46 protein-coding genes and 1 pseudogene (2 of these 47 only partly in view) are annotated in these 57,671 nt (G+C 44.0%); 21 read left to right on the plus strand and 26 right to left on the minus strand.

The features are described from left to right. The 6 genes from L1D15_RS04795 to L1D15_RS04820 form a co-directional block, all read right to left on the minus strand. A protein-coding gene (locus L1D15_RS04795; protein ID WP_239874840.1) for a glycoside hydrolase family 3 C-terminal domain-containing protein crosses the window boundary here: on the minus strand, positions 1-201 show its beginning. It extends 2,115 nt beyond the left edge of the window; the window shows 201 of its 2,316 coding nt (coding positions 1-201); the start codon lies at positions 199-201; its stop codon lies beyond the left edge, outside the window. 14 nt (positions 202-215) lie between these two features. After that, entirely contained in the window at positions 216-1,340 is a 1,125-nt protein-coding gene (ugpC, locus tag L1D15_RS04800; RefSeq protein ID WP_239874841.1) for a sn-glycerol-3-phosphate ABC transporter ATP-binding protein UgpC, read from the minus strand. A 79-nt stretch (positions 1,341-1,419) separates the two neighbouring features. Continuing rightward, on the minus strand, positions 1,420-2,232 hold the full coding sequence (locus L1D15_RS04805) for a carbohydrate ABC transporter permease (RefSeq protein ID WP_239874842.1): 813 nt from the start codon (positions 2,230-2,232) through the stop codon (positions 1,420-1,422). Positions 2,233-2,236: 4 nt separating this feature from the next. Next, positions 2,237-3,112: a sugar ABC transporter permease gene (locus L1D15_RS04810; protein ID WP_239864444.1), complete on the minus strand. Its 876-nt coding sequence runs from the start codon at positions 3,110-3,112 to the stop codon at positions 2,237-2,239. Positions 3,113-3,187: 75 nt separating this feature from the next. After that, positions 3,188-4,462: an extracellular solute-binding protein gene (locus tag L1D15_RS04815; protein WP_239874843.1), complete on the minus strand. Its 1,275-nt coding sequence runs from the start codon at positions 4,460-4,462 to the stop codon at positions 3,188-3,190. Positions 4,463-5,066: 604 nt separating this feature from the next. Then, positions 5,067-5,912, minus strand: coding sequence for a hypothetical protein (locus L1D15_RS04820; protein WP_239864447.1), 846 nt, complete (start codon positions 5,910-5,912; stop codon positions 5,067-5,069). A gap of 448 nt (positions 5,913-6,360) precedes the next feature. On the opposite strand from L1D15_RS04820, the gene L1D15_RS04825 reads away from it, so the two are divergent. Further along, positions 6,361-7,326 (plus strand): LacI family DNA-binding transcriptional regulator, encoded by a 966-nt coding sequence (locus L1D15_RS04825; RefSeq protein ID WP_239864448.1) that lies wholly within the window; start codon positions 6,361-6,363, stop codon positions 7,324-7,326. A 206-nt stretch (positions 7,327-7,532) separates the two neighbouring features. On the opposite strand, the gene L1D15_RS04830 is transcribed toward L1D15_RS04825, so the two are convergent. From L1D15_RS04830 to L1D15_RS04880, 11 genes and pseudogenes are all read right to left on the minus strand, one after another. After that, positions 7,533-9,056 (minus strand): alpha-amylase family glycosyl hydrolase, encoded by a 1,524-nt coding sequence (locus tag L1D15_RS04830; RefSeq protein WP_239875117.1) that lies wholly within the window; start codon positions 9,054-9,056, stop codon positions 7,533-7,535. A 26-nt stretch (positions 9,057-9,082) separates the two neighbouring features. Further along, positions 9,083-9,724: pseudogene (locus L1D15_RS22095) on the minus strand (alpha-amylase family glycosyl hydrolase); the annotation flags it as partial. After that, a complete protein-coding gene (locus tag L1D15_RS04840; RefSeq protein WP_239874844.1) occupies positions 9,718-11,286 on the minus strand; it encodes a glycoside hydrolase family 32 protein in 1,569 nt (522 codons plus the stop codon). The gene L1D15_RS04840 and the pseudogene L1D15_RS22095, both read right to left, overlap by 7 nt. Positions 11,287-11,357: 71 nt before the next feature. Further along, positions 11,358-12,368: an OmpG porin family protein gene (locus L1D15_RS04845; protein WP_198562020.1), complete on the minus strand. Its 1,011-nt coding sequence runs from the start codon at positions 12,366-12,368 to the stop codon at positions 11,358-11,360. A gap of 182 nt (positions 12,369-12,550) precedes the next feature. Next, a complete protein-coding gene (ugpC, locus tag L1D15_RS04850) occupies positions 12,551-13,684 on the minus strand; it encodes a sn-glycerol-3-phosphate ABC transporter ATP-binding protein UgpC (RefSeq protein WP_006961323.1) in 1,134 nt (377 codons plus the stop codon). Positions 13,685-13,738: 54 nt separating this feature from the next. Next, entirely contained in the window at positions 13,739-14,371 is a 633-nt protein-coding gene (gene pgmB / locus L1D15_RS04855; RefSeq protein ID WP_006961324.1) for a beta-phosphoglucomutase, read from the minus strand. After that, positions 14,364-16,706, minus strand: a complete 2,343-nt coding sequence (locus L1D15_RS04860) for a glycosyl hydrolase family 65 protein (RefSeq protein WP_239864452.1) — start codon at positions 16,704-16,706, stop codon at positions 14,364-14,366. Before L1D15_RS04860 ends, pgmB begins: the two co-directional genes overlap by 8 nt. A gap of 18 nt (positions 16,707-16,724) precedes the next feature. Then, positions 16,725-18,143 carry a carbohydrate ABC transporter permease gene (locus L1D15_RS04865; RefSeq protein ID WP_043010050.1) on the minus strand — a complete coding sequence of 473 codons (1,419 nt, stop codon included), beginning with the start codon at positions 18,141-18,143 and terminating at the stop codon, positions 16,725-16,727. Then, on the minus strand, positions 18,136-19,230 hold the full coding sequence (locus L1D15_RS04870; RefSeq protein ID WP_006961327.1) for a sugar ABC transporter permease: 1,095 nt from the start codon (positions 19,228-19,230) through the stop codon (positions 18,136-18,138). The genes L1D15_RS04865 and L1D15_RS04870 overlap by 8 nt, the downstream gene beginning before the upstream one ends. A gap of 11 nt (positions 19,231-19,241) precedes the next feature. Further along, the gene (locus L1D15_RS04875) at positions 19,242-20,480 is read right to left on the minus strand and encodes an extracellular solute-binding protein (RefSeq protein WP_006961328.1); all 1,239 of its coding nucleotides are present in this window, start codon (positions 20,478-20,480) and stop codon (positions 19,242-19,244) included. A gap of 163 nt (positions 20,481-20,643) precedes the next feature. Then, positions 20,644-21,621 carry a LacI family DNA-binding transcriptional regulator gene (locus tag L1D15_RS04880; RefSeq protein WP_239874845.1) on the minus strand — a complete coding sequence of 326 codons (978 nt, stop codon included), beginning with the start codon at positions 21,619-21,621 and terminating at the stop codon, positions 20,644-20,646. A 394-nt stretch (positions 21,622-22,015) separates the two neighbouring features. On the opposite strand from L1D15_RS04880, the gene L1D15_RS04885 reads away from it, so the two are divergent. Beyond that, positions 22,016-23,953: an endonuclease/exonuclease/phosphatase family protein gene (locus tag L1D15_RS04885; protein WP_239874846.1), complete on the plus strand. Its 1,938-nt coding sequence runs from the start codon at positions 22,016-22,018 to the stop codon at positions 23,951-23,953. Positions 23,954-24,035: 82 nt separating this feature from the next. On the opposite strand, the gene L1D15_RS04890 is transcribed toward L1D15_RS04885, so the two are convergent. Both L1D15_RS04890 and L1D15_RS04895 read right to left on the minus strand, forming a co-directional pair. Next, positions 24,036-24,440: a hypothetical protein gene (locus tag L1D15_RS04890; protein ID WP_239836065.1), complete on the minus strand. Its 405-nt coding sequence runs from the start codon at positions 24,438-24,440 to the stop codon at positions 24,036-24,038. 53 nt (positions 24,441-24,493) lie between these two features. Then, positions 24,494-26,167: an amidohydrolase gene (locus L1D15_RS04895; protein ID WP_239874847.1), complete on the minus strand. Its 1,674-nt coding sequence runs from the start codon at positions 26,165-26,167 to the stop codon at positions 24,494-24,496. Positions 26,168-26,439: 272 nt separating this feature from the next. Between L1D15_RS04895 and L1D15_RS04900 the strand changes: the two genes are divergently transcribed. The 3 genes from L1D15_RS04900 to yqfB all read left to right on the plus strand — a co-directional run bounded on the left by L1D15_RS04900 (position 26,440) and on the right by yqfB (position 28,548). Further along, positions 26,440-26,910 carry an OsmC family protein gene (locus tag L1D15_RS04900; protein ID WP_239874848.1) on the plus strand — a complete coding sequence of 157 codons (471 nt, stop codon included), beginning with the start codon at positions 26,440-26,442 and terminating at the stop codon, positions 26,908-26,910. A gap of 121 nt (positions 26,911-27,031) precedes the next feature. Then, a complete protein-coding gene (locus L1D15_RS04905; protein ID WP_239874849.1) occupies positions 27,032-28,231 on the plus strand; it encodes a DEAD/DEAH box helicase in 1,200 nt (399 codons plus the stop codon). Next, positions 28,228-28,548: a N(4)-acetylcytidine aminohydrolase gene (gene yqfB, locus L1D15_RS04910; protein ID WP_239864462.1), complete on the plus strand. Its 321-nt coding sequence runs from the start codon at positions 28,228-28,230 to the stop codon at positions 28,546-28,548. The genes L1D15_RS04905 and yqfB overlap by 4 nt, the downstream gene beginning before the upstream one ends. A gap of 67 nt (positions 28,549-28,615) precedes the next feature. Here yqfB and L1D15_RS04915 read toward each other — a convergent pair whose 3' ends face one another. Beyond that, on the minus strand, positions 28,616-29,380 hold the full coding sequence (locus tag L1D15_RS04915) for a transporter substrate-binding domain-containing protein (protein WP_239874850.1): 765 nt from the start codon (positions 29,378-29,380) through the stop codon (positions 28,616-28,618). A gap of 185 nt (positions 29,381-29,565) precedes the next feature. On the opposite strand from L1D15_RS04915, the gene L1D15_RS04920 reads away from it, so the two are divergent. The 5 genes from L1D15_RS04920 (at position 29,566) to katG (ending at position 36,239) form a co-directional block, all read left to right on the plus strand. Further along, complete coding sequence (locus L1D15_RS04920; protein ID WP_239874851.1) at positions 29,566-31,284, plus strand: diguanylate cyclase; 1,719 nt, start codon at positions 29,566-29,568, stop codon at positions 31,282-31,284. 133 nt (positions 31,285-31,417) lie between these two features. After that, on the plus strand, positions 31,418-32,002 hold the full coding sequence (locus tag L1D15_RS04925) for a TetR/AcrR family transcriptional regulator (RefSeq protein ID WP_239874852.1): 585 nt from the start codon (positions 31,418-31,420) through the stop codon (positions 32,000-32,002). A gap of 81 nt (positions 32,003-32,083) precedes the next feature. Beyond that, positions 32,084-33,115, plus strand: coding sequence for an NADP-dependent oxidoreductase (locus L1D15_RS04930; RefSeq protein WP_239874853.1), 1,032 nt, complete (start codon positions 32,084-32,086; stop codon positions 33,113-33,115). A 12-nt stretch (positions 33,116-33,127) separates the two neighbouring features. After that, positions 33,128-33,745, plus strand: a complete 618-nt coding sequence (locus L1D15_RS04935; RefSeq protein ID WP_239874854.1) for a glutathione S-transferase — start codon at positions 33,128-33,130, stop codon at positions 33,743-33,745. Positions 33,746-34,061: 316 nt separating this feature from the next. After that, on the plus strand, positions 34,062-36,239 hold the full coding sequence (katG, locus tag L1D15_RS04940) for a catalase/peroxidase HPI (protein ID WP_239874855.1): 2,178 nt from the start codon (positions 34,062-34,064) through the stop codon (positions 36,237-36,239). A gap of 342 nt (positions 36,240-36,581) precedes the next feature. Here katG and L1D15_RS04945 read toward each other — a convergent pair whose 3' ends face one another. From L1D15_RS04945 to L1D15_RS04960, 4 genes are all read right to left on the minus strand, one after another. After that, positions 36,582-37,460: an NAD(P)-dependent oxidoreductase gene (locus L1D15_RS04945; protein ID WP_239874856.1), complete on the minus strand. Its 879-nt coding sequence runs from the start codon at positions 37,458-37,460 to the stop codon at positions 36,582-36,584. Positions 37,461-37,595: 135 nt separating this feature from the next. Continuing rightward, a complete protein-coding gene (locus L1D15_RS04950) occupies positions 37,596-39,056 on the minus strand; it encodes a hypothetical protein (protein ID WP_239874857.1) in 1,461 nt (486 codons plus the stop codon). 202 nt (positions 39,057-39,258) lie between these two features. After that, positions 39,259-40,842: a hypothetical protein gene (locus L1D15_RS04955; RefSeq protein WP_239874858.1), complete on the minus strand. Its 1,584-nt coding sequence runs from the start codon at positions 40,840-40,842 to the stop codon at positions 39,259-39,261. Between the two features lie 184 nt (positions 40,843-41,026). After that, a complete protein-coding gene (locus L1D15_RS04960) occupies positions 41,027-42,685 on the minus strand; it encodes an ABC transporter substrate-binding protein (RefSeq protein WP_239874859.1) in 1,659 nt (552 codons plus the stop codon). Positions 42,686-42,943: 258 nt separating this feature from the next. Between L1D15_RS04960 and L1D15_RS04965 the strand changes: the two genes are divergently transcribed. The 3 genes from L1D15_RS04965 to yghU all read left to right on the plus strand — a co-directional run bounded on the left by L1D15_RS04965 (position 42,944) and on the right by yghU (position 46,228). Continuing rightward, positions 42,944-44,341 (plus strand): alpha-amylase family protein, encoded by a 1,398-nt coding sequence (locus tag L1D15_RS04965; protein ID WP_239874860.1) that lies wholly within the window; start codon positions 42,944-42,946, stop codon positions 44,339-44,341. A 188-nt stretch (positions 44,342-44,529) separates the two neighbouring features. Continuing rightward, on the plus strand, positions 44,530-45,177 hold the full coding sequence (locus tag L1D15_RS04970) for an HAD family phosphatase (RefSeq protein ID WP_239836049.1): 648 nt from the start codon (positions 44,530-44,532) through the stop codon (positions 45,175-45,177). A gap of 193 nt (positions 45,178-45,370) precedes the next feature. Continuing rightward, positions 45,371-46,228 carry a glutathione-dependent disulfide-bond oxidoreductase gene (gene yghU, locus L1D15_RS04975; RefSeq protein WP_239864474.1) on the plus strand — a complete coding sequence of 286 codons (858 nt, stop codon included), beginning with the start codon at positions 45,371-45,373 and terminating at the stop codon, positions 46,226-46,228. A 67-nt stretch (positions 46,229-46,295) separates the two neighbouring features. On the opposite strand, the gene L1D15_RS04980 is transcribed toward yghU, so the two are convergent. Both L1D15_RS04980 and L1D15_RS04985 read right to left on the minus strand, forming a co-directional pair. Next, complete coding sequence (locus tag L1D15_RS04980) at positions 46,296-47,528, minus strand: DUF6596 domain-containing protein (protein WP_239874861.1); 1,233 nt, start codon at positions 47,526-47,528, stop codon at positions 46,296-46,298. A 3-nt stretch (positions 47,529-47,531) separates the two neighbouring features. Continuing rightward, positions 47,532-47,891 (minus strand): YciI family protein, encoded by a 360-nt coding sequence (locus tag L1D15_RS04985; RefSeq protein WP_239874862.1) that lies wholly within the window; start codon positions 47,889-47,891, stop codon positions 47,532-47,534. 233 nt (positions 47,892-48,124) lie between these two features. On the opposite strand from L1D15_RS04985, the gene L1D15_RS04990 reads away from it, so the two are divergent. The 8 genes from L1D15_RS04990 to L1D15_RS05025 all read left to right on the plus strand — a co-directional run. Then, positions 48,125-48,883 carry an isocitrate lyase/phosphoenolpyruvate mutase family protein gene (locus L1D15_RS04990; protein WP_239874863.1) on the plus strand — a complete coding sequence of 253 codons (759 nt, stop codon included), beginning with the start codon at positions 48,125-48,127 and terminating at the stop codon, positions 48,881-48,883. A 513-nt stretch (positions 48,884-49,396) separates the two neighbouring features. Further along, positions 49,397-51,046, plus strand: a complete 1,650-nt coding sequence (locus L1D15_RS04995) for a VPA1262 family N-terminal domain-containing protein (RefSeq protein ID WP_239874864.1) — start codon at positions 49,397-49,399, stop codon at positions 51,044-51,046. Further along, positions 51,043-52,419, plus strand: a complete 1,377-nt coding sequence (locus L1D15_RS05000; RefSeq protein WP_239874865.1) for a hypothetical protein — start codon at positions 51,043-51,045, stop codon at positions 52,417-52,419. The genes L1D15_RS04995 and L1D15_RS05000 overlap by 4 nt, the downstream gene beginning before the upstream one ends. 906 nt (positions 52,420-53,325) lie before the next feature. Next, positions 53,326-54,936: a hypothetical protein gene (locus L1D15_RS05005; protein ID WP_239874866.1), complete on the plus strand. Its 1,611-nt coding sequence runs from the start codon at positions 53,326-53,328 to the stop codon at positions 54,934-54,936. A 211-nt stretch (positions 54,937-55,147) separates the two neighbouring features. After that, positions 55,148-55,324, plus strand: a complete 177-nt coding sequence (locus tag L1D15_RS05010; protein ID WP_239875118.1) for a hypothetical protein — start codon at positions 55,148-55,150, stop codon at positions 55,322-55,324. 331 nt (positions 55,325-55,655) lie between these two features. Next, positions 55,656-56,636 carry a rhodanese-related sulfurtransferase gene (locus L1D15_RS05015; RefSeq protein ID WP_239874867.1) on the plus strand — a complete coding sequence of 327 codons (981 nt, stop codon included), beginning with the start codon at positions 55,656-55,658 and terminating at the stop codon, positions 56,634-56,636. A gap of 101 nt (positions 56,637-56,737) precedes the next feature. Then, positions 56,738-57,328: a Crp/Fnr family transcriptional regulator gene (locus L1D15_RS05020; protein WP_239874868.1), complete on the plus strand. Its 591-nt coding sequence runs from the start codon at positions 56,738-56,740 to the stop codon at positions 57,326-57,328. Positions 57,329-57,436: 108 nt separating this feature from the next. After that, on the plus strand, positions 57,437-57,671 hold the 5' portion of the coding sequence (locus L1D15_RS05025) for an isoprenylcysteine carboxylmethyltransferase family protein (RefSeq protein WP_275658321.1). Its footprint extends 164 nt past the window's final position; only the first 235 of its 399 coding nucleotides appear in the window; the start codon lies at positions 57,437-57,439; the stop codon falls past the right edge of the window.

Here is a 57,671-nt window from a genome sequence, read left to right on the forward strand (position 1 = left end):
GTGATCTTCTTTTTCACCTTGTTTACGTAAACCATGTGGGCCATCCGTTAGCATTAACTTAGGAATATTTAGTCGATCAACGTTTTGCGAATGCCAAAAGCCCGAGCCTGAAAGCAGCGAACATTTCTCACTGACCGTAAGTTCTTGCATCCATAATTCAACTTGCTGTTGTATGTCGATTTCTCGTGGCGTAATACTCATGCTACTTCTCGCCCTTACAGTGAAATATTTTGTTCAGTTTCCATATCGAAGATATGGCATTTATTCATGTCGATGCAGAATGTGTATTGATTACCCACATCACTTTCCCCTGCTTTTTCATGTGGGATCCGTGCACTACACGGCTGTCCATCAACTTCGAAGTAAATATTTTCTTCAAAGCCCATTCTCTCAAGGGTTAGGATCTCTTCTGTAAAACTGTTTTCTACACATTCAGGGTGCGTTTCCGCATTACCTATGTATTCAGGGCGAGAGCCAAACCATATCTCTTTTCCTACGTGAGTTTGTACTTTCGTAGCTTTTTCGGCTGGCAGGGTGAAACGATGTTTACCAAGTTCAACTGCGATCTCACCTCCCTCTTGGACCAGTTTGGCTTTCATTAGATTCATCGCAGGGGAGCCAATGAAACCCGCTACAAACTTGTTGGCTGGGTAGTTATATAAATTCATTGGAGTATCCACCTGCATGATGCGCCCTTGGTTAAGCACACAGATACGGTCACCCATCGTCATCGATTCTACCTGATCATGAGTCACGTATATCATGGTAGCTGGCTGACCTGATTTCTTTAACTCTCTATGTAAACTGGTAATACGTACACGCATCGAGACACGTAGCTTAGCGTCTAAATTTGATAATGGTTCATCGAATAAAAACACATCGGGCTTACGCACAATGGCTCGTCCGACCGCAACACGCTGACGTTGCCCTCCCGACATTTCTGAAGGTTTGCGATCAAGGAGGTCTGTGATTTGAAGTTTTTCTGCCGCTTCGCGCACCCGTTGATCGATCTCGTTTTTAGGTAACTTCGCCACTTTAAGACCAAATGACATGTTGTCATACACTGTCATATGTGGATACAGAGCGTAATCTTGGAACACCATAGCAATACCACGGTCTTTCGATGGCACATCATTCATGCACCGACCACCAATGTGTAGCTCACCTCCCGAAATACTCTCCAACCCAGCGATCATGCGAAGTGTAGTGGATTTTGCACAGCCTGATGGGCCGACAAAGACCATGAACTCACCTTCTTTGATATCGAGATCAATGCCATGCACGGCCTTAAAACCGTTGTCATACTGTTTTTCAATGCCCTTAAGGGTTACTGCTGCCATAGTTTTACCTATCAATTTTTCTAAGCGTGCCGCCAACTCGCCTCACGCATCAATTTGTATAAAAAGTAGTTAGTACTGGTTACTTCACAGCACCATCGGTAATGCCGCTAACAATCTGACGTTGCATGATCAAATAGAAAATGATGATCGGCACGATAGAAAGCACAAGACCAGCCATCGCTAAACCATAGTTACTGGTGTACTTACCAAAGAAGCTATAAGTCATCAGGGGCAACGTACGATCATCTTGGTGTAGCGTTAATGAAGGCAATAGGTAATCATTCCATAACCACAGCGCATTCAGCACTAACATAGTGGCCGTAATTGGCTTGAGCTGCGGGAAGATAATTTTCCAAAAAACCGTAAACTTACTGGCTCCTTCAATCGCACCTGATTCGTCAAGAGACTTAGGGATCTTCGCGATGAAACTGCGATACATGAAAGTAGACAGTGCGACGCCGAAACCGAGATAGAAGTAAACCAATGGTACCTTTCCGTTCAAAAAGCCTATCTTTCCAAATAAACTAACAAACGGGATCATGACCGCCTGAAAAGGAATGATCATAGAACCTACTAACACGTAGAAAATGATGTTCTTAAATTTGCTTGGCTCACGTTCTAGATAATACGCCAGCATCGCAGGGAAAACAGTTAACACCACTAAGCCCAGTAGCGTAATATAGAGCGAGTTACTAACGGCACTCAGAAAGTCCATACGGACAAAGGCTTCAACAAAGTTATCGAAATTAAACTCTGTCGGTAGTGCGAGTGGATTATTTAAGATTTCGAACTTGGTTTTTAATGAGTTAATAATAAGGATGGCAAAAGGAAAAACATATATTAATGCCAAAACTAACGTGACAACAAACACGCCTCGAGATTTGCTTTTCATCACTTTAAACCTCTTTCTTCTTGGTGAAGTAGACTTGTGCCAACGCCACAATCACGACCACAACAAATAGCAAGATCGCTTTTGCCTGTGCTGTTCCGTAGTTTTGGTATAGAAATGCTTCGTTGTAGATATTTAATGTCAGTAATTCTGTAGAGCGATATGGTCCACCATTGGTCAGAGCCAAGTTGACATCAAACATCATAAATGCGTTCTTAAGGGTTAAAAACAGACAGATAGTGAACGACTGCATCATCATTGGGATCTTGATAGCACGAAGGATTTGACCTTTACTTGCTCCATCAATGCTGGCCGCTTCAAGCAAAGACTTTTGAACACCCATAATGCCAGCAATGTAGATCAACATCATATAACCTGACTGCTGCCATACACTGACAATCACTAATGCCCAGAATGCTTTATCTGGCTCAGATAACCATGGTTCTAGCAACAGCTCAAAGCCTGTAATATCACCCACCGTGACAAAAATTCGATTAAAGATAAACTGCCAGATAAAGCCCAGCAAAATACCGCCAATCAAGTTTGGCATAAAGAATACTGAACGCAGTCCATTTTGGCCTTTGATTCCTGATGTAATCAGTAATGCTAAGCCAAAACCAATAATGTTAGTAAACACCAAGCAGTAGAGAACATATTTAAGTGTTGTGGTAAAGATCTTGAGAAAGTTTTCATCACTAAATGCATCCACGTAATTTTGTAGGCCAACAAACTCACCAAAACTAAAGCCATTCCAGTTGGTAAAAGTCAGCACAATACCCATGATAAACGGGATAAACAGCACTGTAGTGAAAGCAAATAAAGGGATAAATGCGAAGGTAAAGAAGTCCTTCACACCATCTTTGCGTATGGTGCTAAACAGCATAATAAATGTCCTAAATAAAGCGTAGAAACCGCTTGACGGTAATGACAGGCAGAAGCCCTGCCTGTTTTAACAAGATTATTTAGAAGTCCAGTACTTCTCTAATTCTCCAGCAAGCGCGGGCCGGTCAATCACGTCTCCTAAATATTTCTGCATAGATGCCCCCATAGACGGGAAAGCATCACCTGGATAATACATGTTAATCCAGTTAAGCGTTTCGCCCGCTTGCATTTTAGCTAATATTGTCCGTGACAACTCATCAGCAGGCTCGATTGTGATATTTTCATATACAGGAATGAAATTCATCTTGTTCACATAAGCGTCAATTCCCGCTTCTGATGTAAACAACCAATTCAAAAAATCTTGTGCTCCCTCACGCTCTGCTTCTGTTGATTGAGCAGCATCAATCGTGAAATACATAGGAACACCAACAGAAAGGGCGTTGTTACCTTTGAAGTCTTCGTCATTGTTAACTGGAACAGGTAAAATGCCAAACTCTCCATCGGCATTTAATTCATTCAAAATTGCGTAAGCCCAATTGCCTTGGAACCACATACCAACTTGGCCTTGTGCCAAAGCCATGGCACTCTCATCATAGGTTGGTGCTAATGGCGAACGCTTCGAACGGTTGTATTCTTTCATCAGGTCAAAAGTGTCCACCCAACCGTTGTAGACATCATTTTTTTGCAGAGAGATTTCACCAGCTTTAATGGCTTCAAGTGCTTCAAGATTAGCAGCAAGCCCATTGCCTTGGTTAGCAAACAGTACATTGGAGAAATGCGCCCCAAGCGACCAATCCATAGGTGAAACACTCACGGCATCAACATTATCTAAAGCCGAGATTTGTTCAAAAAGTTTAGCTAGCTTCTCCTGAGTATTAATGGTTGAAGGGTTAAACTCTCCTCCAACCGCTTGGTCCAGAACCGCTTTGTTATATAAAAAACCAAACGACTCAACAGTGATTGGCACCCCCAATACACGCTCACCATCTTTTACTACATCATAGGTGCCTGGATACGCATTTTTAATCAGTTCTGATTGGCTAAAATCCATAAGCCTATCTTTCAACTCTTGGGCTTCTTGCCCCATTACCATAATAGTTGGTGCATTATTTGATGCGTACAAAGCCGTCATTTTTTCATAAGTATTACCATCAATCGGTAGAGAAACAATCTCATACTCACTTTGCGAGGCATTATAAGTCTCCAATGCCTGTTCGAAATGAGGGCCAATCTCAGCTTTAATAGTGCCCAAGATGGTCACTTGTGTTCTATCCGATGACGAAGAGGTATTTTCTCCCCCACATCCGGCCAGTAAAAGAGTAGGAACGAGTAGGACAAGTGCCTGTTTCATAGTTTTGCTCCGTTAGTCTCGATTTTTATCGTTTTAATCTTTCTTCACACTGACGAGTATAACCATATTCCGATGCCATTCTGTGATCTCCAACAAATTACGTAACCGGTTACGTAAAAACAAATCATGTACGTGACAATGATCACACACTCAAATAAGCACCCAGCTTACAACCACTGCGAACGCCTAGTTCAAAGCGTGCTATAACTAGAGCTACCACCAAACGACAACCCATACTTAATATAATTAAATCAATAGGATAAATAATATTTCAATTGATTTAATGTCACTGTATATTTGACTTAAAAGAGACAGGCTTCTAGCCTTAGGATAGAAAATAGAACGGAGTAATAAAATGAAAGCACTCACAGTGGCGATACTTTTCACCATTTATGCGGGCAGTAGCATAGCCACGGAGATCAAGGATATAAAAAATGCTCAACTCCCTCAATTCGCTTACTGCCAAAAACTTGTTCAACATAAACACTACTGGTGCTTTGCCAATAAAGGCATAGTTATAAAAAACAATCCTACCCTAGGTAATAAGTGATTATATTCCTTCCGTTGTATATATCACAACGGAAGGATTAATAGGGTTCGGATATTAGTAAGCTAACCCAAATTTTGCAAAGTAGTTGTTTCCACTAGTATTATTATATGACTTATCCCAGTTATATACTGAAAACTCTGATATTAGTGCAAAAGTATCATTAAGCTTCATATTATATCCAATAATATATTTCATATAATCGCCATCGACATTGCTATCTTCGTGGTCCCCTTGCTGACCAATTTCGACTTTAGCCCAAAGCATTTTTTCACCATCAAAGGTATAAGCAATATTGGGTCTAACGGCAAACTCTGTATAAGTTGCTTCTTGTAATCCATGTGCATAAAATAGCTCAGCACCTATAGTAACATTCTCGCTTATTTCATACATTGGATGAACAAGATTTTCATTTACTCCTTCTTTACCTCCATCCCAATGCTTTAAGAGCACTTCACTATAAACACTTACATCATTATCAAACTTCTTAAATAAGAATGGCTTAAACCAATATGAGCTACCATCCTCTCCGACTGAGCCATAAGCAAACTCGCTACCAATATTCAATGAGTCACTTATCGAAATCTCATAGGTGGGTTTTATTTCCAATTCCGTCGCGTGAGTGGTTTCTGAATCAGAAGGATTATTTTGAAAAGTTGCTGCCAGTATACCCATTCTCCAGTTTGTATTTGGAATGGTGACAGCACCATCAATAAATACTTGCTTACTGAATAACTCTGTAGTTCCGTCATCATTGTCGAAGTACTCGAATTCCAGACCGGAAAAGTTATATATGGTTGCAGCTTCTGTTACTCCATCAAAGTTCAAGGTTGCAGAAAAGGTCGAAGAAGAAGTAAGTAATGCTCCCACTGAAAATAATTTTGCTAGAGTTTTTTTATTCACATTATTCATAGTTAATTTATGAGCCTATAAATATAAGTTTAATTTGTTAATATTTAAATATCACGAGTTACAATTTAGGAATTAAGTAATATATGATTTTAATATTACCTTTAAGACAATATAAACCTTCAGGGAGTGTATAAATCCACCGAACTATGTTTGCATTAGAGCGTCCTAATCAATCCAGTTTGCATTTTTAAGTTATCAGAACCACTAAAGTCTGATCTGTGATGATGAACACACAACGTAACCGGTTACTTACAAATAAGTAAATAATGTGACAAAAGTTCAAATTTTAGGCGAAGATTTGATATCAACACAGGAAAAAGACAATAAATACGCTCATTTAAATTTATTGTGCTCAAAATCAAGTAATCGGTTTCTCATGATTGTGAAACCGATTACTCATGTTATAGTGACCACAAATTCAGAGCCTTAAAAAGCGGTTATGACTCAAGAACCCAAACTCAACATAAAAAAAGTGGCCGAAATTGCCGGCGTGTCCGTCGCATCTGTTAGTCGATCACTCAATGGCAAAGGTGGTATCAGTGAGTCCACACGACAGAAAGTGCTGGATACCTGTAAAGCTCTTAATTACAACCCAAGTCTAACTGCTCGTAAGTTGTCGAGCGGAAAAGATATCAGTATCGCCATCCTTCTAAGTCGTAACGACACACAACTTTCTCCATACATGACATTGATGTATAGCAATCTACTGGATGAATTAAACAAACGAGGTTTAGCTCCAGAAATCGTCTATCACGAAGAAGTCGATACCATTAAACAGCGTGCTTGTGGGTGTATTGTCATTGATGCGACGGAAGGAGATGAGCGCCTTGCTTCATTAAAACAACAACAAGTGCCTTATGTTAACGTCGGCAAAAAAGTCGATGGTTGGTGGGTCGCGCCAGATGAATACATGGGGATCAGACAAATCACCCTTAACTTGGTAAATAAAGGTAAAAAACGCATTGCCTTTGTTATTGCAAGAGATAATAACCCTGTAGAAGAAAGCTTGCGTTTTCAAGGATATAAGAGTGCTTTGGATAGTGTTGGTCTACCGAGCAAAGCGATTATATTTGAAGGTAGGCATTTCCAAGGAATGCATGCTTGCTCCTATTTTTTCCGCAATCCTGAGTTATTGGATCAATTTGATGCGTTTGTTTGTCATTCTGATGAAATTGCTCTTGGTGTCGCAGAATCAATAAGTACTCAGAATCGAGCTATCCCAGATGACATCGCCATTACAGGTTTTGACGATCTACCAGTGGTATCAACCGATCTGACAACCGTTCGTCAAGATTTGGCTCATATTGCCAGCAAAGCCGTTGAATGCCTCGACTTAGCAAAAACCGGACAAGAACCTTTTGGAGTGATCAGCCCAGTCGAAGTGATTTCCCGCCTAACGGGTTAATGATTAATATTGCTCACTCTAGACTGACTGGAAAGGGCATATACAAACTAAAACGCGATACCAATCGGTATCGCGTTTTTTGTTTTTAGAACTTAGTGTTTAGGCCAGCTTTCTCTGGAGCGAATGTAACGTTGGCAAAGCCGTCATGGCCCCTTTCTGCGGCGTCACCAGTCACTCAAACTCGGTTTGAAGTCACCTCTTTCATACTATTTGCTACCTTCACATAGCTCTAACCAAAGCACATCGTAAGCCGCTAGCTCTAACAGGTCGCCAGTCATACGATTACCTGTCAGCTTATCGACAACTTGTGCTTGTTTGCAGCCTTGGTTCTTATCAGCATGTAAGATGTCGCAAATCGAAACAGGCAAAGTTTGCGTATGCTCGCTGAAATTACAAATTGCCAGAAGCTTACTGCCATTTTCATGTTCGCGGCAGTAAGCAAACAGATGCGGGCGATAGGTGTCCAAAATTTGCGTTTTCGCTAAACCAAACACTTCGTTGGTTTTGCGTAGTTTGATCATATAGTTAAGATCAGAATAAACACGATTTTGATAAGTGCCAAGAGTATTAGCCAACTCGATCGAATCTGGCGTTATTTCTGGACGATTAACCCAACGTGCATCNATCAACGGAATACCACCGATGCTAAGGTTGATGCTGTTAAGCAAGCGGATACGCTTCAAAGCATGTTCAATCGCTTGTGCATCATCTGTGTCTATCGCTTTTTCTAAACCCGCTAGAGATGCTAATGAGCCACACACGCGGCAATCACCCGTCGTCGGGTTTTCTTGGAATGGCACACCTTGTGAGAATGAGCCTTCAAACTTGCCGGTATAGAACTGATTCAAAAAGCGGCGGTGATCATAGCCGTTAATGCCTTGCTGCTCAGCTACAGCATCATCAAATGTCCAGCCAATATCATCGTGACAACGAATGTAGTTGACCCATGAACATTGGTCTGARATCTCGAAGCTTTTCTTTAGAGATGCTGTCAGYAGCTTGGTTTCACGTGTTGCCAAGCTCTCCCACATCAATGCCATCATCAGTGGGTTGTAGGATAACTGACACTCTTGCTTGTCGATGTACTGTGCCACTTCGTCAGGGTGAACAATCGCTTCTGATTTGAACAACACAGCAGGCGCTGCNAGCTTGGTTTCACGTGTTGCCAAGCTCTCCCACATCAATGCCATCATCAGTGGGTTGTAGGATAACTGACACTCTTGCTTGTCGATGTACTGTGCCACTTCGTCAGGGTGAACAATCGCTTCTGATTTGAACAACACAGCAGGCGCTGCGATCTGTAAACAGGTGTTGAAACACTGAATCAGCGTGTGTGCTTTCGGCAAGCTTTCRCATTGGGTCCATTTCTCTTTCCAAATGAAYGCGAGCGCATCAAGACGTARCCCTTCACAGCCAATATTGCCGAGGAACAACATTTCATCGGTAATGGCGTTAAACACCGCTGGATTTGAGTAGTTGAGATCCCATTGGAAGTTGTTGAATGTGGTCCAAACGTACTTCTCTACATCCTCTAAGAATGTAAAGCTGCCACGGCGAACGGTTGGGAAGATCTCTCGGCAGGTTTGGTTGTACTCATCCACTTCCTTTTTATCGGTGAAGAAGTAATAAAAATCTTCAAACTCGGGGTTACCTCTGCGTGCCTCAACCGCCCATTTGTGCTCATCAGAGGTATGATTGAATACNGAACGGTTGGGAAGATCTCTCGGCAGGTTTGGTTGTACTCATCCACTTCCTTTTTATCGGTGAAGAAGTAATAAAAATCTTCAAACTCGGGGTTACCTCTGCGTGCCTCAACCGCCCATTTGTGCTCATCAGAGGTATGATTGAATACAAAATCCAGCACCAAACTGATGCCTTCATCACTCAACGCCTCAGCGAGCTGCGCCAGATCTTTCTCCGTACCCAGTTTGGGATCTACCTTGCGGTAGTCCGATACTGCATATCCACCATCGCTGTCGCCTTCGGGCGCTTTGTAAAGCGGCATGAGGTGAAGGTAGTTGATGCCTAGTGATTTGAGATACGGGATCTTCATTTGCAGATTTTTCAAATCACCAGCAAACAGATCCACATACACGGCCATGCCGAGCATCTTTTCACTACGATACCAAGCTGGATCTTTAAGTCGCTTCTCATCCAGGTTTTTCCACTTACGCTTACGACTAGAAAAGGCCTTAGCAAGCACCACCACCAGATTTTGTAGGTGCAAGAAAAAATCATAACGTTCGCCGTAAAGCGTGTGTAGTTGCCCAACCAAAGATGGGAAATGCTGTGCTAGGCGTTCAAGAAACACCTTTTCGTCTTTTTTGGTGAGTTTAGGTAGCTCTACTGAATCAAGCACTTGTTGGAGTGCTTGCTTAGTTTGTAATTCGTTTAACATGTTTTCTCTCCTGCCAAGCTAGATACTTGAACGTTGCGAAGTGCTAGCGAGCCGCTATCCACGCTTAGGGCGACACTTGCTTGCGTCTCTTTGGCATAAACAAGGTTGGTAAAGCTGAATTGACCAGCGTTGATCAGTAGCTCGACCGAGCCTTTGTCGATCAACACTTCGACTTGGAATTCGTTATCAATCGGTAGGGTCACCCGATAGTCATGTGGGAAGTGTTTATCAATCCGTTCAGTGCCAAACTGACCGCGGCGCACTGAGCGCACCTCAACCCCTTGTTCTACGAGAACAAACTCAAAGTAAGCCGGATTATCTTGGTAAACATTCAAGTGCAGCGTTTGTGTATCTTGTAGAGCCACATCTGCACGGAACTTCATGACTTCTTGTTGGCTATAAAGGCTAATCGCTTGTTCATCACTTGGCTCTGGCGTTTGTACGTCAAGGTTTAACGCCTGATTAAGCTCTTTGACAAAGCGTTGTCCTACGCGTAGCCCTGCTTTACCGCCAAACAGGAAGAGCTCACGAGGCATGGCCATCGAACTGCGGAATTGTTGTGTTGGCAGTTCAAGAGAGTACTGATGGTTGCTCATCCATGTGCTGACAATTCGGCGACCGTCTGCTTCGGGGATATCAGAAAATGACTGAGTCGCGTAGTAATCACGACCGAAATCGAGCCACAATACACTCTCTGGATGGTTGTGATTGACGAAGATTTCGCCATCAAAGTCGCCGATAAAATACTGCGTACCAGCACCGCCACAGTGCGCACCCTCACCAATGCCAACCACCAACACCCAACGTGTTTCTTGTGAGCCTTCGATAGGCAGTTCAAACAAGTCTGGGCATTCCCACGGGCCTTTACTGTGGGCACCATGGCGGTAACCAAACTCACTCACTAAACGCCAATCCAATAGGTTGGTAGAACGGTAGAACTCGATATGTTGCCCGCAAGACACCACCATCACCCACGCTTGGCTTTGCTCATGCCAAATCACCTTAGGATCACGGAAATCCGGATTACCACGTGCCGTGATGATCGGTGCTCCATCAGCATATTTTTTCCACGTTAACCCATCCTGGCTATAAGCAAGTGACTGCTGCTGAATTGGGTCTTCTACTTCAGTGCCATCAGCCAATCTCACTTTGGGTTGAATGAACGAAGTATAGAACGCCAATAAGCCTGGTTTGCCTGTCTCGAATAAACCCGAGGTGTTATGCCAATCAACAATTGCACTTCCCGAGAAACACATGCCAGATTCATCGGGATAAAGTGCGGGCTCAAGCTCTTGCCAATCAATCAGGTTGGTACTGATTTTGTGCCCCCAGTGCATTGGCCCCCAAACGGTGTCGCTTGGGTAATACTGGTAGAACTGGTGATAATGACCATTGAAGAACACTAATCCGTTTGGATCATTCATCCAACCCGAATCCGGTGTCATGTGAAGGTATGGGCGGTATTTTTCTGTCATTTTCCAACCTGTAAAGTCGTTGAATACGTCTGGGTTTGGTTCAAAAAAAGGAGCCGGACAGGCTCCAAACGGACTCAAAGCTGCCAATGTCAGTCCAAAACCAGAAATATTAAATGCAGTGGAAACTCTCCTCCTGAGTATCAGGAGGAGAGGTCATTTTAGAAGCTGTAGTTCACGCCAATCAGACCAAATGGCAGGGTGTTTTCGCCGTCTTGACCATCGCCGAACACCACATCAACTGTTTTGTAGCTGAACTCGCCAAATACGCTCCAGTTTTTCGAAATAGGATAGTTAGCCGAAGCACCTAGCTTGACGTAATCCTCAGAGTGTAAGCTTGCACCAGTACGGTCATTTTCTTTGTCGAACTTGCCGATTTCAGCGAAGAGAGCCGCGCTCCAGTGACCGAAGCTGTACCACATCCCCGGTTTAATGATGGTTTCCGTTTCAACTTCTTTATCGGCGTCACCTTTAGCATCCCAAACACCTTGCTGGTAGCGGAAGTTAATCCACGCTCCCATGTTTTCTGCGATCTTGAAGCCAAAGCCAGGTTCTAGCTCGTAGTAGTCAAAGTTTCCGAGGTTTTGCTTAATCTCGACGTGATACATAGCGTAGCCGTGAAAATCTAGCCAATCGTTAATCTGGTATGAGCCAAATACTTTACCTTCAGGCGTGCTTCGCTTATCCGCGCTTTCCTGAGCGTATTTCACACCCCAACCGATGCTGCCATTATCAATGGCGTAAGATTTATTCAGGTATATCTCTGTAATGTCATTCACTCCGTCATGATCGGCACTAAACAGCTCTCCTGAGTAGTTAAACTCTCGAGCCATGTAGAAGCCAAAATCCACACCCGCCCAGTCTTCGTGGCGGAAATTGCCATTCGCTAGTGAGTATTTGACTTTACCGCCATTGTTCAGCACTTCGCCGTTTTTGACTTCTTTCCACTGCTCGATTTCAACGTTGGTACCAATCGTACCGTGCAGTTTGCTGTCTTCACGAGGCTCAGCATTCAATGCTGTTAACAACTCAGCTTTCGAATACTCGTTTTCTAGCGCGCTCAGCTTGGCTTTCAGCTCAGCTTCTTCAGGGTTAATTTTTTCGTTGGCGATTGCCACGCCGGAAATTGTGAGTGCAAGAAGTACAGAGGATGCCACTACTGTCTTTTTCATGAGGTATACCTTATTATCTCAGTGTTACTGTCTGTCCCGCGCCAACGGGATAGTTTTTTTGATGCCTGCGCCAACAGGCATTAAGTGCACATTCAAATCAGTCGAAAGCTGAATTTTGAATGCAGTAATCCAGAGCCCGCCGCCAAGCGGGCTTTTTTATTGTTGTTATGATTTAGGGGTAACTAGCTGGCTTGCTGAATTTGCGGTGGAAGCGTTATCAGGTCATCAATGGTTTTACCGCGCTTAAACGCAAGGCCTTTGCTATCGAAAAGATGACACTTCTCAGCAGGAATTCGGATATTTAGCCTTTGACCGATTTCAACGTGGACAGTCCCCGGTACACGCACCAAGACTTCCTGACCGCCACGAACCAGTGTGGTGTAAAGCAGCGATTCCGTTCCCAGACGCTCTAGACCTTCAACAATAACGCCCACTCCCTTCTCATCGAGGTGGATATCTTCTGGTCTGATTCCCAAAGTCATTAGCGCGCCCTGTGTTGCAGCAGTCGCGTCAACATCGGCTTCAAATGTGTAATCACCCACTTCTACCCTTGCCTGATCGCCAGTCGCCTCAACCAATGTTGCGGGCAGCAAGTTCATTTTCGGCGATCCGATGAAACCAGCGACAAACAAAGTTTGTGGGAAGTAGTACAGCTCCAGAGGCGAGCCGACTTGCTCTACCACACCGGCACGAAGGACAACTATTTTATCCGCCAGCGTCATCGCTTCTACTTGATCGTGCGTGACATAAATAACCGTCGACTTCAGTTTCTGGTGATATTCCGCCAACTGTAGACGCATGCGAACACGCAGAGAAGCATCTAAGTTTGATAGCGGTTCATCAAGCAGGAACAGCTTAGGGTTGCGCACGATCGCTCGGCCAATCGCCACACGTTGACGTTGACCACCTGATAGCTGGCTAGGTTTCTGCTTCAGCAGGTTAGTCAGTTCCAGCATTTCCGCTACCTGGCGAACTGCTGAATCAATGTCTTCTTTGCTTTTCTTTGCCAGTTTCAGGCCGAAAGCAATATTTTCGTAGACCGTCATATGCGGATAAAGCGCATAAGATTGGAACACCATGCCGATGCCACGGTCTGTAGGCGAAAGGTTGTTCACCACTTCACCATCTAAGCACATCTCTCCTGATGAAATCTCCTCCAAGCCAGCCACCATACGCAGCATGGTTGACTTACCACACCCTGATGGGCCAACGAATACCGTGAACTCTCCGTCTTCAATGGTCAGGTTGGCATCCTTGATAATGTGCGCACCATCAGGATAGATTTTATTGATGTTCTTCAGTTCTAAACGTGCCATTGTTCTACCTACGTCTTTAATGAGGGCGAGCAAGCTCGCCCATTGTTATTGTTGCTACAGGATTTCAGCCAAAGTCAGCTTGGCAGTATCATCGAAGCGCCATGTCGCGTGACCAACTCGGTCGTTAGGACCAATACCGACAACACGCATTCCCGCTTCTTTTGCCGCGTCTACACCTGCTTCTGCATCTTCAACCACGATGCACTCGTCAGCGTTTACACCAACTTGGCCCGCCGCGTGGATGAACACGTCCGGCGCTGGTTTAGAGCGCTGCACTGACCAGCCGTCACCAATCGCATCAAACAGTGGCGTTAGGCCAAGGCGGTGAAGAATAGGACGAGCATTCTTACTTGCTGACGCCAACGCGACTTTGATGCCACGTGCATTTAACTCAAGTAGAAATTGCTCAATACCTGGTAGAACGTCTTTTGCAGAAATCGTATTCAGCAGATCCACGTAATAATCGTTCTTGCGCTTCATCAACTCTGCAAACTTCTCTTCGCTGATCTCTTTCCCGTTCAGGATGATGTTCAGAGACGCCTGACGAGATACACCACGCAGCTGTTCGTTGATTTCGCGGTCGAAGTAGTAACCTTCCTCGTTCGCCATACGTTGCCACGCTTGGTAGTGCAGTTCTGCGGTATCTGTAATGACGCCATCTAGGTCAAAAATGAATGCCTTACACATTGAAAATCACCTCTGTTGAATCGATAACACGTGGCTCGCCTGCAACTTCGATGTTTAGCGCTTGGCCGTTGAACTCAGGACGTTCAATACGAACTTGCTCTTGATCTACCGTTACTTCCAAACGCTCACCTTTCCAGTAGATTGGGAAGTTCAGGCTGTCCCACTCTTTTGGAAGGTTAGGGTTAATACGAAGGTTGCCACCTAGCATACGTACGCCACCGAAACCGTAAACCACACACTGCCACATGCCGCCGATAGACGCCGCATGAATACCGTGATCCGAGCTCTTCATGTTCTGGCCGATATCGATAGATGCTGCCTGTTGGAACAAATCGTAAGACAGTTCTGGGTTACCCACATCTGACGCCAATACCGAGTGAGTAGACAAGCTTAGCGATGAGTCGTGTAGCGTCTTCGGCTCGTAGTAGCTCCAGTTCGCTAGCTTAGTTTCAAGGTCGAACTTATCTTCTTGCTGAAGGAACAGCACCATGATGTCCGCCTGCTTAGAAACTTGCATCTCGTTAACCTGCTCTAGGTTGTAGTCTTGGAACAGACCACCAACGAATGGCTGCTCTTTGTACTTAGTCAGGTCAATGATTTCTTTCTGCAAGTAAGTGTCATCCTGTGGGATAACCTTATCTTCTGCACGTGGCTGTGGCAGGTAGATGTTGTCTACGCGCTCTAGCCACATCTTGCGAGCTTCAATTAGGTTTAGCTTGTCAGAAAGCTTAGCCAGTAACTCTGGATTAGACGTTTCTAGATCTTCGTAGTAACGAATCGCCAGCTTGATGTTCTCTACTGCCATGTAGTTAGTGAACGCATTATTGTCGATGTGCTCTTTGTACTCATCAGGACCGATAACATTGCAGATACCCCACATCTCTCGATCTTCTAGCCACTCTAGACGGCTAGTCCAGAACGTTGCTGTGTCGAACATGATCTCGTAGCCCATGTCGTCCATGAACTTCTGGTCACCTGTGATTTGGTAGTACTGCCACAATGCGTAAGTGATGTCACATGTGATGTGCTGCTCGATAAAGCCAGACCAGATCTTAGTCGACTTACCTGTAATGATATCTACCGCGCCCCATACTGGCGTTACTTCTTCACCTGTTAGCGCTGATTCCCATGGGAACTGTGCACCTAGGTAACCGTTGTCTGCTGCTTTCTTACGTGCGCCACCTAGCGTGCGGAAGCGGTACTCTAGTAGGCTGCGAGCCACTTCTGGCATTGTGTAGATGAAGAACGGAAGCATGAAGACTTCTGTATCCCAGAACGAGTGGCCTTTGTAGCCTTCGCCAGACAGACCTTTCGCACCGATACCGAAACGAGAATCGTGCATTGGCGTGAAGATGTTCAGTTGGTACTGCGCAAAACGAATCGCCAGTTGGTCAAAGTCATTACCACCGATGGTGATGTTCATGCCTGCCCAACGCTTGTCCCACTCTGCTGCACTCTCTTCTAAAAGCTCATCAAAGCTGCGGTCTGCATTGTTTTTAAGGTTAGTCAACGCATGGTCACGCAAAGCCTGAAGTTCGTATCCTTCAACGTCGAACTGCTTATCGCGAGACGTATGCACCACACCAACTTTCTCTGTACCGAACGTTTCGCCCGCTTTCAGATCGTGGTGGATGTTTAGCCATACTTTACGGCGGTCCATTTGCAGACCTGGGTCAATCTCAATTTCCTGACCATCCACAAGGTAGCGGTGAGATGTTAGGAATACAAAGTCTACTTTGCTTTCTGTGGTGTGCTGCAGAAGCTCGATAAAACGCTTGTCGTAAATACGCTTTTCACCTTCGTGGAAGTGCTGTGCGCCTGAGTTAGAAAGCTGCGCGTCCACACCAGAGCGGATTTCGATTTTCGCATCGCTGTTTAAAGCTTTAACTTGAACGTCGAATGCCATTAGATGAAGGTTTGCTTGCGAGAAGAAACGGCGGAAGCGCATCTCGAAGCTCTTGCCTTCTGTGTTTGTCCAAGTGAATTCACGGATGAGTTCACCGTTTTTCACGTTCAGACGACGAGAGTAGTTGCTTACCTCGCCTGTTTCTAGGTGAAAACGACGGCCATCAATGAAGATTTCAATCGCACTCATGTCTGCAGAGTTTGGCAGCTCGGTCACTTCGTCTGCGTCAAACTTGTTGTAAGTACCCGCAACAAAAAGGTTGCGAACCTGTCCCACGTATTTTTCTTCCGTTGCACTACGCGCGCCCATGTAGCCATTTCCTTGGCTCATTACTACTTCACATTTACCTTGGAAAGCTGAGTCAAAAGCCGTCTCTTCAACGATCCAGTTTTTTAGTTCGCCTTGACCAGCGTTGTAGTTCATAAACATCTTAAATATCCCCGAAATTTAACCTTTAACAGCGGAAGAAATATCGTTACCCACGAAGTAACGTTGGAAAACCATAAATACAATCAGTACTGGGATTGTTGACAGGAAAGCCCCCGCCAAGATCAGGTTCCAGTCACCTGCTACGCCATAGGCGTTACGTAAACTCAATAGGCCAACAGGAAGCGTGAATGCATCAGCTGGGCTGTTGATCACCACCAGAGGCCAGAAGAAGTCGTTCCATGCCCCTTGGAATCCAAGGATGGTCACCGACAAGATGGCTGGCTTCGCCAGTGGCATAAATACCTTCCAAAGAATCACAGCAGGGCTTGCGCCATCTACGATTGCCGCTTCTTCCAGTTCTTTCGGAATGTTCTCGAAGAACTGTTTCATGATCAGGACCTGACCCGAAGCAACGACCGCCGTAATGACCGCCCATGGCGTATTCAATAAGCCGATATCTTTATAAATTAGGTAGTTAGAGATGAAGGTTACTTGTCCCGGAATCATCATGCTGAACAACATGAAAGCAAACACAGCACGGGCACCAGTGAACTTCAATCGAGCTAAGGCATAACCAGCAGTACATGCAAAGAACAAGGTCAGAATTACCTTACCAATCGCAATGAAGAACGAGTTGATGGTCCAGCTCATGAACAGGCTCTTACCGGTCTCTAAACTGACTGACTCGGTGTACACGCGAACGTAAGACTTAAACACGTAACCAATCACACCCGGTGCTGCGTTATCCCATGCCGCTACACGGCCACGACGTTCCATCTTGCTTGGCGCTAGCGTGCTATCAATCAGCACTTGGCCGCGCGGCGCTTCTACGGTTAGTGGTAGCGTTGCAATCTCAGGACCTTGACCTTGATACTTGATGGAAAATGCCCACGTTTGGCTGTGGCCTTGCTTAGTAAGTTCACGGCGACCACGCTTTTCTACAAACGTCACGTTGTCGTTAGTGTCTACCAACACTGGCTCGCTGACTTGTGCATAATCGGCAGCAAAGTCGGTCACGATAGCCGCAGCCATACCTGTACCAGGGCGACGACGTGGCACTTCAATTTCAGGTATTTTCAGTTCCTTGCCGTCTTCCACCGCGTAAGTCACGGTGAAGTTCACTTCTGCTCCCGGAGCGAAACCACCGAACATTGGCGCATCGTTACCTTCCTTACCGAGCTGGTAAGCTGCGCCCCAGTTGCTTGGTTGAACCTGAGCAAAGTTGAACTTAAATGGTTGCTCCAACGGGTCATCTTTCAGACTCGCCAAGAACGCCACCACGAAGGTCCCTAACATCACTGTAGCCACGAGTAGTAAGGCACTGTAAACCCAAGCAACTTTCGCCCAGCGACGACGCGCTTGAAACTTTGAAATCTCTTCCATAGATGCCATAGGTTTTGCATCCTCATGGTTGATTGCTGACATTTGGTTAGCCATCTGCTTTCTCCTTCACTCCAAAGATTTTCTGCAGATAAACCACTGCCAGCGTGATAAACGCCAATACCAATGCCGCTGCGCTTGCCATACCAATTTGCGGAGTGCCACCTGGTGGGAACGCATTGTGATATACGTAGTACGCCAGAGTAATGCGAGACTCCAATGGTGCTGCTGAGCCAAGCAGTGCCACTTGGTCAAACATCTGCAACGTACCAATGATTGAGAAAGTCACGACAACAAATGTCACTGGTGCAAGCTGAGGAATCGTAATGTTCCAGTGCTGCTGCCATTTGTTTGCACCATCAATATGAGCCGCTTCATAAAGCTCACCCGGAATGCCTTGTAAACCGGCTAAGAACAACAACATGAAAGTTGGAATCGTGGTGTAAATGTTCTGAATGACAATTGCCCACAGAGTCAAAGGCATTGGACCGACGTTATCACGAGTGTTGAGCCAGTTGACCTCAACCACGTCTTTCGTCACTTCAATCCAACCCACTGCACTCGCCACAAAAGTCGCTACGCCCGCAATGATGAAGGAAAGTATCGCCCATGCTGGATCAAACCAACCGACAGGCAGACCTTTCATCCGGTCTTTCGTCACCAAAACAAACTGAGTCACAATGGCCACAAGCGCAAAGCAGCTCAGGTGCGGGTAGTGATTGACAACATCCGTCACAAAGCCATTTAAGTAACCGTTCTTTTGGTAGAACCAAATGAAGATCAAGGTGACAGCGGCACTCGACAAAATACTCGGTAAGTAAAATGCCGTTCTAAAGAAGCTTTTGGCACGAATTTTTGAATTGACTAAAATTGCTAAGCCGAGTGCTAAAACAGTTTGCACACACGTTACAATCAGAGAAAACCAAACAGTGTTAGCCAAAGAAAGTAAAAACAGATCATCGGTCAGCAGTGCTTTGAAGTTTGCCAGACCGACCCAGATTGCATCGCTGAACAAGTCGTACTCAGTAAAACTGAAGTAAACCGTTCTAACCAACGCGTAAAGAAAGAACACCACCAAAGTCAGTACAAATGGCCCAGCAAGGAGCCATCCATAAACTTGTTGGCGTAAACGTAAAGAGTTCATCACTCGCCCCGTTACTTCGCTGTCAGTGCATCGTATTTCGCTTGTGCCATTTTGATCGCTTCTTTTTGCGTCATCTGACCAAGCAACACTGAATTCAATGCTTCGTTAATCGGAGTCATCCATGCCGTGCCGTAATTTCCAAATGCGAATGGCTCTACATTTCCTTCAAGAGCACCATCAAACACTTGTTTTGCAAGTTCATTTTCTGCTTTCTGCTGCGCGAAGAACTCTGATTTACCAAGAGCTTCACGACTTGGCAGAGCAAGGCCTGAATCCAATACCCACTCCTGCGCTTTCTGGCTCGTCAAAATTTCTACCGCTTTTTGCGTTGCTTCGACGTTCTTACCATCTGCGTTAACGCCCCAAGCGACAGTGAACAATAAGTTGCCGCGTTCACCACTCACTGGATCTTTTGGCATCAAGGTCGTGCCGTAAGGCAGGTTCGGTGCCTTATCGCGTAAGTAGCCACTGATCCAGTTACCTTCTAACGCAATAGCCGTTTCTTCGGTACCGAAGCAACCACCACCCCAACCCTGACCAAGGTCCGTTGCCAGAATGCCCACTTTGTCTTCTGTTACTAATCCAGTGTAGAAGTTAAATGCACGTTCGAAGTTTTCATCCAGAATGGTTTTGCCTTCTTCATTGAATGGCTTCCAACCAGTTGAGAGTGCAAAAGGCGCAAAACGGGCATAATCAGGCATGACACAAATGCCTGATACCTCATCCGCTAAAGCATCTTTCACATCAAGAAGTTTTTTACGTAAGTCTTCCCATGAATCTTTATTCGTTGGATAAGCAACTTCCGCATCATCAAAGATGTCTTTGTTGTATTGCAGTGCAATGGTGTTGAAATCTTTAGCGACGCCGTACTGCTTACCTTCGAGAGTAAACGCGGAGTTTAGGCTTGGAATAATGTTAGTACTGACTTTGTCCAGTTGTGGCGCATTAACAGCAACCTTACCCGAGCCAACTAACGCGTTGGCCATTACAACATCGATGTAGAAAGCATCTGGCGCGGTTCCTGCGGAAAGAGAGTTAGTGATGAACTGAGAGAAATCACCTTCCACAGCTTGATACTTAACAGTAAGCCCTGCTTTCTTAAAATCTTCGGTCAGAACTTCGTTCACTAACTTGTTCAGAACCACAACATCGTTACCACCCCATCCGGCGATGGTCACTTCTGTATTTGCGACTACTTTTGCAGAAAGGCCAGCAGCAAGTAGGGATACTGCTAATATTGTTTTTTTCATCGTGCCCTCAAATCTTGTTTCTTTAAATCTGAGAGTATTATGCGCATTTTACGTAAGCGCTTACGTTAAGTTGATCACATTACGCTTTCATGACGTTTAAGAATAAAAAAAGCATGACTTAAGTCATGCTTTTTGAGTATTCTGTTAATTATTTGATCTATTTTTACGTCGTTTTACCCAATTTTAAGCCTACAGGAACGATAGAACCTACAGGTTGCTCTCGCAAAATCGCTTGTTCTAGCATGCTCGCTACGCGTTCAGCAATTTTATCCGTATCTTGAACAACGGTTGTCAGCTCCTTCGATATCCCCGGTAACCCGTCGTAACCAACTACGGAAAAATCTTCAGGAATCGAGTAACCACGGTCTTTTAATGCCGCAATCACGCCCAAAGCGGTTTCATCACACTCACATACAAAACCTTGATAGCCTTCAAGCTGTTTACGTTCCATTTGCGTAAAGAAGCGATACGCCGCGATTTCTCCCAACGGTTCTGCACCAGTCCGTAGCTCTCTGACAGGTAAAGCGTTGCTTGCCATGACGGACATGTAACCTTGATGTCTAAACTGATAACCATCGCCATAAGTGGTTGGTGTGACGAAGCAAATATCGGTCAGACCTTTATCTACAAGGTGTTGTGTAGCTTCTCGACCACCATTGAAGTCATCAGGTGCAACCCAAAACGAACCTTCACTCATCCCAATACAAACGAAGGGTAATTCCATTTTCTTACACACTTCAATTCTCGGATCGTCATTGGTGATACCAAGGAGCACCGCTCCGCCAATCTGTTCAAGCTCCACTTCACCAAAGCTGACTGGTAATAGATTCCGACCTGAATTACGAATAGCTGCCGACAATGATGGCCAAAGCATTCCAAGGTAACGAGACGCGTAAAAGTCATGTGGTCCCAGAGAAATAGCAATTGTATTCTTGTGGCTACCGGTAAGTTCTCGCGCCGAGGTACTAGGGACGTAACCCAACTCTTTACATATCTCGAGTATTTTCTTTCTCGTTTTCTCGCTGATTCCGGGTTTGTTATTCAAGGCTCTACTAACAGAAGCTATTGATACACCAGCGATTTTCGCCGCTTCATGTATCGTAGCTTTCTTGAGCTCTGCATCTGTTTTTGGTGCACTCACGGCGCTCTCCCACCATAAAACGTAAACTTTACGTTCATTATCTTCGCGCAAGAGAAAATTTCAAGCTTAATTTACGTAAAGAAACTTGCCGGCAAATAAATGGTCGACAACAAGTTTGTAATGAAGGATGAATAAACTCATCAAGGCGTTGCTAGCGGGACAATCAAGTGTTGACAACAAAAGTAAGATTAGTTGTAAATGTTATATTTTGCTTCACTTAAAAAAGTGTGAACCATAAATATATGAATTATAAAACAAATCCACCAAAATCATTCATTAAACCACCCAATAAAAAATCTATTTAGCGTCGTTACTTGTGGTTATTACTATTTAAGTAAAACGTTAACACTCTGCACTTATTCTCAGGTTCATCTTTTACTGAGGATACAAGGCTATGCAATTACCTACACCTTTGACTTCACTGTTCAATAAACGATCTTTGGTTACCCTATCACTCATGGGTATCCTTGTTGGCTGTGATGAAGACGTTATTGTTGAACAAGAAACTCGTGATCTCGACATTCCCCCACGAGCAACCAACTTCAACCTGACGATTGGTATGGATTTCGATAACCCACCCACCGGCTCGAAAGTAGACCCTCAAAATGTGGGGAAAAAATCCCCTGTTAATATTGAGGAACTAGGATCTCTACCAAGTGTCACTTCCTTCGATGGTTCATTGGCTAAGTCATTTACAGAGCTCAACAGCCTTCGCTTTTCCGATTTGAGAGCATCAGAACATAGAACCGTCAGCTTTTGGTTCAAACTCGAAGAAGACCAGCCGGAACAAGAAGTCTTATCTCTAATGAACGGTTCTCATGGCGAAGCAAGAAGTCGAGAGCCGGTTTTGTTACTGAATACTCAAAACGACACATTAGAGTTATGGCGCAAATACGAAGGCACGCAAATTCCAGATACCCAGCTCCCCACCCAACTTCTTTCCGGCGTTAAAGTGCCTCGTGGGGAGTGGGTTCATATCACGATGGCGAGTAATCAAAACTCAACCCACCTTTACCTCAATGGGAACCGCGTCGCAACAGGTGCACCAATTGCACTCGCATCGATGCATCTCGCTTTCGGAGCGAGCCCGGGCTATGACAGTCACTTGGAAGACATACCTTCTGCTAATATGGCGATGGATAACATCCGCGTGTATTCGCAAAGTATGGGGGCACGATATATCAACGCTCTCTATCACTATGATTTAGGCGAAAGACACACATTACCGACTAACAACCCCGTTCCGTCAACGGGAACGACTGGAGTAACCACGACAGATACTCGCCTGCAGTGGTCACATCCTGACGAGTTTAAAGCCGAGCAAGACATGACCTATACTGTGTTGATTTCTGATCGTTCAGACTTCTCAAATGTGCTTTATCAAAAGACAACAACTGACAAAGAAATCCAGACGAGTGGTTTGTTACCAGATACCCAGTACTTCTGGCGTGTTGACGTTGAGTCATCTTCCAGCACAATCACCGGAGACACTTGGCAATTCACCACGGAAGCTGCGCATCAGAATCCAGATGAGCTCACAACTATGGCATACAACATATGGCATGCCGGCTCTGCGCCAGACCCTCTGCGTAGCCAAGAATATGTTTATGAGCAAATCATCCACTCCGGTGCCGATGTTATTTTTATGCAAGAAGCCTATGGCTATCAGGAGGCACTGGCTAACCGTCTAGGGTTTGAATATCGAACATCCGCTTCAGATGGTAATCTGGCCATTTTCAGTCGCTACCCGATAGAGAAAGAGTTAGGCGATTGTACTAGTCACATTTGTGGCGTGAGAATTGATATGGGTAATGGTAAACAAGTAGACACTTATTCTATCTGGCTAACATCAAGTGATGACATCGTCAATTTACTCCCAGATCCTTCATATACAAACGAAGAGCTCATCTCCAAAGACGATGCAGCCAGAGCACAGCCACTCAACAATATTCTGACCCAAATAGAAGCTGACTCTGAACCGACTATTCCTGTCATTATTGGTGGTGACTTTAATACCTTGTCCTATGTCGATACCACTGAAGAAACCAATATCTTTGGTCGCGGTAATATCGACTTGCCGACCTTGAGAGTCGCGGATAGTCACAACTACGTTGACAGTTATCGCCAAATTAACCCAGATGTACTGAATAAGAAATGCATTACTTGGACGCCTTTCTTCAAAGGGAATTCAGGCGCAGGAAGGATCGATTTTATTCTGTATAAGGGAGAGGGCTTGAACGCTGAAGAAAGTTACTGCCTCCTAGATGATGGTCACAGCGAGATGCACCCATCGGATCATGGCGCTGTTGTCACCCAATTTTCTATTGATTAAGGCCAGCTATCCCAAATGGAAGCTGGCTTCAATGCCAGCTTTCACTTGGACAGGTAATTGAAGCACAACCTGAACGTCTTCACTAGTCAGAGACTAATGCGTCCCACCAATCATAGAGGTACAAAGCTAGATAAATGGGTACCAAGGCCCAAAGTAATGGATCATCGTATATGTTTTCCGTAGTACCAATTGCCGTTACAGCTAACATCATCAACTCCGAAATGCCGATGAAAAGCAATGCTTTAGTTATATGAGCAAGAAAACGATGCGCTTTCTGCTGGATATTGGTTTTCTGATATGTGGCTTCGAATACCCCCACAATAGCCGCTGCCATCAACAACCCCACTACCGCCAAAATGGAAGCTTGATTGCTTTTATCCATGTCTTGCATTGCTTCAAACGTCATCTCAAACAACATAGGCACAGCAAACATTAAGATTAATGCTTGTTTAACAGCTACTTCGGCCAAAAATATCGGGGATTTCAACACTCTACTCCTTCATACTAAAACGCGTGCTCTTTCCAGCACGGCATGGTGGTTTATTCATCAATACTGTAGACGATTTGACCGTTTAGCATCGTCATCCAAATATCGGTCTGTTTGATTTTCTCCGCAGATAATTTGGTAATATCGCGCGACAAAATGGCAAAATCTGCGGCCTTCCCCACTTCAATTGACCCTGTCACATCATCGATACCTAAGCTCACTGCTGCATTGATGGTATAAGCGTCTATGGCATCTTCAACACTGGGCAGGCCTGTTTTTCCCATGATAAGGCTATTGCCAATCCCTACAAGCGGGTTGATATCATGCACATTCCAGTCACTGCTTAAGGAGACGTTAGCACCTGTATCGAAAATGGCTTTCAAGTTCATCAATGCACGGGCTCTCTTAGCGCCAAGAAATGCCTCCGCCCACTGATGATCGTGATACGCCACATAATTAGAACCCACTTGGAAATCAGCAGTTACATCCAGCTCAGAAAAACGTTCAATGTCTTTCGAGTTCACCAACTCGACATGGGTCAAGGTGTAATTTTTGTTGCTGCCTTGCTGACGAATGGTTTGAATAGCATTCAGTGATTCTCGAATCGCACCATCACCAATCGCGTGAATGTGAGCACCATAGCCAATCTTATCCAGTGCTTTAAGCCAGTCAGCCATCACCTGGGGTGGAATGTAGTTTATGCCGTAGGGCTCGTCAGGAATATAAGTATCCAGATAAGGATCAAGCGTCTTGGCTGATCCATTAACCAGAATGCCATCACTGTACATTTTAACCTGATCCACCAGTAGAAGCCGAGATTTATCTGTGGTCAGTACCTTGGATAAAAAAGCGAGTTGCGACTGCATTGAGTCCGTCGGGTAAATCCAAGGCCTCAGGGAAATACGTGCCGTCAGGTCACCCCGCTTTTCGGCTTCCTTCCATACTTCGTACCAGCCACGTTTCCAGTAAAGTCGCCCATCACCTATGGTGGTGATTCCATGTCTTCGGGCCTCATCCAAGCCTGCCATCATACCTTCATAGCTTTGATCAAACTGCTCTTCAAGGCTGTTCCAAGCTATTTCCATCACAATATCACCGGCGTTATCAAGCAGGATGCCATTGAGCTCACCTGTGCCTTCATCTTTCAGGATCTTACCTCCCTGTGGCTCTGGTGAATGCTTATTGATTCCTGCGATGCTCAAGGCGACGGAATTGACCCACATCGAGTGGGATGTTTGCTCCATAATAATCACAGGTTGATCTGGGAAAACCGAATCAATCACCTCTAGTGGTGTACGTTTATTCTCTTCTGCCAGCAAAGCTTCTATAGAAAAACCATAGCCCATGACCCACTCGCCTCGACGAGCATCTTTACGACACGCTTTGAGGTAAGAAATTTGCGCTTCAAGGCCTGCATCCATGCCCAGCTCACACTGGCCTCCCGCTTCTGAAGCCGCCTCAAACACATGGTTATGGTTGTCGATAAATCCTGGTACAACAAAGCCGCCGTCCAAATCTATGGTTTCAGTCGCTGAGCTCTGTAAACTATTCATGTCTTCTTGCGAGCCGACATAGAGAATTTTCCCATTGGCGATAGCAATCGAGTCTGCTGAGGGGTAACCGTAAATACTCGCATTGGTTAACACCCTATCTGCAGAGCTGGCTACGCAAACACGAGCAGTCATAGTTAAACTCGCAACTAGTATCAGAGTGACAACACATTTCATTAGTTTGGATTCCTTGTTATTCATCCCTCACGCACCACAGTATAGGGCTAGACTCACTTTACAGCCTAACAAGTCATTGGAATGTGTGAAGAATGGTCATTTCATTATCCGATTTAACAAAAGCCGTGCCTTCGTGCCAACTTGTGCTGCAAGAAATACAATCAGATATGCTCATCAAGATTATGCATCTTCCGTCTAGGTCACTACCCTGTGATGAGATACTCTACGGTGGTTGACTTCAATTACATTGCATCATATTCACGGAGGAATGCATGTCAGATTACAGCGCCACCATTCGCTGGCAGCGAGCTGAACATGAAACGTTCAGCGATAACCAATACAGTCGTGGACACCAGTGGCAATTTGACGGCGGCGTGAGTGTCCCTGCTTCGGCTTCCCCTCATGTGGTTCCATTACCTTATGCGGTCGAGGAAAACGTTGACCCAGAAGAAGCATTTATTGCCGCTATTTCAAGCTGTCACATGCTGACTTTTCTGGGGATTGCCGCTAAGCGCCGTTACGTCATCGACTCTTATGTTGATAAAGCCATAGGCATTATGGAAGAAGATGACAAAGGTCGAACCTCGGTAACAAAAGTAACCCTCAGACCTAACATCATATTTTCTGGTAGCAAGCAACCTGATTATGCCCAGTTAGAGAAGATGCATCACCTTGCCCACCAACACTGTTTCATCGCCAACTCAGTGAAAACAGAAATCGTAACAGAGATTCTTACTGCCTAAATCATTAATAGTTCGGGTTAAGAATTAAGGTCGGGAGAGATCCCGTGATTGGCGTAATCATGCTAAACTCGCGCCAAACACAGGATTTCCCTGCTTCACTATTTAAATTCAGAGTGTATAGATGCCATTCTCTAAGCTCGGCTTAAGCCAACCAATTCTTCACGCTATCCAACAACTGGGTTACGACAAACCAACGTCGATTCAGACCAAAGCGATTCCTGTGATTTTACGCGGTGACGATCTCATTGCAGCCGCGCAAACAGGTACAGGTAAAACCGCCAGTTTTGTACTGCCCATGCTGGAAAAACTCAGCCAAGGTGAGACTCAACGTAAGAAGCGTATTCGTGGCCTGATTTTGACTCCGACTCGTGAACTGGCCGTTCAGGTGGAAGAGAAGGTTCGTGACTACGGACAACACCTTGCTCTGAAATCATTGGCAATGTACGGTGGTGTAGATGAGCAAAGCCAAAAACAAGCTCTGATTGAAGGCGTTGATATTCTGGTTGCAACACCCGGCCGACTGATTGACATGTACGGTAAACGTGCAGTGCATTTTGAAGAAGTAGAAATGTTGGTGTTGGATGAAGCTGACCGAATGCTTGATATGGGCTTCATTGATGATATCAACAAGATCCTTGATCGCCTGCCGACAGATATTCAGCATCTGCTGTTTTCTGCCACTCTCTCGAATAAAGTTCGCGACCTAGCGAAAACAGCCGTCCATAACCCATATGAAATCTCGATTGCCGCTAACCAAGCATCCAAAGAGAACATAGAGCAATGGTTAATTACGGTTGATAAAGATAAGAAGTCCGCGCTTTTGAGCCACTTGATTAAAGAAAACAACTGGGATCAAGCATTGATCTTTATCGAAACGAAACATGGCGCCGCCAAACTCGCTCAGCAGTTAGAAAAGCGCGGTATTGAAGCCGAAGCCTTTCACAGTGGCCGCAGCCAAGCCGTGCGATCAAAGCTACTAGAAGACTTTAAGGCTGGAAAAATCCAATACATGATCGCGACTGGAGTAGGCGCACGTGGTATTGATATTGAAGGTCTAACTCGAGTCATTAACTATGACTTGCCCTTCCCAGCGGATGAGTATGTACATCGCATTGGTCGTACTGGCCGTGCAGATGCGAAAGGGGAAGCGATATCTTTTGTTTCCAAAGACAACTTCAAAAATTTGTGCATGATAGAAAGCCGCCTTGGTCACTTGATTGAACGCCGAGAAGTAGAAGGATTTGAGCCTCGTAAACCCGTGCCTATTTCTATTCTAAATTACGTACCTAAGCACAAGCGTCAAGAAAAGGATGCCCAATGAACGCACCAACTAAAATTACTTTCTTTGAGTTTCTAACTCCGCTGATTACTTCTGGTAAAAAGACGATTACCATTCGTGACGAGTCGGAGTCTCACTATGTGCCAGGGACTCAGGTTGAAGTGTTCACTTTGGAGAAAGATGAAAAGGTGTGCGAGATAAAAATCCTTGCTGTCGAGCCGCTTGAGTTCAATGACATTAACGAATTTCATGCAGAGCAAGAAGCGATTGAACTGCCCAAGCTTAAACAACTGATTCGTGAGATCTACCCAAGTACAGACGATCTGTTTTTGATTACTTATGAACTGGTGAATACATAAGCAGTGCGGCACTCGCCCGGCATCACCGGGCGGTATCCGACTCTACCAGCCAAACAAAGAGACCAACTTACTTTACTCTCATGTTTTCGAAATAGTCGTAAATGAGTGCTTCGTAGCGTCCGTCTTGCTTCATATTAAATAAGACTTGATCAAAACGCTTCAGTAATTCGCCGTGGTTGCGACCTTTGGAAAAGGCAATATAGCTGGGTGTCGCTTCAATAGGAGGCGATAAGATCTCAATATCATTATCTAAACCTTCACGAACAAGAATACTACGCGCACCGAACTCATTATTTACCCATATATCTGCGCGTTTCGTCCGGACGAGATGAGCGCACTCTTCCGTGCTGTTTCTTTGGAAAATGAGCCGAAAGCCTCCCTTCGCGATCTTTTCATCCATACGTTTGCCATAACTCACGCCATTGACGACACAAAGAGCAATTTTGGATACATCCCCAGCTAAAACTTCTGTAGGTTTGTAATCACTTCCTTTGAGAGCTATGAGACTGATATTTTGAACGAAGAGCACATTTTCCGAAAAATCTGCAAATTTTTCCCGCTCGGGATTTTTGAATGCAGTAAAGATACCGTCAGCACGGCCGCGTTTAACCAAGGTTAGTGCTCTCGCCCAAGGTAACACAGTGATGTTCACTGGCGTTTCTAACTGATGAAAAACATATCTTACGAGCTCTACAGCAACGCCTGAGACTTGCTGTCCTTGCATTTCTATATAGGGCGGATACTCAAGCGTCACTAAATCAATGGACTTTGCAGCACAAGGTTTCAGTGCTGCTAGAGCAAGCATCATTATACCTAAGCGTAACCCTTTCATCCTAAATCCTTTTTATAAATCAACAACCTAATGGAAAAGTTTTATAAAACCAAAGAGCAATAACACAATTGCATATAGTCAGAGAACTTCTACACTTACTTATTGTTAATAGTAATCTCTCTGTTGAGTATCGTTTGACTTTTTACGTAAAAATCCATCTTTATAGCCGTTAGTATGGGGACCTTATGATTCGCTCTTCTCTTAATCGCTTTCAATACTTCCCTGTTGTGGCACTGACCCTTTCTTTACTTGTTGGTGGCTACTATTACGATAAGACACTAGACAATTGGGTCACAAATATTGTCAGTACCTACATGTCAAACATCATTGATGACGTCTCACATCAAATTCAAGACAAGAACCTTGATCTCTATGATATGAGTCAACCTGAAATAGATAGCTTCCTTGATACACTTTCACAATCTAGCTTTGAGCAACGATTCACCATCATACACAGTTCAGGGGAAGTACTGGGCGACTCCCAATTGAATAACCGAGAGATAGCTCGGCTTGACGATCACAGTCGCCGACAAGAGTTTGTTTCCGCCTTATCTGGTGAAACAGGCATATCCAAACGGTTTAGCCAATCCTTAAACCAAGAATTACTTTATGTAGCTAAAAAGCTTGAACTCCCTGAAGACGGCCATGGTCACGACTCAACATATATTCTTCGTCTCGCGATGCCCATGACTTCAGTCTACGCCATGTCGGCTGATTTGAAGTTTATCGAACACGTCTTAATGGCGTGTTCGGTATTAATTCTTGTTATTTCAACTTGGGTCAGCCATCGTAAATTATTCCGGATGGTTCAAGCGGAAAGGGATCAGCAGGAATATCGTATTCAGAAAAGCACTCAGGAAATTGAACTGCTCCACCAATTAGCCAACATGCTAGCGGCCTGCAATACAGTGAAAGAGGCACAAATTGTGGTGGCAGACATCATTCCAAGAGTATTAGGTAACGTGAATGGTTGTGTCTCCATCATGCGCGACTCTCGCAACCAGTTGGAAGTCAAACTCGACTGGGGAGGCGAATGGCCCGCAAGTAAGCTATATGCCCCTAACGACTGCTGGGCACTGCGAAAAGGGAAATATCATTTATCGAAAGAGAAGCATCATAACCTCTCATGCAACCACATGAACCAGGCCTCGACCGATGGGCTCACTCTTTGTATCCCTCTTACCGCTCATGGTAACACAGTGGGCATGTTTCACTTGTATTTTGATGACCAAACTGGAGAGATATCTGAAGACATCAAGCAGCTTTCGTTTACCATCGCAGAGCACCTTGGTTTGGCACTGGCGAACTTAAGCCTACAAGAGAAGCTTCGTTCACAAGCGATGCGGGATCCTTTAACGGGCCTATTCAATCGCCGTTATTTTGAAGAAATTTTTGAGAAAGAGTGGGCAAAAGCCGCACAAGACAACAGCCCTATATCACTTCTAATGTTGGATTTAGATCATTTCAAACGCTTTAACGACAACTTCGGCCATGATGCAGGGGATTACGTATTAAAAGAAGTGGCCAATCTATTGAAACGAGAAATAGGCGACGAACACGTCGCCTGCCGCCTTGGCGGTGAAGAACTGGCGGTGATCTGCCCAAGTAGCTCAGTAGATAAGTCAATGGATCTCGCCAACCACATTGTCGACTCCGTTAGAGATCTGCACTTAGACATGAAAGGATTATCATTAGGGCAGCTCGGTGTTTCCATTGGGGTGACGACTTTCCCTGAGCTTAACACTTCAACTACTGAGCTCATTAAAGCCGCAGATACCGCTTTGTATCAAGCCAAAAATAATGGCCGAAGCCAGGCCGTACATACTCAGTCAAAATCCTACCTAAAGCAACAAAACAAGGATTCTCATTCAGACAGCCCTGATGTCTTACCACTGAAACTTTAGCCACTTAGCGTGCGAGACGTTCAACCCACTCTTTGATAGAGTCAGTTAAACGGTTCGCGTTTATGGCCAAACCAAACAAGTCAAGTCACTACAAAACTAGACGACTGGTCTAATTTATTCTATATTGCACGCTATGAATGAAAGAACACACGACACTCGCCAACATATTCTCAATGTGGGTTACGAATTAGTGGTAAACAAGGGCTTCACAGCAATGGGGTTATCTGAGTTGCTTAAGACCGCAGATGTACCGAAAGGATCCTTCTATCACTATTTCAAGTCCAAAGAGCAATTTGGTGAAGCGCTTATTGAAAATTATTTTACGAGCTACTTAGCGCGTATTAATGACATTTTTACTGCTGATACAGGCAATGGTTATCAGCGTTTAATGGGGTACTTCTCGCGCTGGTTAGAGGTGGAAAATGGTGTCTGCAACGCCAATCGATGCCTTGTGGTCAAGCTCAGTGCCGAAGTTTCTGATCTGTCTGAGCCTATGCGTATCAAGCTAGCCAATGGCGCAGGAGCAGTCATTGCCTCCATCGCGAGCTGCATAGAGGCTGGTATTAAAGATCAGTCTATTCAAACTGTGGATGCACATTTGGTTGCGGCTCAGCTTTACCAACAATGGCTTGGCGCAAGCCTTCTCAACAAACTGGTTCAGGATCAATCACATCTTGAACGTAGCTTAGAGACCACTCAGTCTCTACTTAGCACTTAAGTTACCTATTCCCGTTTGGCTAAACCAACGGGAATTTTTTGAAATTACAACTAGACGACTGGTCTAATAATAGGAAACGCAATGACTAACAACGTAAACCGACGCATCGTTCTTGCTTCACGCCCTAAAGGAGCACCAACTGCTGAAAACTTCCGTTTAGAAGAAACCCAAAAGCCCCTTCCTGCTCAAGGTGAGCTACTACTACGAAGTGTGTATCTGTCTCTCGACCCATACATGCGTGGGCGTATGAGTGATGCCAAATCCTATGCCGACCCTGTTGCGATTGATGACGTGATGGTCGGTGGCACAGTGTGCCAAGTTGAAGCCTCAAACCATCCTGATTATTCAGTTGGGGAATGGGTACTGGCTTTCGCTGGCTGGCAAGATTACGCGATTTCAGACGGTGAAGGGCTAATTAAAATGGGCATGAACCCAACTCACCCCTCCTATGCGCTCGGCGTGATGGGCATGCCAGGCTTTACCGCATATATGGGTTTACTGGATATTGGCCAACCCAAATCAGGTGAGACTTTGGTGGTTGCCGCAGCGACAGGTGCTGTCGGTTCGATGGTTGGTCAAATCGGCAAACTGAAAGGTTGCCGTGTGATCGGTGTAGCCGGTGGTGAAGAAAAATGCCGATATGCCAAACAACAATTAGGCTTCGACGAATGTATCGACCACAAGGCAGATGATTTTGCCGAGCAATTAGCCAAAGTCTGTGACCAAGGCATCGACATCTACTTTGAAAACGTCGGTGGTAAAGTCTTCGACGCCGTCATGCCACTACTCAATACCAGCGCTCGAATCCCACTTTGCGGTCTGATTTCTCAATACAATGCGACGGCACTGCCTGAGGGGCCTGACCGAATGTCCCTACTCATGTCACAACTTCTTATCAAGCGTATCAAAATGCAGGGCTTTATCATTTTTGATGACTACGCTCATCGTTATGAAGAGTTCGCCACTGACATGAGCCAGTGGTTAGCAGAAGGAAAAATCCACTATCGCGAACATCTAATCGAAGGCTTTGACAAAGCACCACAAGCCTTTATCGGCCTGCTAGAAGGCGAGAACTTTGGCAAGCTGGTGGTAAAAACCAACAACCCACAGTAACCGGAGACCAACATGATTAAATTACATCATCTCAATCAATCACGCTCTAAACGCATTATTTGGCTGTTGGAAGAACTGGGAGTTAACTATGAAGTCGTACCTTATCATCGCGATAGCGTGACTTTTCTCGCCCCGCCAGAGCTAAAGGCTATTCATCCACTTGGTAAATCTCCGGTGATTGAAGAAGACGGGCATGTCATTACCGAGTCTGGAGCCATTACTGAGTACCTGATCGACAAATACGCTGCAGACAGGCTCGCACCGCCTAAAGGCTCAAGTGAACACCTAGATTATTTACAATGGTTGCATTTTGCAGAAAGCTCTGCGGCACTGCCATTACTGTTAAAGACGTTCATCGCGAAGGATGGCGCTCAGATGAACTTCCTGCCTGATTATGCGGAGATCGAGCTGCACAAGGTTATGAGTTACGTTGACCAACGCTTGGAGAATAAGCGTTATCTGGTTGCAGATAAGTTGACTGGAGCCGATATCATGATGTCCTTCATTGTCGATATTCTCACCAAGTTTGGGCTACTGGAAAGCTACACCAATATTATTCGCTACGCTTCTCAGATCAAAACTCACGACAGCTGGAATAAAGCCGAACAGTTAGAAGTTAAATTCGGTTAACTTTTCTATAATGGGCTGCTTGCTCTAGGGCAGCCCTTGTTATTACTCGCTTTCATATTCCTCATTGCCTTACCTGTACATTTCAATATGCACCTGATAGAGAATATCTATCGATAGCATAGCCATAAACAATTTTATAAAAGCTCTCTCACCAACTATCCTGACATCTAAACAATAGTCCAATGATGGGCATTCACTCAGGCGCTTTGCCAATGGGGAAACGTCTTTGTCTTTAAGAAAATACCCAATAATTCGATTACTGCTGAAACAACAGCCAAAGCAGTAACCGAGAATAAGCGACACTCAAGGAGCAAACATGGATCATAAAAACGTGAGTACAAACGGTCAATGCCCTGTTATGCATGGCGGTGCAACCTCTTCAGGCTCATCCAACGTAGCTTGGTGGCCAAACGCCCTCAACCTCGACATCCTGCACCAACATGATCAGAAATCAAACCCAATGGGCTTGAATTTTAACTATCGCGAAGAGTTGAAAAAACTCGACGTAGAAGCCCTGAAAAATGATCTTAAAACGCTGATGACAGATAGCCAAGATTGGTGGCCAGCAGATTGGGGTCATTATGGTGGTTTAATGATCCGCATGGCGTGGCACTCTGCAGGCTCTTATCGTACAGGCGATGGTCGCGGTGGTGCTGATACCGGTAACCAACGTTTTGCACCTCTGAACTCTTGGCCTGATAATGCTAACTTAGACAAGGCTCGTCGCTTACTGTGGCCTATCAAACAAAAATACGGTAACAAAATCAGCTGGGCTGATCTGATGATCCTTGCGGGCAATATGGCATACGAGTCTATGGGCTTGAAGACTTTCGGCTTTGCTTTTGGCCGTGAAGACATTTGGCACCCAGAGAAAGACATCTACTGGGGCGCAGAAACCGAATGGCTGGCTGAAAGTGGGAGTGAAAACAGCCGCTACTCAGGTGAGCGGGACTTAGAAAATCCACTTGCCTCTGTCATGATGGGCTTAATCTACGTCAACCCTGAAGGGGTTGATGGTAAACCAGACCCACTGAAAACGGCTCAAGACATGCGTGTCACTTTTGAACGTATGGGAATGAATGACGAAGAAACCGTCGCATTGACCGCTGGCGGCCACACAGTTGGTAAGGCCCACGGTAACGGTAACGCTGCTAAACTCGGCGCTGAACCTGAGCGTGCAGAGCTAGATGAACAAGGTCTTGGTTGGAATAACCACACCTCTCGCGGTATTGGCCGTGACACAGTGACCAGTGGGTTGGAAGGTGCATGGACAACCCACCCAACGCAATGGGATAACGGCTTCTTCCACCTCCTATTAAACTATGACTGGTCGCTGCAAAAAAGTCCGGCTGGCGCGTGGCAGTGGGAACCTGACAACATCAAAGAAGAAGATAAACCTGTCGATGTCGAAGACCCTAGTATCCGTCACAACCCAATCATGACAGATGCCGATATGGCGCTCAAGATTGATCCTGAATACCGCAAGATCTCAGAGCGCTTCTATCAAGATCCTGAGTACTTCTCAGACACCTTTGCTCGTGCATGGTTTAAGCTAACTCACCGCGATATGGGGCCCAAATCCCGTTATTACGGTCCAGATGTCCCAGCAGAAGATTTGATTTGGCAAGATCCTGTACCTGTAGGTCACAGCAACTTCGATGTTGAAGCAGTCAAGGTCAAAATCGCTTCAAGTGGATTAAGCATCAGTGATATGGTCTCAACCGCTTGGGACAGTGCTCGTACCTACCGCAACTCAGACAAACGTGGCGGTGCCAACGGCGCACGCATTCGTCTTGCACCACAAAATCAGTGGCCAGGTAACGAACCTGAAAAGCTCGCTAAAGTACTTTCGATACTAGAAGGTATAGCCTCTGAATCAGGTGCTAGTATCGCCGATACCATAGTCCTTGCAGGCAGCGTTGGTATCGAGCAAGCAGCGCAAGCTGCTGGAGTCAACATATCCGTTCCCTTTGCTCCGGGACGTGGCGATGCGAGTGCTGAACAAACAGATATCGATTCATTTGATGTGCTAGAGCCTGTTGCAGACGGATTCAGAAACTGGCAGAAGCAGCATTATGCGGTCAGCCCTGAGGAATTGATGCTCGACCATGCTCAACTATTGGGCTTAACCGCACCAGAAATGACGGTCCTCATTGGTGGTATGCGTGTCTTGGGAACTAACCACTCGGGCACTCAGCACGGTGTATTCACAGACAATGTCGGAGCACTGACAAACGACTTTTTTGTTAATCTGACGGACATGCGATACACATGGAAACCAACAGGGCGTAACTCCTACTCTATTGTCGAACGTAGTAGTGGAAAAGAGAAATGGACAGCGACCCGAGTCGACCTTGTGTTCGGTTCCAACTCAATCCTGCGCGCTTATGCAGAGGTTTACGCTCAAGACGATAACAAAGAGAAATTTGTTCGCGACTTTGTCGCAGCTTGGACCAAAATCATGAACGCTGACCGATTCGATTTAAAACAGTAAGTTAGCTTGTCAGCCCACGGCCGACAATAGGTCGTGGGGTATCAACAAGCCAGACCTTGCAAGTGACTAACTCATCAACAATTTGGCAAATAACGACAAGTTGCACTAAATTTAAAGAGGTAACCGTAGTTAAGAAACGAAGCGCATAAAAGCTTCACTTATCCATTAACCTTCGATGTTACAAGTGAGGAAGTTGGCTATGAAAGGATTCGAATTCTTTAAGTTGTTTGATACCAAAGAGCTGTTTATATTCTACTGATGCTGAGCAACCCGCTTAAATCAGAACTGAAATCCATACGCCGATCGCTACCTGCACGCATTGGCGTATTGTTTATTTAGCGCTTATTGTTTTTTCGCCACCGCTTTCATCAAAACAGAAGTATCCATACGGCCATAACCATCTTGTTGTAGCTGAGCGTATTGCTCATCAACCTTCTTGGTTAAAGGTAAATCAAGCCCAACTCGTTCCGCTTCCTTTAGGCAGAAACCTAGGTCTTTGCGCATCCAGTCAATGGCAAAGCCAAAATCGAATTTATCTTGTGACATTGTCACGGCGCGATTTTCCATTTGCCATGAGCCTGCCGCACCATGCTTCAAGGTCTCGACCACTTGCTCAACATCCAAACCAGATTTTTGAGCGAGTAGTAACGCTTCACTAAGCCCTTGCAGAATGCCACCAATACAGATTTGGTTGACCATTTTACAGCGCTGGCCCTGACCATTTTCCCCCAATAGCGTCATTTGTTTAGCGTACACATCCATCACTGGTGAGACTTGCTCGAACACTGCTTGATCACCACCACACATAATGGTCAACACGCCGTTTTCCGCGCCCGCTTGACCACCAGAAACTGGCGCATCAATAAACTGATTACCGTTTTCTTTTGCTGCGGCCGCCAGTTCAACCGCAAGCTCTGCTGAGGTTGTAGTATGGTCGACCAGAACAGCACCTGCTTTCAACCCAGCCAGTACGCCATCTTCACCGTAAACAACACTGCGCACGTCATCATCATTGCCCACACAAATGAACACGACATCGCAATCCTGCGCTGCTTGCTTTGGCGTCTCACACGCTGTGCCCTGATATTCATCGGCCCATTTAATCGCTTTTGCTTGAGTGCGATTGAACACTTTGGTGGAATACCCCGCTTTACTTAAGTAACCTGCCATCGGGTAACCCATCACACCTAGACCAATAAACGCGACTTGCTGCTGACTCATTCCTATTTCCTTTTAAGCTTTATAATTAGGTGGACAGTCTACTAAACATTTTCTCTTGGGTTTACTACAAACACCCATTAAATGATTCCAGATAAAGAAAAAGCCCCAATCAGGGGCTTAATCTAACAAAACACATTACTTACATTTTGACCAAGTCTTTCCTTTATCAGGAGAACACTCCAATGAAGAGGTACCATTATAGTAATAGGTATTCTTCCACCAATCACCGATGGCGTTTCTTGAAATTGCAATACCGTTAAATTTAAACGGTGTCACTGCCACTTGGGAGTGCTTAGACCTCACCCACGTGTGGGCCCCGTAATCTGAGTCGTCATTGAAATCTGAAGATATATAACTCAGTTGATCCAAAGTGCTACGGCTAAAACTATCGATCTTCTGCTCAACGTTTACCCATTCAGGATATTTAGGATTGGGATAATAACTAAAAGTATGCTGGGCGCGTAACATACCATCACGATAATTATTAACGACTATCACTTCTAAATATTGGGTGAAATTGCTTCCCACATTATTGTTTTTGCAGCTATCCCAATCCAGTTCTTGCGTACTTGAGCTATTACTCACACGATAAGTTTTCAGAGAGTTGGGTTGAATAAGTTGCTCAATTGACTCGGTGATATCACAGCTGTAGCTGGCGTTATCTTCATTAATCCATAATGATGCATTCTTAGTGTAGTCAAACCCTGCTTTCTTTTTCGTGTTTCGCTCTGTATGACGAGTCAGTAATACTTCGGTCTGTAAGTCTGCTGAGACTTCGTATTCCGTGTGTACTAGCTTAGTGTCAGTTAAAACTGTTTTGACCTTATACCACTTGTCTATTTTTTGCTGTGTATCTTTGTCCCAGTATTTCCAATAGTAGTCTACATAGGCTTGATGAGCGCCAGGATTTACCTGCTGAAGTGCCTTAGTATCACTGTATGACTTCCTAATTGCGGGCATCATCTTCTGAGCTAATTCATACAGCTCTTTATTTTGTTCCTTAATGAAATCACCGTAAATCTTATCTGCTGCGATGTTATAACGTGCCGCAATACGATGATCGTGCTCCTTAACATTTTGGATCACTTTCTCTTGCGTATTTACAGCAGACCTCAACCCGGTACAACTGGTGATACCACTTTCATTTAGGTCTTCCTGAATTTGATTCCACAATACTGTCGTTAAAGGTGTAGTAGATTTTATCTCATGCTCTGAACTGAGTGTCATTGCTGGAGGAAAGACAAGCTGGTATGGCTCACTGATCGGCGTATTAGGATGATCCGCATCAATCGCACCGACAGGCACATTTACAACAATAGGCGCGTAATCAATACAGTCAGAGTTACTACCTGACAAAGATAGGCGATAGCTACCCTCAGAATTAGTTACAGCACTAGGCTCACCAGAGTCTAACTGACCGTTGTAATTGATATCAAGAAAAGCCGTCGCGCCAGAGATGTATCCATCTATGGCCACACCTTGAAGGCTTCGTGTTTGAGATGAAGTACTAGAGCTAGGTGAACCACCGTCGCCGCCTCCACCGCATGCGACTAGGCCTGCAGAGATGGATACAACAGCAATAAGTTTAAGGTTCATTGCAAAATCCCCGATGAATAATGAAAGGCAAAAACGCGCCATTAGAGTGTAATGGCGCGTGGCGTTATAGCAGTGGTTAACGCAGTGCGAATGCTAACAGCTGTAGATTTAGAAAAACACGTAAGAAATGGGACAAAATAGTGCATGTTTTTTCATTCAAATGGCCGACCTTCTCACTTAACCCACTATTTTCAGTGGCTCATTATTGTGAATACGTTGCTAAAGCCTTAAGCACCGGAAGTCTATCATCGTTAAGAACCTTATATTTATTGGCAAAAGCACGCTGATATCCACATACATTCCATTCACCAAATTCACTTTCAGAACACTCATAGACTGTACTGCCATCATCGTAATCAGTTTCCTTAAACCAGACATCATCTGAGTACTTGATTGTTATAACTTGTGACGACTCATTCGAACTAAACTCTGCTTTCGATCTCACCCAGAATAATGAACCGTAACCCTCGTTCTCACGAAAATCGGGATCTATATGAACAAAACTTTCCAGCAAGTTTCCATTGACGTTGTTCAACGTAGGATCCACATCTACCCATGCAGCATTGGCCTTATATTGATCATAATGAAAACGATGTCCTATAATGACTGTCCCTTGATTCTGACTATTATCAACCGCCATCACTTCTACCGTTTGCTCATAATCATCCCCACCAACATCATAATTGAGACAAACGTCCATCTCGGATTCTTGTTTAGTAGCAGATTGATTAGTTACGACATAATAAAGCCATGAATTTGCATAGAGCTTATGAGTTTCCTCAATGGTTTGTTTAATTGAACAATTAAAGGGAAGATTTTCTATAGACTCTTGATTACCCTCGGTTTCTCTACGCAGGCTGTACTCTCTTGTATAGGACAGATCACTATTCTCGGCTGTATATGTCACAACATGCTCAATCAATTGAGGGTCAACAAGCTCGCTCGTTACGTCAAATGTTCTTCTTTCTACCTTTGAGCCACTCTTTGTCACTTGAACTTTATACCATTGGTCGTTCTGCTCGTCATTGGTATCCTCATCACTGCGGACAATGTAACTAACGTAAGCTTCTTCGGCTGTCGGATTCTGTTGTCTTAACATCTTTGATTCACGATAAGAGGCCTTGATTACTGGCATTAGTTTCTGTGTAAGCGCTTTTACTTCATTGTCATCCTCTTTTATGAAGTCACTATACAGCTGATCTACACTAACGTTGTTCCGGTTCGCTACATCGTTTTCTAATTCCTGGATACTATTGCCTGTAATGCCTTGCAACTGAATCGCAAGTTTTAGGTCTTCACAACTACCCATAGCATTATCATCTATATCTAGGTTTAGCTTCATCACATTCCAAAGCATGGAAGTCAATGGAGTCGTTGACTTAATTTCAGAACCTGAAGTCGTCATCTTTACTGGAGGAAAGAACAGCTGATATGCTTCTTCGATCGGAGTGTTTGGGTTGTCAGCATCAATGGCGCCAACAGGTACATCAACCACGATTGGCGCATAATCAATACAATCCGCATTCTCTCCTGATAGAGAAAGCTCATATCGACCATTGGCATCGGTAATACTTTTTGGTTCACCGCTATCCAGTTCACCGTTGTAATTCAGATCAAGAAATGCAGTTGCACCTGATATGTAACCATCAATGGCAACACCTTGAATTGATTTAGATTGAAGAGAAGATGGCGATGTGGCTGACGAGGTTTCTCCTCCATTACCACCTCCACCGCAAGCAGTCAAAAGTGTAGAAACAGTCGCGATAGCTATAATTTTGGAAGTCATGATAATAGGCCCTGACACATATTTCCTATGAGTAAAACTGCACTGCACAAAGCAATGCATCCTAATGTGTAATCATTGGTAACACGTGCTGATGGTATAGGCTTTAATAGGCATAAAACATGAAAGGGTCAGGTAGAAATAATGCATGTTTTATTAACCATCTACTATCAGAAATAAGATTAACTTATTGTTTTTCCTTATCAATCCAAAGCTTATAGAACTCACTCAACCCTGACTTACTTGTTTCAACGCCATGCACTTCAAGACTACGCGTGATTTTTTCTTTACCATGGAACAGAGGCAGCAGCAGGTTCTTGTCATACAGGCCCTGCTCAATTTTACGTAATGAATAAGCGTACAAAATATCACTCATTGCATGCTTCACTTGTTCATAATGAGTATTCATTTCTGTTTGATCATAAATGAATTTCAGGCCGGAGCAGGCAAGAAGCCAATCATACAATCCAAACTCTTCAGGCTGCTCTATCACTTCTTCGATAAAGAGAATATCGGCATAGTCACTGACTGAGCTTGGATTGCTAATATCCTCTAACTCGAGAATTTCAAGGGTCAGTCCGGTTTCTAGAATTGTGCTCTTTAGCCATTTAGCGATCTTTTTGAGATATGGAATGGTCAGTCGAGGCATGGTCAGTACCAAGTGCCCGTTTAAACGCGGTGGCGCGTCATCAGAAATACGCTCCAAACAAGGGGTAAAACTGACATCATTAACAACCGTTTCTGAGTCCAGATTAGCGCGACAGCGACGCAAGTACTCAACAAGCCGATGAAGGTTGTTTCGGCTGACCTCTGCGTCAGGCCTTAAATGGATAGCAAGGTAAGACAAAGCATTAATCGTACTTTCCTCACAATCTCCATCCTTATTGAAACTGAGGCTAAAGTCACTCAGCTCTGAAGAAGAAGACAAGGTGATCTTATCCAGCAAGGCTGATTGCGCATAGTAATTACGATGCCGTTTCAACACCAAGCGCTCTCGGTCCCAATCCTTCAGATAGAAAGGCCCACTTCCTATATACGTACTAAGACCACTTGAGAAATACGTAGATTTTAGGCGATAGATTGAAGCATGAACCACACACAAAACATGCAAAAACAAGGGATTAGGTTGCTGGAGCTCAATCGTTACTTGCCCTGCGACGAGAACGCGTATGCCGATCACCTGTTCAAAAAGGTACTTAACCGGTCCATCCGTTACTTTAAGCCGATGTAGACACTCCGAAACATCAGTGGCCTCTAACACTTCACCATCGTGGCAAATAATATCTTGCCGCAACCATAAATGAATAAAGCGTCCTTCCACTTTCCAGCTATGTGCTAACCCCGCTTGAATACGGCCTGATTCGTCTTGCGTCAACAAGGTACTATAGACGCTACGAATGACCTGCATTTCCGCAATTCGATACGTCTTAGCAGGTTCTAATGTATCTACCCATGGATATTCAGTGATCAGCAAACTATCACAACGCTCGTTAACACTCGCTTGTGTTACCGTTGCTTCAGCCAAAGCTTTGACCGCAAGGTGTCCATACAGATCCATCAAACGAGAAATATTAGAAAAACGCCCTTGTTCAAGTTCTTTGCTAAAGATGTGCTCAAGTGCCCCTTGTAAATTATGCATGATCTTAAACTGGCTAAGCTTTCCTCTCCCTTTAGAAGGAAGCCAACTGATCCAACCTATGTCAGACAGGCTTCTCAAAATATTAGAAGTATTTCTTCTTGAAGTAGATAACGCTATTTCCAGTTCGTCGATAGACAGATGGTATGTTTTGCCAGACTCATACTTAATAAGCAGTTGCTGGAGTCTACGTAAGCTTGCGTCGTTCAATGGTCACCCTAACTCAACAAATAACAAATGACGGATTCGTCAACGATATAAAAAAGTGCTCAAACCGACACTTTGTACAAATTTCGAACAATTCGTTCGAAAAACGAACTGATATATCACAAAGTTCTACTCTACTAGAAATTTTATAAATTGAACCCCTACAGAGTGTGACCGCAATTCAGCCTTCCACTTCGAGCACTACTAATGGCAAGCCACAAAAATATCATTAGTGTGAATATCAATAACGAGAAACACCCTATGAAAAATATAACAACTTTACTCGCTGCCACTGCTGCGCTCAGCGTACCTCAAATTACTTATGCCGACGCCATCCTACATGCATTTAACTGGAAATATTCGGATGTCACGAATAATGCCCAGCAAATCGCCGCAAACGGATTCAAAAAGGTTCTGATTTCACCCGCCATGAAATCAAGTGGTACCCAATGGTGGGCACGTTATCAACCTCAGGATTTTCGTGTCATCGATTCACCACTCGGTAACAAACAAGATCTAGAAGCGATGATCGCTGCACTTAAAGCGCAAGGCGTAGATGTTTATGCCGATGTCGTTCTGAATCATATGGCCAACGAAGCGTCAAAGCGTAGCGACCTGAATTACCCTGGCACCGATGTGCTTAATGACTATGCTTCTCGCAGCAGCTACTACGCAAACCAGACATTGTTTGGCGACTTGAGCCAAAACCTCTTCTCTGGCAATGACTTTCATCCGGCAGGTTGTATCACTAACTGGAACGATCCAGGTCACGTCCAGTACTGGCGACTTTGTGGTGACAATGGCGATACCGGATTACCAGATTTAGATCCAAATAACTGGGTGGTGTCACAGCAGAAGAAATACCTTCAGGCACTTAAATCGATGGGAATCAAAGGCTTCCGCATCGATGCTGTCAAACACATGAGTCAGTATCAGATCGATCAGATTTTTACATCAGATATTACGTCTGGGATGCATGTTTTTGGTGAAGTCATTACCAGTGGTGGTAAGGGCGACAGTGGCTATGAAGCCTTTTTGGCGCCTTACCTGAACAATACCAATCACGCCGCTTACGATTTCCCTCTGTTCGCCTCTATTCGCGGTGCTTTCTCTTTCGGTGGCGGATTAAACCAACTTCATGATCCTCAAGCCTACGGTCAAGCGTTAGAGAGCTCTCGCTCCATTACTTTCACCGTGACGCATGACATTCCAACCAATGATGGCTTCCGTTATCAAATCATGGATCCGAAGGATGAGCAGTTAGCTTACGCATACGTTTTGGGGAAAGACGGTGGCACGCCACTTGTCTACAGTGATGAACTACCAGACAGTGAAGACAGAGATAACGGTCGTTGGGCTGACGTCTGGAAAGACGCCACTATGATTAACATGCTCAAGTTCCACAACTCAATGCAGGGTAAATCAATGACCGTCTTACACAGTGACCAATGCACGCTGGTCTTCAAACGTGGTAAGGAAGGCGTAGTCGGCATCAACAAGTGTGGCGATGCGAAGTCCGTTACTGTGGACACCTACCAACATGAGTTCAATTGGAACGTTTCGTATAAAGACACGCTAACGGGAGATACCACTGTGGTTAGCTCACGCTATCATACGTTTAGCATTCCGGCGCGCACAGCAAGAATGTGGATGCTGTAATTTCCGCTGAAATGACAAAGGTCTGGTAAATATCAGACCTTTGATTATTTAATCACCCTCAGCCTACTCATCATTTTCCTTCCTATAACCTTCACATTCAACAAACCCACGTCTAGGTCAGCACTTTTACTATAATTATGATGTGTGCCAGAATGGGCTTCCTAACTGTTAAGGATTAAGCTGTACCTATGAAAATTCAAGCCGCTATCTTTGATATGGATGGCCTACTGTTAGACACAGAACGTGTATGCATGCGCGTATTCAAACAAGCTTGTGTTAACGTCAACCTACCTTTTTATGAAGACGTCTATCTCTCAATCATCGGGCGTAATGCTGCCGGTATAGAAAAGATCTTTCGTGCCGCCTATGGAGACGATCTTGATAAGCTTCATGATGAATGGCGTCGTAATTATGATGCTATTGTCAAACACCAACCAATACCAGTGAAAGAAGGCGTAGTCGAACTGTTGAAATGGCTACGAGAGAACCAAATTCCGACGGCGGTTGCCACCTCGACTCACCGTGATATCGCAGAGGTTAAGTTGCGCTTGGCAGGCTTAGACCAATATTTCGATGGTCTAACCTGTGGCTGTGAAGTTTCAGTTGGTAAACCCGATCCGGAAATTTACCTACTCGCCGCCGACCGTCTCAACGTCCAAGCTCAGCATTGTATCGCATTCGAAGACTCCAATAATGGAGTCAAAAGTGCGGTCGCTGCCAACATGACCACTTATCAAATTCCCGACTTGGTGGAGCCTTGTGCAGACGTAAAGGCGTTAGGGCATTATATTCTTCCCTCGCTACACTCTGCACTTGAACATCTTAAGCAAGCTTAGCCACACCACAGATAGAGGGGGCAATATCAGTTGATTACTCCTCTATAGTCTATCTACATTAGCAACCCCTTATTCAATTAACCGATTTGCAATAACCAAAGGTTCTAATAATCTGATAATGGAGGGTTTTTATCTCTTCACACCACCACCATCTAACCTAGTGCCGGATATCATTTTTGGATAAGGAAGAACAATGACTCACGAATACGTACCACCTAAAGTATGGAAAAATGAACCAAGTTCAGGTAATCAATGGGCAAATATAAACCGTCCAGAAGCAGGAGCAAGATTTGAAAGAGAACTGCCCATTGGTGAGCACCCATTTCAGCTTTACTCATTAGGCACGCCAAATGGTCAAAAAGTTACCATTATGTTTGAAGAGCTTTTAGCACATGGTATTCAAGAAGCAGAATATGATGCTCATATCATTAATATCGGTGACTCTGACCAATTCTCATCGGGGTTTGTTTCGGTAAACCCAAACTCAAAAATTCCTGCTTTAGTGGATAAGTCGGGTGATGAGCCAATTAACGTGTTTGAATCGGCATCGATACTGGTTCACCTTGCTGAGAAATTCGGTGTGTTTTTACCTGAAAGTGGCCCAGCTAGAACACAAACATTTAACTGGCTATTCTGGGCGCAAGGTTCTGCCCCATTTTTAGGCGGCGGGTTTGGTCATTTCTATGCTTATGCTGATGAAAAACAAGAATATCCGATTAACCGCTTTGCTATGGAAGTAAAACGCCAGTTAGATGTGTTGGATAAGCAACTTGCCAAAAACACTTACGTATCGGGTGAGGAATATACAATTGCCGATATGGCGATTTGGCCATGGTATGGCAATCTAGTGTTAGGCAAGGCATACGATGCCGCTGAGTTTTTACAGGTCCATACCTATGAGAATGTTGTGCGTTGGGCAAAACAGATTGAAGCTCGTGAAGCCGTTCAACGTGGTCGTATCGTCAACCGTACTATGGGTGAAGAATGGGAGCAATTACCAGAGCGCCATAGTGCCGATGACATCGACAAGGTACTAAAACTAAAGCCATAAGAGGGATTAGTCATAAAGCAATCTGTCAGCCTAGGCAGATTGCTTTATTTTTGGTGTTTGAACCATGTTAATCAACTTGTAACGTCTCGTATCTCAACTCCAAGAACTTACGTGTTGCCGCACTTGGCGCTCTTTTAATGGCCAGTTTGTAAAAAGTGCTAGCTTCTCTTTTTTGTCCTAATTGACTAAGAATATGCGCACGACTCGCATACCAAGGTTGGTAATCTGTAAGGTCTTTTTTTAACTCATCCAACTTTGTAAGCGCCAGTTCTGGGTGACCTGTCTCCGCAATCACGACTGCCCAATTCAAGGCGATAACCGAAGTGGGCTCGAATTGCCATAGCGATTGATAAAGCAAAGACATTTGTTCCCAATCGGGGCTAGGCTTCATCATGTGGCAGTCTGTTATCGCAGCCTTGATCTGAAATGGCCCTGGTTGTCTTTTTTTGATGGCATTACAAAGGAGAAGATGAGCTTCATCAATATTGTTTTTCTGCCATAGGCTAGTGTCCTGTTCTTCGACAGGTACCATCACTCCACTTGCATTTATTCGAGCTTTACGTCTCGCATCCGTAAGTAACATTAAGGCAAGTACACCTTCAATTTCAGGTTCATTGGGCCGCAGCTTGTCAAGAAGCCTAGCCAAAAAGATACCCTCTTGGCATAGCAAGCGTGGACATTCACCCTCCCTGACATAGCCAGTGGTGAATATCAAATAAATGGTTGTTAATACCGTCTCCAGTCGCTCATACCATCTATCTGCTTCTGGAATAGAGAACCCAATTCCTTTAGCTTTAATTTTGGCCTTTGCGCGATACAAGCGTTGCCCCATGGTTTGCTCACTATCGAGAAAAGCAGCAGCAATTTCCTTTGTCGTCAAATTGCAAACCGTACGCAATGTTAGAGCGACACGCGACTTTTCTTCCAAGGCTGGATGACAACAGGTAAAAATAAGGCGCAAACGTTCATCCGGAATCGTTTCGGGAACACCGTATTCCTCACCACCCATGAAGTTGTCAACCATATCTCGAACCTTTCTCTCATCTCGTTGCGCCGAACGAATATGGTCTACTCCCTTGTTTAATCCAACTCTCATCAGCCAAGCTGCTGGGTTATGCGGCAGGCCAGATCGCGTCCAGTGTTTCAATGCTGCAATTGATGCTTCCTGTAGAGCATCTTCGGCTAATTGAAAATCATTAAGGCGTGAAATAAGCCCCGCCAAAAGCCGCCCTCTGTCTTTGCTCAAGACATCATTAATCACATGGCCAACAGCAATTGCTTTTGATGAGGCTTGGTTCATACACTAACCTACTTCGTTATAATCCAACAAAGGGCGAACTTCGATAGTACCAAACTTAGCCACGGGAATGATTTCTGCACATCGCAGTGCCGCATCCAAGTCGGGGACATTAACAATATAGTATCCACCCAAATGTTCACGTGTTTCAGCAAAAGGCCCATCCATAGTTTCTACCTTGCCAGATTTAATCCGCAGTGAAGTCGCCGTATTAACATCCTGTAAACCTTCTCCGCCAACAAGTACACCATCCTTTTCAAGAGTCTCCGTCGTGAGGGCAAAGTCTTCCATCATCTTGTCGAATTCGGGGGTACCAAATGCTGGTTCTTGATCTGGTGCAGCATAAAGTAAAAGCATGTATTTCATCTTAAGTTTCCTTTTGGTTTGTTCTTTCATACTCAAGGACGTTTGCGCTTGGCTATTTTCGACATGCACTCAAAATTTTTTCAGTTTTTGTAGATGTACAGTAGAACAAAGACTAAATATTCTTCAATTTCAATATTTATTATTCAGTTCCGAAAACAGCGAACATTTCCCTCATTCCGTTGATAGCATTTGCCTGAAATTATTGACTACAAAAGTAAATTGAGGTATGAGACGTGTTCAAGAATATGCATAAAATGGACGAACCAATAGTTATTTGTAATGTATGGGATGTACCAAGCGCGAAGATTGCCGAAAATGTTGGGTTTTCTGTCATTGGTACTTCTAGCGCAGCTATAGCAAATAACCTTGGAAAGGCAGATGGAGAAAGTATCCACTTCGAAGATCTTCTGTCGGTTGTAGAAGCGATTGTCAAATCTACAGAACTGCCTTTGACCGTAGATCTTGAATCTGGATATGGGGATATACCTGAAATCATAGCAAAGAATGTTATTGAGTTAGCTAAAGTTGGAGTTGTCGGAGTCAATATAGAAGACAGTGTCGTGGTAGACGGTGAAAGAATCTTGTGTGATAGCGCTCTTTTCGGCAAAACATTAGGAAAGGTTAGAGAGCATGTTCATAAAGCAGGTCTTGAAATTTTTATTAATATCAGAAGTGACGTGTTTCTACTTAATGTTGAAGATCCTCTTGCAGCAAGTATCGAAAGAATTAATAGATATCAACAAGCAGGTGCTGATGGCATTTTTCTACCGTGTATCAATAAAAAAGATGATATCAAATCCGTTGTCGATTGTACCTCTCTACCGATAAATGTGATGTGTTTTCCGGGATTACCTAACTTTTCAGAACTGAAAACTCTAGGTGTAAAACGCATAAGCATGGGTAATTTTGTACATGAGGCAATGCTTGACTCTCTATCCTCGATCTTGACCTCAATTAAAAGAGAGCAATCTTTTTCGGCATTGTTTATATAGTTCATATTCGTTTCAGCCAATTCTGGCTGAAACATTTTTGCCCCATTCTTCGTTAGAGTAGAAAGTCGTTTATACCTTGTTCATCTGTGTTGCCATACCAAAAGTTATCTGAGGGGGGGGGGAGACTAGTGCTGAGGTTTGTTTCTGGGCGAGCGCAGCCTTACGCTTAAAGATAGCCTAAAGTTCTTTAGCTACCAGTCGTACATTCACCCTGACCTATGGGGAAAGATTCAGACCAGCCTTTATCACTGCATGGAGTTTGATGTGGTTTGTGAGTTGAATTAAGCCCTAGTCAATCAAGAAACCGCTTAAAAACGAAAACAGCCTGTAAACGATTCTAAGCTCGCATAAATGTGAAAGCCCTAGCAGTTATCATCTGCTAGGGCTTTTTCTTGAATATGAAGGATTTAACCGGGTTTTAAACACAATTTCGGCTAACAAGCCTTTAATCTGATTGCATATGTGTGAAACAATCATAATCCGTATGCAATTTTCTTAGATATGCGAGATAAAATGTTCGACAGTTCATCAACTAACGAGCTAGCAAAGCTTTTGAAACAAGGAGTTTTAGGTAACTATAATTGCTTGGAAGTTACAGAAGTTTTTGCTATCACTCACAAAGGTGCTTCCCCCATAAACCTTTATACAATTCTAGTTGCAGAGGATCGAAAAGAACCAACCTTTAACACCCCTTCATATATAGGTGTTCGAAAGGAACTAAAGCTGCCTACACTAAAAGGCTGGTCCATCGGAATAAAGCGTTATTTACTTCCCATTGAGCAAGCTGAAAGTGTAGTTGAGGGAGTGTTAACATCAAGGTGCTGGGATAGCTGTGGGGATTCAGTACCTACCGAAGAGTATAGTTATTCACCAGCAACGTTTGTTACGGCTGATTCATTTGAAGCAATTCCTTTTAACTCAATAATAAAAAATAACTTCAACAGTGGCTCTTACTTGATTGAACTAAAAAATGAATCAAAAGACGCACTAATTCCCTTAGTTAGCAACCCTGTGTTAATACAGACGTTATCTGAGAAAATTCAAAAATTTATCCCTATTAAAATTGCAACATTGTCGGACAAATTAGGGAATATCATCATTCAGATACCCGTCACAAGCATTCAGGGCAATATTCAGGGATTACAAGGCAGCGAAGATATAAAGGTAAGCCTTTTTTGGCATAACAATATTACGCCTAGAGCTTTGACTATTGTAGCGGAGCAAAAAGGCCGTGATAAAACGATAGATAGCTACTTTATCGATAACAAAAATGAAAAGAACTCTGAAAGTATCATACCTTTCAAACACGAAACTCCTCACAAAGTAACTGTCTGGGACTCAGAATATAATGTAATTCTACTTGCCACTCATTGGTCATCATTTATTCGCTCAACAATGTTTGATATGAGAATGGCTAATAACTATCCTAGGGTAATCCCCCAAAAAGACAGTATCAAACCAATCGAAATCCCTGTTCATACAACTAACAAAAACTTGGTTGGTGAGAAAACAAAAAAATCGAAATGGTTAGATCGGAGGCTTTATCAAGCGGAGCAAAAAGAATTATTACGAAGAAAAGAATTTGTCCAATATAACCCCAAAGGTATAAACAAGTTACAAGAACAACATCGAGCACTACAAGATATTCGATTCCTGATTAATAGCTATGGTTCAGAAGGTGTCTGGTTGTGGGACCCTTACTTAGATGAATGGGATATTATTAATACTTTATTCTTTAACCAGTGCTCAAATGCCCCTATGAGAGCTATATCATCGGTAAAAGAGTCCTCCGATTCTCCCAAATGTCCAATTTGTAGCACCGATGTGTGTACACAAAAGAAAGAGCAACAAAGCAAGTCTAAAGTCATGCATCAGTTTTTTAATGAACTACCAAAAGAAACTATAAGTGGTATTAATTTGCAAGTACGAACACCGTATGCTGAGTTTGGTTGGCGATTCCATGATAGGTTTATAATTTTTCCAAACCACGAACATGGCCCTGTAGCTTGGTCCCTAGGCACATCGGTAAATAGCTTAGGCAAAGAACATCATATTCTCCAAAAAGTAAGCGATGGGCAAATGATTGCCGATGCGTTTGAAGAGCTCTGGTTGTCCCTAGAGGCCGAAGAGTGTTTTATTTGGAGCAGCACGGATAAATTATGATTGAATACGACAATTATCTAAGTGATGTTTTAATTGCTGAAAGTAACGATACTTACGACTTATACGATAAATTCAATGCAGCAGAGTGTCCCTTAGGTTTAAGAGAGCTATGCAGAGGTCGGCATCAACATAAAGTCAGAACTCAAGCATCTAATGACTTCATTAAGTGGTTGACAGATTCTGTTTTGAACTATGAAAATCGAGCCAAAAACAAGCTAGAATCATATTTTTTCCTAATTGAAAAAATATCTAGCCCTATGTGTTTTTGGCGAAACATACTATGCACCTCAAAACAGATTGCACCTCTGATTCAAGATTCAGTGAACATCATTCAGTCACTAAAAAGTGATATTCAAGAACCATTTATCTCCGATTACCATAGAGAAAAACTAATTTTGGAGTTCCAGAGTTTAGGTAACTGTGGTGATTGGGCCAAAGTGCATGAAAAGACATTTCACAGTGCCCCTTATTTCAAACATTCCATCAACTACCTTCTTTCTAACGCACTTGCTATTCTTTATGTTCATTCAAAGGAAAAGCTTATAGAGTGTTTGGAAGATAAAAAAGATATACCTTTGATTTGGGGGCTTATGTCATATGCAGGTGTTGATGTAACACTTGATATAGCCCATTCAACCGAGTCCCATTCATTACTATTTTGCTGTTACGCATCACTTCTCTCTCAACACAAAGAACAATCTTTTTCTCAAGATCAAGATCAAGATTGTAGTTTTACCTCTCTACTAGAGAAAACCGCAAGCTCAGAATTTTTCTCTCATGTTTTGAATATTGTGGCCAGATACCCATCCAGATATCCCAACATTCAAGATTTACTTGGCTCAGCACTAGCAAAGAGCAAGAACTCTGATGCCATCACTCAATACTTAGGTTCTATAGGCTTACGCAGTATTGAATTCAACGACCCATGCAGAAAAATCGTTGCGAAATGCCTCACAGCATTTGCCAACGACGCAAGTATTGAGCATCAGAGGGTTGCGTGGAAAGCTGCATACAACATTTGGTTTGATTGGAAGTTTGACATATCAAACAAAGACGATGTTTACTTATTTGAAACAAAAGCATCTGCTTTAGATTATGCTATCGTTCGCTACTTTCTAGACTGCTGCTCCACTGAGGATAGAAAGAAGTTCGTTGATGAGAGACTTGAGGGATTAAATATAATTTCAGAAGCATGGTATGAATCCCAAACAGACTTAAAAAGTCACTGGAACTTAGAACTGTCTCTGTTACAACCCGTATTTCAAGCCAATGAAATAATCAGAAGTCCATCTCAGCCTTATTTGATGGTAGATCGGTTCTATTCACTAGAAACAATCCAAAATAATCAATACATACAGGCTTACATTAACTAACCAACGTTAATCCGCTCTAAAGGTCACACTCCATACAATGGCATCCAGCTAGTTAATTGGATGCCTTTTTTATGCCTGCTAAACTCTACCTATCCTACTGCTCTGTAAACGCCTCATGAACCCACGGGGCTGTCGGAGGACAATAAAGTTTGTCATTTGTCCTCTGCTTGTTCACTCTGCAAAGATATGTGAATCGACTATATCAAATACGTTTTTGCCCCAAAGTGAGTTACACGGGACTATGTTTGTATGATGCAACGGAACGTTCTTAATCAGACACGGCTGGTTTGGTGCATTTGTTCAACACATAACGACATAAACACTGTCCTATCATCGCTGATACGCACAATCAAATGTGACTGTGTGACGACAGATGCCTGAATCAGCTCAGCTGCTATCGCTGGGCGCCGAAGATTTGTTCCTTAATCACTTTCCACCTAAAAGCTATTAAGTAGCAGCCTGTAAACAAAAATTATCTATACAGATTGTTTAGGGAATCACTCTCATTCCCAAGGTCCGCCGTGAGAATGCAGACCTGACTTTGCAACACACCATGTTGATGATAGCTGTTGTTTGAACATGACATTGGACTGTCTGATCAGGTATGTTGCGCGCCTGCCTTCTGCGCTTTCTTTAACTTTATTGCTCGCGCCTAAGCCCCTTTGTTTAGGGTGCTTAGGGCGTCTGTCCCAATTAGATTTTATTAAATGGTGTCCGGGATCATTAAACCACTACAAAGCGTTCACTAGCTTGGTGAAGCAGAAATGCGGCTTAAAAGCTAAAAAGGTGACAACCACCTGGAATAATGTCGTTTTCACCGAGTTTCTTGCGGAAGTTCGGAATAGACTGTTTTCAAAAGAATCTTCATTTCCTGCGATTTCAGGATCGATTTCAAAGGTGCATAGCATGAATAGGAACCGCTCAAATTCTGAACCACTGCCAAATACAAACCCTCTGCAAAGGTACGACAGCTCCAGCAGCATTTCTTCCAGCAGAAGTCTATCCGATGATGATGAACAATACGAACGAAGTGCAAATGGCCTCTATTTTGTTGATAAACAAAATCGCGAAGTTCTCTATGGTCTAAAGACTGCAAAGGCTCCCGAACCTGCTGAGCTTTATGAACACACCCAAGTCGTCTTAGAGGGTATTGACCTCGTAAATCGTTGGCGACCAAGAGTAAGACTATTCACAAAATTAGAAGGGGCAAAAAAACAGGACGATTTTCTTCGTATTGCCTATCAGGTTATTTACCAGGATAAAAAATATATCTTGATCAATAACGACTGTGCCTTATTTGCTCAATTTCTGCAATGTAGTATGGATGAGAAAAAACTCAAGGATGAAGTACAACAAGAGGTTAATATTGGAACACAAATTTCTCATACTTACACTCAAGGCGCATTGGGCATCTATGGCGAATCCGAAGCTTCATGCAAGTATCACAGCGTAACTGCTGTTGCTACTGATGGCGTAGATTTTGTCGCACTTGAAGCTCACTCAGGTATCAAAACACTAAGGCGTCCAACCTTTCACATTAGAAATGGTATTGCAGGGTTCATAAAAGACAATGACAGGGTGTTGACACTTGAAGGTAAGCCCACGAAAAAAAGCAGAGGTGTCGGTGACAGTTACAGAGTGAATCATCTAAAAGATGCCAATCTGAAAAATCAGCGAGCAATAGCAGAAGAGTGGGGTGTACACGGTACTACTAGAACATTCGCAACGTTGGGTGACTTTATTCAATCCCTCTTGCTTATAGCATTAACGGAATCCCCTGAAGACATTCTCCACTACGTAAGACATATTCTGTCGCAAGAAAAATTATGGAAAAAAGAAGTTACTCTCGGAGGTGCTCCCGATGGGGTTGTCGATATGCGTAAGGCAAATTCATTAGAAGCAATAATTAAAATAGCAATAGACAGGACACGAGCTTCCAAATCGACACGAAGGGAAAACACCAGACTGTTTTACGAAAGCTTATCAACCATTCAACAGGTATTGGCAATAAAAGCTCAGTTAGAAAAATCTAAGCTGAGAGTGGATCCTGGAATGTTATTGGAATTTTGTGGAGTCTCTGGAGATCTTACTAAATTTTTGAATGCAGACAGTGTTACTATTACTAACGAAAAACAAGAAAAAGCTGAAGCAAAAACTAAATTAAAACTTACTCACACTTCTGGCCTTGGAAATAACTGCTTGATCTATGCCATTTTGCAAACGACAGATGTTGTAAATGGCCAGCCCAGTCACGATCAGATTGCAGCCAATATTCGTCAGGAGTTAGTCAACCGAAACTTGGCAACTCAAACCAGCTTTCTGGTGAATGATCAAGCGGTTTTGGATGTCATTTTCGGATATTTAAATCTGCAAGGACTATACACCCAGAGCGTTAATATTCATTTTATATCGGTAAATGGAGATGAGGTTATTGACGATGACCAAACATGGGACAGAGGAGGTACTCACCTGTATATCTTCAATGACAGAAATGTGCACTTTAGTGCGATGCTATAAATAGTTTATAGCTTCGCATTCATCATCCATTAGATATGGGGATTCTTGTGGGGACAGGCCGCCGGGATACCGGTTGCCATTTGCTTCCCCCTCTGAGCATAGAATTCAGGATGAAAACCATCTTTCTGATGTAGACAATAATAGCCACTTTCTTGGGTTTACCGGCTGGGATAGCGCTCAAGAATGGGCTTCTATTGAAGGTGAATTTGGTATATCGGCTACATGCGATAATTTGGGGCATGTAATGTTTACAATTACTATCAAAGAATTCGATGGCCTGGAGGTTTGGAGTTCTCAGGTAAGTTTAGGTCTTGATGCTGAGCAAACTGAGAAAATAGCAAAAAAGTGGGGCAATTCTTTGCAAACTAAAACTTCTAAAAACTTCTAACAAGCCAAAGCACTCATAATTGCCCCATATACGAGCGTTACCCCATAGAAATTTTTATCCGAAATTCACCTGATACAACCGACATCCTAACACGCTTTTGTCCAATTATGAGTCACGATACAAGAAAATTGAGCAACCTAATGGCGACTTACAAAAGATATCTAAGCTCAAACATAGGCTGACCACTTCATTGTTTCTGCTAGCTCAGGCACTCCCCCTTCCTTTTATCCCTAAAAATTGTCCGTATTTGTCGTGGGTACTCTTCGCTATACTTCGCGCAATTTGACAAAAAGCTCTGGATTTACGCTCCAGTTCGCTAAAAGGATAAAACATGACAGATTACGTAGTATGCGCACTTTATAAATTTGTGCGTCTTGAAGATTATGTTGAACTTCGCGAGCCACTAAAGGCTCTGATGGAGAAACACGAAGTCCGTGGCACGCTATTATTAGCAAATGAGGGGATCAACGGCACAGTTGCGGCTCGCCGTGAAGGCATTGATGCCCTTCTTGCTTGGTTTAGACAAGATCCTCGCCTTGCAGACATAGTGTACAAAGAGTCTTTCGACGCAAACCAACCATTCAACCGTACCAAAGTTAAGCTCAAAAAAGAGATTGTAACCTTAGGGGTGGAAGGTATTGATCCGCGCCACGTAGTCGGTACATACGTGAAACCTAATGAGTGGAACGAGCTCATCTCTGACCCTGAAGTATTCGTTGTCGATACACGTAATGACTACGAAATCGAAATTGGTACATTCAAAAATGCCGTTAACCCAAAAACGGAGACTTTCCGTGAGTTTCCTGAATACGTCGCTGAAAACATGGATCCAGCGAAGCACAAAAAAGTGGCAATGTTCTGTACCGGCGGGATTCGCTGTGAGAAGTCTACCGCCTATATGAAGGAACAAGGCTTTGAAGAAGTGTACCACTTAGAAGGCGGCATTCTTAAATACCTTGAAGAAGTCCCGGAAGAAGAAAGCCTGTGGGAAGGTGATTGTTATGTATTTGATGGCCGTGTAGCGGTAAATCACCAGTTGGAAAAAAGCGGTTACGATATGTGTAATGCTTGCCGTCTGCCTATTACTGAAGAAGACATGGCGTCAGAGGCGTATGAAAAAGGCGTCAGCTGTCCTAAATGCATTGACAAGCATACTGAAGAGCAAAAAGCTCGATTCCGTGAGCGTGAAAAGCAAGTCCAGCTTGCTAAGAAGCGAGGGGAAACCCACGTAGGTGGTGAAGCGGATCAAGTCATCGCTCAGCGCAGAAAAGAGAAGCTTGCCCGAAAAGAGCAGCAAAGAAAGTCAAAATAGTTTCACTCCATTCTCTCTTCTATCCCCTTTGCATTGATGCGAGGGGATTTTTCTTTTACAACTAGGGCTGTTGACCTTTCAACCTAGGACGTAAAGTTAGCATGGATTTTGAAGCGGCAAAGAAGCTGTACACTGTCTTTCGACAACTTGAAGATTTCGACCAATCCGATCTGGATTTAGCGAAGAAGTTTATTCATTTTAATGCCTACCAACCTAAAGACTATATATTTTGTCAGGGTGACTTTCCCCCTGAAATCCATTTTGTTATCGACGGCATTGGGCGATACTTTTATATCGATCACGATGGTAACGAGCGAAACAAGTCATTAGTAAGAATTGGCGGAGCGTTTGCCAGTGTGAGCACCGTTGTCGACGGTAACCCCAGCCCTTTTTATACCCAAGCCCTCACTCCATGCTTAACTGCTTCAATCACATATAAGAATTTGCTTTACCTAGCGGACAACCATAGAAGCTGGGGAATATTTTTACGCCGTCTCTACGAGCGCCTTGTGATCAAAAAGGAGCAACGAGAAGCCAGCTTTTTAATGTTATCGGCAAAAGAACGTTATCTCGCATTCTTACAAGAATTTGAACAGGATAGTCACCAAATACCACTTCGACATATCGCAATGTACTTAGGCATTACGGACGTCACTTTGTCCCGCATAAGAAGAGAAATGGGCTTAACATAGGTAAAGGCAGCCATACACTTGCCCAGTTAATATGAGTTCTCACCAAAAAAGGAACTCGATATGAAAAAACTTCTTCCTCCCAAAATGTTCTTTCTATTCATTATGTTAATGATATTTTTACACTGGTACATGGAAACTGACGACCTCATTCCTTACCCCCTGAATCTTATAGGCGCTCCTCTCTTTTGCTTGGGTTTAGGCCTGGCCAGCGCAGGAAAACGATTATTCCAGAAACTAAAGACCAACATCATGACATTTGAAGAACCGAATAAAATCGTCACACAAGGTGTGTTTCAATACACTCGTAACCCTATGTACCTAGGCTTGGCTATTGCACTTATTG

The organism is Vibrio sp. Isolate25 (genome assembly GCF_022398025.1).
In the GTDB taxonomy this organism is placed as follows: domain Bacteria; phylum Pseudomonadota; class Gammaproteobacteria; order Enterobacterales; family Vibrionaceae; genus Vibrio; species Vibrio coralliilyticus_A.

Bases quoted from the DNA above. Each gene is read 5' to 3' on its own strand.
- ugpC (WP_239874841.1), bottom strand. From the start codon at position 1,340: ATGGCAGCAGTAACCCTTAAGGGCATTGAAAAACAGTATGACAACGGT.
- L1D15_RS04805 (WP_239874842.1), bottom strand. From the start codon at position 2,232: ATGAAAAGCAAATCTCGAGGCGTGTTTGTTGTCACGTTAGTTTTGGCA.
- L1D15_RS04810 (WP_239864444.1), bottom strand. From the start codon at position 3,112: ATGCTGTTTAGCACCATACGCAAAGATGGTGTGAAGGACTTCTTTACC.
- L1D15_RS04815 (WP_239874843.1), bottom strand. From the start codon at position 4,462: ATGAAACAGGCACTTGTCCTACTCGTTCCTACTCTTTTACTGGCCGGA.
- L1D15_RS04825 (WP_239864448.1), top strand. From the start codon at position 6,361: ATGACTCAAGAACCCAAACTCAACATAAAAAAAGTGGCCGAAATTGCC.
- L1D15_RS04845 (WP_198562020.1), bottom strand. From the start codon at position 12,368: ATGAAAAAGACAGTAGTGGCATCCTCTGTACTTCTTGCACTCACAATT.
- ugpC (WP_006961323.1), bottom strand. From the start codon at position 13,684: ATGGCACGTTTAGAACTGAAGAACATCAATAAAATCTATCCTGATGGT.
- pgmB (WP_006961324.1), bottom strand. From the start codon at position 14,371: ATGTGTAAGGCATTCATTTTTGACCTAGATGGCGTCATTACAGATACC.
- L1D15_RS04860 (WP_239864452.1), bottom strand. From the start codon at position 16,706: ATGTTTATGAACTACAACGCTGGTCAAGGCGAACTAAAAAACTGGATC.
- L1D15_RS04865 (WP_043010050.1), bottom strand. From the start codon at position 18,143: ATGGCTAACCAAATGTCAGCAATCAACCATGAGGATGCAAAACCTATG.
- L1D15_RS04870 (WP_006961327.1), bottom strand. From the start codon at position 19,230: ATGAACTCTTTACGTTTACGCCAACAAGTTTATGGATGGCTCCTTGCT.
- L1D15_RS04875 (WP_006961328.1), bottom strand. From the start codon at position 20,480: ATGAAAAAAACAATATTAGCAGTATCCCTACTTGCTGCTGGCCTTTCT.
- L1D15_RS04885 (WP_239874846.1), top strand. From the start codon at position 22,016: ATGCAATTACCTACACCTTTGACTTCACTGTTCAATAAACGATCTTTG.
- L1D15_RS04895 (WP_239874847.1), bottom strand. From the start codon at position 26,167: ATGAAATGTGTTGTCACTCTGATACTAGTTGCGAGTTTAACTATGACT.
- L1D15_RS04900 (WP_239874848.1), top strand. From the start codon at position 26,440: ATGTCAGATTACAGCGCCACCATTCGCTGGCAGCGAGCTGAACATGAA.
- L1D15_RS04905 (WP_239874849.1), top strand. From the start codon at position 27,032: ATGCCATTCTCTAAGCTCGGCTTAAGCCAACCAATTCTTCACGCTATC.
- yqfB (WP_239864462.1), top strand. From the start codon at position 28,228: ATGAACGCACCAACTAAAATTACTTTCTTTGAGTTTCTAACTCCGCTG.
- L1D15_RS04915 (WP_239874850.1), bottom strand. From the start codon at position 29,380: ATGAAAGGGTTACGCTTAGGTATAATGATGCTTGCTCTAGCAGCACTG.
- L1D15_RS04920 (WP_239874851.1), top strand. From the start codon at position 29,566: ATGATTCGCTCTTCTCTTAATCGCTTTCAATACTTCCCTGTTGTGGCA.
- L1D15_RS04925 (WP_239874852.1), top strand. From the start codon at position 31,418: ATGAATGAAAGAACACACGACACTCGCCAACATATTCTCAATGTGGGT.
- L1D15_RS04930 (WP_239874853.1), top strand. From the start codon at position 32,084: ATGACTAACAACGTAAACCGACGCATCGTTCTTGCTTCACGCCCTAAA.
- L1D15_RS04935 (WP_239874854.1), top strand. From the start codon at position 33,128: ATGATTAAATTACATCATCTCAATCAATCACGCTCTAAACGCATTATT.
- katG (WP_239874855.1), top strand. From the start codon at position 34,062: ATGGATCATAAAAACGTGAGTACAAACGGTCAATGCCCTGTTATGCAT.
- L1D15_RS04945 (WP_239874856.1), bottom strand. From the start codon at position 37,460: ATGAGTCAGCAGCAAGTCGCGTTTATTGGTCTAGGTGTGATGGGTTAC.
- L1D15_RS04950 (WP_239874857.1), bottom strand. From the start codon at position 39,056: ATGAACCTTAAACTTATTGCTGTTGTATCCATCTCTGCAGGCCTAGTC.
- L1D15_RS04955 (WP_239874858.1), bottom strand. From the start codon at position 40,842: ATGACTTCCAAAATTATAGCTATCGCGACTGTTTCTACACTTTTGACT.
- L1D15_RS04965 (WP_239874860.1), top strand. From the start codon at position 42,944: ATGAAAAATATAACAACTTTACTCGCTGCCACTGCTGCGCTCAGCGTA.
- L1D15_RS04970 (WP_239836049.1), top strand. From the start codon at position 44,530: ATGAAAATTCAAGCCGCTATCTTTGATATGGATGGCCTACTGTTAGAC.
- yghU (WP_239864474.1), top strand. From the start codon at position 45,371: ATGACTCACGAATACGTACCACCTAAAGTATGGAAAAATGAACCAAGT.
- L1D15_RS04980 (WP_239874861.1), bottom strand. From the start codon at position 47,528: ATGAACCAAGCCTCATCAAAAGCAATTGCTGTTGGCCATGTGATTAAT.
- L1D15_RS04985 (WP_239874862.1), bottom strand. From the start codon at position 47,891: ATGAAATACATGCTTTTACTTTATGCTGCACCAGATCAAGAACCAGCA.
- L1D15_RS04995 (WP_239874864.1), top strand. From the start codon at position 49,397: ATGTTCGACAGTTCATCAACTAACGAGCTAGCAAAGCTTTTGAAACAA.
- L1D15_RS05000 (WP_239874865.1), top strand. From the start codon at position 51,043: ATGATTGAATACGACAATTATCTAAGTGATGTTTTAATTGCTGAAAGT.
- L1D15_RS05005 (WP_239874866.1), top strand. From the start codon at position 53,326: ATGAATAGGAACCGCTCAAATTCTGAACCACTGCCAAATACAAACCCT.
- L1D15_RS05015 (WP_239874867.1), top strand. From the start codon at position 55,656: ATGACAGATTACGTAGTATGCGCACTTTATAAATTTGTGCGTCTTGAA.
- L1D15_RS05020 (WP_239874868.1), top strand. From the start codon at position 56,738: ATGGATTTTGAAGCGGCAAAGAAGCTGTACACTGTCTTTCGACAACTT.